This is a genomic window from Legionella quateirensis (genome assembly GCF_001467955.1).
Lineage (GTDB): Bacteria > Pseudomonadota > Gammaproteobacteria > Legionellales > Legionellaceae > Legionella > Legionella quateirensis.
The window spans coordinates 1-57,671 of sequence record NZ_LNYR01000012.1 but is presented as its reverse complement, the minus strand read 5'-3'; the positions used below and the strand labels follow the sequence as shown (position 1 = coordinate 57,671).

Sequence of the window (57,671 nt, the reverse complement as noted above, 5' to 3'; positions counted from 1 at the left end):
TCTGTATATATTCCAGCCGACAAGAAAAAAAGACATAAAAAACACAGCAACAATACAAACTACCAGTTTTTTATGTCTTGGGGATTCCATTTAGATTCGCTTAAATAGCAGACTGCCGTTCGTACCACCAAAACCAAGTGAATTACTTAAAACATAATTAATGGTTCTCTTTTGTGGTGTATGCGCTACATAATTCAAATCACAACCTTCATCAGGGTTATCCAGGTTTATAGTTGGGGGGGCAATTTGATCTTTAATTGCCAAAACACTGATGATGGCTTCTACTGCTCCAGCAGCACCTAATAAATGTCCGGTCATTGATTTGGTAGAACTCACTGCCAGGTCATAAGCATGTTGCTGAAAAATACGTTTGATGGCTTTGGTTTCATTCATATCATTAAGATACGTCGAAGTACCATGAGCATTGATATAATCAACTTGTTGTGGATTAATACCCGCATCATGAATGGCCGCCTCCATGGCACGTGCAGCACCATCAGCATCTTCATCTGGTGCCGTGATGTGATACGCGTCACCCGACATGCCAAACCCTACTAATTCAGCATAAATTTTAGCGCCACGGGCCTTAGCATGCTCATATTCTTCCAAAACAAGAATACCAGCACCTTCTCCCATAACAAAACCATCTCGGTCTTTATCCCAGGGTCTTGATGCTTTTTCTGGTTCATCATTACGTTTGGATAAAGATCGTACTGCTGAAAATCCAGCAAGACAAAGTGGTGTAGTGGTCATTTCTGCGCCACCGCAAATCATGACATCTGCGTCACCATAAGCAATAATCCGACCGGCAAGTCCAATATTATGAGTTCCTGTAGTACATGCAGTCACTACAGAAATATTAGGGCCTTTTAAATTATGCTTAATAGAAATCTGTCCAGCAACCATATTGATTATGCCTGCTGGAATAAAAAATGGTGAAACTTTACGCGGACCACCAGAAACCAGTTTATCCTGATTGTTGGTAATCGTTTGAATTCCACCAATACCAGCGCCCACAGCAACACCCGTACGACGTGATAAGGCTTCATCAATCTTCAAACCAGAATCAAGCATGGCCTCTTCAGCAGCAGCAATTCCATATTGCGTAAATACATCCATTTTACGAGCATCTTTGACAGGCACATAGTTCTCAACATTAAAATTCTTGACCTTGGCCCAAATTTTAGTGCTGTATTCGCTGGTATCAAAATCTTCAACCAGACCTACACCACTAACTCCTGCCAATATATTTTGCCAAGTTTCTTGTACATTAAGTCCGACAGGGGTAAGCATCCCCATGCCAGTAACAACCACACGCCGTTTATTCAATCAAAGCTCCTCGAAAAAATTAGGCTTCTTCTTTATTTAAATTAGATTCAATATAATCAATAGCTTCCTGAATCGTAGTAATTTTTTCTGCTTTCTCATCAGGAATTTCAGTCTCAAACTCTTCTTCAAGAGCCATTACCAACTCCACAGTATCCAGAGAATCAGCACCCAGATCGTCAACAAATGACGCATCATTTTTTAACTCTTCTTCCTTAACGCCTAATTGTTCAACAACAATTTTACGGACACGGTCTTCAACTGTACTCATAACTTGATTTTCCTCTTTCGGTTGATAGAAATAATTTAAAATACTGACGGTTAGTTTATTCAATTATACAGATAACGCAAGAGCATTTAATTCATATACATGCCGCCATTGACATGAATTGTTTCACCTGTAATATATTTAGCACTGTCTGACGCTAAAAAAACAACAGCATCAGCCACATCTTCCGCTTGCCCTAGTTTACGCATTGGAATTCTTTTTAACATCTCTTCTTTTACCATATCGGGTAAGGAGGTTGTCATATCTGTATCAATAAATCCAGGTGCAACAACGTTAACAGTAATACCTCTACTGCCAATTTCCTGGGCTAATGACTTGGAAAAACCAACTACACCCGCTTTTGCTGCAGTATAATTGACCTGTCCAGAGTTACCACTTGCACCGACTACTGAACCCACAGAAATTATTCGTCCCCAGCGAGCTCTAAACATAGGTTTTATACAGGCCTTGGACATTCTATAAATTGAGTTTAGATTGGTTTCGATTACCTTGTACCATTCATCATCGTCCATTCGCAACAGTAAATTATCCGCAGTAATACCTGCATTATTTACCAGTATAGAAGGACATTGATTAGTCTCAGTCAAAGTAGACATTAACTGCTCGATTTGCTCGGCATTAGTAACATCAAGAACGATACCTTTACCAGATAGTTTATCTTTTTCAAAAAGCGCATTAATTGAAGCTGCTCCCTGTTCAGTAGTCGCGGTTCCAAAAACAAATGCACCCTGTTTCGCCAGTTTAACAGCAATTGCCTGACCAATGCCACGACTGGCTCCTGTCACTAAAGCAATTTTACCTTCTAAAGTTATCATTAAGCTTCCTCTTAAGCTGGAGTATGTAATTGTTCTACAATCTGATCCAGGCTAATTGTGTCATAAACACTAACAGCATTTATACTTCTGTCTATTCTTTTGATAAGTCCATTTAGAACTTTTCCTGGACCACACTCTACGATTAACTCAATACCACGATTTTTAAACATCTGAATCGTTTCTACCCAACGAACTGGGCTATACAATTGCTCTTTCAACTGTTTTCTTATGTGTTGAGCAGAATAATACACGCTTAAATCCACATTGCTTACCACATCAATAGACGGATTTTTAAATTCAGTATGTTCAAGGCTCTCTGCAAAAAGGTTCGCAGCCTCGGCCAAAAGTGGACAATGACAGGGTACGCTGACAGGAATTACTTTTGCCAAACGAGCACCTGCTTCATTGGCCAAGTCAATCATCTGTTCTACGGCCGAAGTATGACCAGCAACTACTACCTGGCCAATAGCATTAAAATTTGCCGGGGTAACCTTAAACTTATCGGTACTTGCTTCTGCACACAAATTAATGACCTGTTCGTCAGTTAAACCAACGATTGCTGCCATTGCTCCCATACCTAAAGGTATGGCATTTTGCATGACCTGGCCTCTACGAGCAACTAATTGCGCTGCATCCGATAATGATAATGAGTCAGCACAAACCAAAGCCGCATACTCACCTAAACTATGACCGGCCATTATTAAAGGATGCGGAAATCCTTGTTGTATTAATAAACGATATACTGCGACATCAGCAGTTAACATAGCAACCTGCGTATGCTCAGTCTGATTTAATTTCTCAACAGGCCCATTCTGAATCAAATCCCAGAGATCATACCCCACAGCCTCGGATGCTTCTGCAAACAGATCGGTAACAATAGGATATTGAAGAGAAAAATCAGATAGCATCCCTACAGATTGAGATCCTTGTCCAGGAAATACAAATGCTGTGTTAACCATAATTGAATTAGCCCTATTAATTAATTAGTAACGAATAACCATTGCGCCCCAAGTCATTCCACCGCCAAATGATTCGATTAATAACAATTCATCACGTTTAACCTGATTGTTTCTAATTGAATGATCCAACGCTAATGGTATGGAAGCGGCGGATGTATTGCCCTGATTACCAATAGTAACGATAACTTGTGACATGGGAAGAGATAATTTTTTAGCGATAGCCTGAATTATACGTATATTTGCCTGATGTGGAATTAACCAATTAATATCAGATTTATTGAGTTTACTGAGTGCTAATACTTCATCAACAACATCACCCATAATATTAACAGCAATTTTGAATACTTCATTACCACGCATACCAATCGTTGCGCGTTGTTCTTCAAATGTTGCATTTGGTAATGTCAAAAGTTGTTCCGAATCATATGCTGAATGTAAGACGCTGCCCAAAATACCTTGGCGCTCACTTGCGCTTAATACTACTGCGCCAGCTCCATCTCCAAACAGTACACAGGTAGACCTGTCGGTCCAATCAACAGCTCTGGACATGCTTTCAGCTCCAATCACCATAATGTGACGAGCAGCCCCAGTCGCTATATACTGTTTCGCTATATCCATAGCATAAACAAAACCACTGCATGCAGCACCAACATCAAAGGCTGGAATTGGTTTTTTAATTTTTAATGCATGTTGTACGTGACATGCAACACTTGGAAAAAAATGATCCGGGGTGCAGGTAGCAACCAGGATTAAATCAATTTCCTCAGCGTCAAGACCAGAAGAAGCCAGAGCCTGCTCTGCTGCTCGTGAAGCCATAAAGGACGTAGTTTCATGAGGTTCTGCAATACTGCGACTACTAATTCCGGTTCTGGATACTATCCATTCATCATCGGTATCGAGTATTTTTTCAAGTTCAACATTAGTGAGTTGTCTTTCAGGAGAATAACTTCCCGTGCCACTAATTACAGCATTCTTCATAACAACAATCCCTGATTTATAAAATCGTTTATTTGATCACGTACTAAATCAACAACATTATTTTGTGCTTCAAGAACAGCCTGCTCAATAGCATATTCAAAACCCAACTCATTGGCACCGCCATGGCTTTTAATTACAATACCATTCAAACCAAGCATACTCGCGCCATTATAACGAGAAGGATCCAATCGATTTTTCAGATGTTTCAAAGCAGGTAAAGCAATTAAACCAGCCAGTTTTGCAAACCAGTTCCTGTTAAATGATTCTTTAAGCAAAGTCAGCAATAATTTTGCCAAACCTTCGCTGGCTTTTAGCGCTACATTACCAACAAACCCATCGCAAACAACCAAATCAACATCACCGGTATAAAAATGGTCACCTTCTACATAGCCTATATAATTCATCACGGAACATTCTGCCAGCATATGAGCGGTACGTTTGACCTGATCGTTCCCTTTAATTTCTTCAACACCAATATTGAGAAGCGCAATTTTAGGCTTTGATTTTTTTTCAATAGCCTGAATTAAAGCAGAACCCATTACCGCAAACTGAAAAAGGTGCTCAGCACATGAATCAACATTGGCTCCCAGATCTATGACCCAGGTTTTACCTTTTATTGTAGGTAATTCAGAAATGATGGCTGGCCTGTCAATTCCGGGCAGTGTTTTTAACACAAATCGAGCCGTTGCCATTAAAGCACCCGTATTACCAGCGCTAACACAGGCTTGTGCTCTTCCTTCCTTGACCAGATTTATAGCGACTCGCATAGAAGAATCTTTTTTATTACGTAACGCATGAGATGGCAATTCATCCATGGTTACAACTTCTGATGCATGAACAACTGTAAATTGATTTGAAGACAACACACCATGCTTCTTTAATGAAGCACTCACCTTATCTTGCACACCGACAAGGATTATTTTCAGGTCTGGATTTTTTTTAGCTGCGCGAACACAGGCAGGAATCACTACACTTAAGCCATGATCCCCACCCATCGCATCAACTGCAATGGTGATATTGTTCAAGAATATTACTCTTGTTCTTCGTAAGCTGAGGAAGAGTCAGTATCTATAACTTTTCTACCACGATAATAACCATCTGGAGTCATATGATGACGAAGATGTGTTTCACCAGTAGTAGAATCAACAGATAATGTTGGCTTGGTTAAACCGTCATGAGAACGGCGCATATCACGACGTGAGCGTGATTTTTTATTTTGTTGTACTGCCATTGTATTACTCCTAAACAATTTGCATTCATAAAGCGGGAATATTACCGATATTTTAACTTCAATCCAAGTATTAATTGCACAAAATATCAATATGTTTCAATTTTCCCAGTTAAAATTTCATTTATTTCACTTCCACAATCCTCAATTTCAGCATGAAACTGAGGTGCATACAGATGCAATTCATCGATAACCAATTCGACTAAATCCACCTGCCAGTTTGATGAAACAATACATTCATAAAGCTCAAGAATCTGTTCAGCTCTCTCTTCACTTCTACATACAGCAATAGTCGTTTGATTGGCATACTGACTGGAGAACTCACAGAGGCATCGTTGACAAACGATAACTAACTCTCCTGCTGTTTGCATATGAATTAAATAATAATCATCTTTAGCTTCAATACTGTAGGTAACCGTTAACTGACACGGGCCATTGATAAAACTGGGTAATCGTTCAGTTACAGTCAGTTTCTGAGTTTGTTGGCCTTGTTTGGCCATATCTTGTAAATGAAGCATGAATCAAACATCCAAAGTAATTATTATCCAACAATATGTAAAATATATCAACCAACTGAGCTTTTTAAGGCAAAATTTGACCTCTGTAATCTGGGTGTATTGGCAATTCATTAATTTATTCCCAACGTCACGGGAGTTAGTAATCGACATTTGCAACACATCCTGGAATTTTACCATTATCAACAGTTCAATACAAAGAAATGAAAACACTCTATACAATTTCTTGTTCAGTACACCTGATGCGCTGTACACGGCACTTCAAAAAATCTTTCACTCCTTCTTTTACTGTTTTTGTGAGATAATGACCCTTTTCAAGAATTATTTTTGTATTTTTAACGGTATTATGGTGTATGAACGCTAAAGTCATTGTGGGTATGTCCGGGGGAGTTGATTCATCAGTTGCAGCCTGGTTATTAAAGGAACAAGGCTATCAGGTTGAAGGTCTGTTCATGAAAAACTGGGAAGAGGATGATACAGATGCATTCTGCCCTGCAGCGCAAGATCTGGCAGATGCTCAGGCAGTATGCAATCAATTACGTATTCCTCTTCATAGCGTTAATTTTTCACAACAATATTGGGATAGAGTATTCGCTCATTTCTTAAATGAATACGAAAAAGGTAGAACTCCAAATCCCGATGTCTTGTGCAATAAAGAAATCAAATTTAATGCCTTTTTAAATCATGCATTAGAACTTGGAGCGGATTACATTGCTACTGGACATTATGCAAAGAATAAAATTGAAGGATCTATAGGTTTTCTTTATAAAGCAAAAGATCGAGACAAAGATCAGACTTATTTTCTGCATGCTGTAGAACCCGCAGCACTTGCAAAAACGCTATTCCCTATTGGCGATTATAATAAATCGCAAATTCGAGAATTTGCCAAAGCATTAGGTTTGGTAACCCATGCTAAAAAAGATTCTACAGGTATCTGTTTTATAGGGGAAAAACGATTTAAATCTTTTTTAAAAGAATTTATCTTGTCTAAACCTGGTGATATAAGAAATATGGACGGGACTATCCTGGGAAAACATGATGGACTCATGTTTTATACTTTAGGTCAACGTCAGGGACTTGGAATTGGTGGTATGCAAAACTCCTCTGATGAACCTTGGTATGTGGTCGAAAAAGAGGTAAAAACCAACACATTGTACATTGCTCAAGGCAGTCAACATCCTATGCTTTACGCACAAGGACTTATTTGTGGCCCAATTCACTGGTTAGCTGAGTGTCAGGATAAATTACCAATCACTTGCTATGCCAAAACCAGATACCGACAGGCAGAACAGGCGTGTATGATTTCACCACAGGATGGAAATCAACATTACATCATGTTTTCTAGTCCACAAAGAGCAATTACACCTGGCCAATATGTGGTTTTTTATGATAAAAACCAATGTCTGGGTGGAGCAACAATAGAACAAATCATCAGATAATTGTTATAATATAATTAGTATAGTTGTACTTATTATCTAACCGGAGTATACGATGGCTGAAGTTGATATAGCCCCTGCGACAAGTGACATCCATTTTTCTGTGAGTGCCGCAGATAAAGTAGCAGAATTAATCAGAGAAGAAGATAATTTCAACCTTAATTTACGTGTTTCCATCTCTGGCGGAGGCTGTTCGGGATTTCAATACGGATTCAGCTTTGATGAACAAATCAACGATGATGACACGATTGTAGAGCAGCAATGTTCTGATGGTAAATCCTCAGTAAAACTATTGATTGATTCAATGAGTCATCAATACCTGCATGATGCAGAAATCGATTATATTCAGGGAATTCAAGGTGAGCAATTCGTCATTCGCAATCCCAATGCAAAAACAACCTGCGGCTGTGGATCTTCATTCAGTTTGGATGATGAAGACGATATGTAAATATAAAAGCCACTCACCAGAACTCTGGATTGTGGCTTTTAGTTATACTACGGAAGGACTGCCATTAAAAATCATTAATAGGGTTTAATAATTACTTTCGTCCCTATTTGCATAAAATTATGGCTTAACCAATAAGCATCGCTCGGTTTTACCCTGACGCATCCATGGCTTGCGTTGTAGTTAGGTACATCATATGAACCATGTACCGCATAGTATTTACTAAAAAACATACAATAGGGCATCGGTGCACCACCACCGCCAACCGGATATCGACTGGATTTACAACCAGGTCCGCCTTTGCTGATTATTCGGTAAACACCTGACGGAGTTTTACAACCCCGACGAATATCAGAGCAATAACTTTTACCTCCAGATCCCCTTCCTGTACGAACCACCTTGCCGTTTGCATTAATGGCTTTCCAGGTCAGTGTATTGGGATTAAAAATAAAAGTATTACCCGCTGAATATGCCGAGTGATACATTAATGCAACAAATGAAATAAACAAAAAACGTACTATGAACATTAAACGAAAGTTGGACTTTTCCATGATTATTCCTATTTCATTTCCATCAACTTCTATTTTAGTTTAATTTTTGGACAAATCAAACTTCAATCGTTTAAGCTGAGTTTTAAAAACGATAAATCTGCAACAAAATCTAATTAAATCAAATCATAATGCTGTTTAAACAGGCAAATCAGAATAATTTGTCCTAATATATATTTGAGACCCTAAAAAAGGATAATTCATCATGACAAGGAAATTGCTTCTCGCAACAACCATAGCATTAAGTAGTGCATTTATACCCTTTGTGTCCAATGCGGAAGATACTTCCAGCCCTACTGAGATGCCTAAAGACAGTTGGCTAAGCTCAATGACTCCTTTATTGCCTGATCTTATCTGCAAAGGTTTTATACAGGATGCTGATTTGAAAAAAAGATTTGATGAAATTAAAATGACCTATGAACAATGCGTTACGTTAATACCAGAAAGCACCAATAAATGTCAAAATGAACTTTATGGCAGTATGCCTGATAAAATTAATAGCGAAAGCGCTGCAACCTGGGGCAGATCTCTTGGAGAGTGTATTGGTAAAGATTTTGCTGAAAAATATTTGGTTCCAAAAAGTTAAATGCACATTCAAAAGAATTCCAGCCTGCATTGATCATATAGAGCAGGTTGGATTCTTTGCTTCAATTAAGCTATTTTGATAACCATACAAACATAAAGCATCAAAACTTTGGCATGTTTAACGCAATTCACCGTTACGTTTCTTCACTCCAATGATTAACACCCGATTTCTTAGCCAAGAAATTAACAAAATCATGGTGAGCGGCAAGTTCTTCATCACTAGGTCTCACAATAACGGCATGTGCCAATTTTAAAGAACTTGATTCATTAACATTAATGGCCAGGTTAGAGGTGACCGTCTCTGTCTCTGAAAATAAACTACCCTGACCACCAGTCATGGCCAGATAAACAAATGCCAAAATTTCCGCGTCTAGCAAAGCTCCATGCAGCTGCCTGTTGGAGTTATCAATATTATAACGCTTGCATAACGCATCAAGACTATTGCGTTGACCTGGATGCTTTTCTCTCGCCAAGACCAGAGTATCAAAAATATCGCAGTATTCTTCTAGTTTTTTCTTCCAGTGAACATGTTTCAATTCTGAATTGAGGAATCCAACATCAAATGGTGCATTGTGTATCACTAATTCAGCACCACCTACAAATTGAAGAAAATCCGAAACCACATCTTTAAATAAGGGCTTATCCTGTAAAAATTCAGTACTGATTCCATGCACACGAAAAGCACCCTCTTCCACATCACGTTCAGGATTCAGATAAACGTGAAAATGGTTCCCGGTTAATTTTCGATCAATCAATTCAATACAACCGATCTCAATAACTCTATGGCCTTGTTCAGGACCTATACCGGTTGTTTCTGTATCTAATATTATTTGCCTCATCAATCCGCCCTGTCAGGTTAATTCAGTTATTCCTTGATTCGCTAAAGCATCAACCAAATCATTTTCCAAATGACCAGAATGCCCCTTAACCCAATGCCACGTTACTTTATGAGTTGAGGCGAGTTGATCTAATGACATCCAGAGATCGGCATTTTTTACCGGTTCTTTTTTTGAATTGCGCCAGCCATTTTTTTTCCAGGATGCGAGCCACTCCTTCATTCCTTGCTGGACGTATTTAGAGTCTGTATATAAATCCACTTCACAGGGACGCTTTAATGATTCCAGGCCCTTAATCGCAGCCATTAACTCCATTCTATTATTTGTGGTATGTGCCTCACCACCATGGAGAGTTCGTTCAACGCCCTGGTACCGGAGTAAAACACCCCATCCACCAGGTCCAGGATTTCCTTTACAGGCACCATCTGTATATATTTCAACAATCATAAGAATAAATCTGTATATAGTTCCAAATCAGACTGCATAGCATAACAAGAAAAATCAGTTACACCAGCACGTTTTAAAACATCTTCATCAATAAATAAATTTCCTGTTATTGATCTTGAGGGTTGATTGATAATCCAATGTACCGCATCCGCGATAATCTGTGGTTTTCGGCTTGCCATATACAGTTCCTTTGGGAAGTGAACACGTATGGCATCTGTAGCAATAGTTGTTCTTGGCCATAAAGAATTAACAGCAATACCCGCCTCTTTAAACTCTTCCGATAATCCGAGAGTACACATGCTCATACCGTATTTACTTAAGGTATATGCCAAATGTGATGCAAACCATTTTCTATCCATATTCAACGGTGGCGATAAAGTCACAATATGAGGATTGGGGCTTTTCAACAAATGAGGAATAGCTGCCCGAGAACAAGCAAATGTTGCTCTGGTATTGACTTCCTGCATTAAGTCATAACGTTTCATTGCAGTATTCAGTGTATCGGTTAAACTGATCGCACTTGCATTATTAATTAACACATCAAGTCTGCCAAAAGTTTCTATGGTTTTATTCATTGCATTTTGGATCTGCAGCTCATCGCGTACATCAACCATTAAAGGCAGGGCTTGTCCGCCCAAATCTTCAATTTCCTTTGCAACAGTATATATAGTCCCTTCCAGTTTGGGATGCGGTTCCGTAGTTTTAGCGGCAATAACAACACATGCTTTTTCAGCAGCACATTTTAAAGCAATTGCTCTGCCTATTCCTCTGCTGCCACCAGTAATGAAAATTACTTTATTCATTTAGTCCCTCTTATTTTGATTCCAGCAATATAGGCCAAAAACAAGCGCATCAACTTTCCATATGGAGGATAAAGCATTGATCCCGAAGAAAATGCTCCTTTTACCAACACAGGTTTTAATTTAGAAAACGTATCAAAGCCCTCTTGACCATGATATTGCCCCATTCCACTTGGACCAACACCGCCAAAAGGCAAATCGTCTATTGCGATATGCATTAGTGTATCGTTAATCGTTATAGCACCGGATAAAGTTCTGGTTTGAATCAACTTCTTCTCAACATTGTCCTCTCCAAAATAATATAGAGCTAAAGGATTGGGTAATGAGTTGATATAAGCTACTGCATCCATAAAAGTGTTATAACTAACGACAGGTAGAATAGGTCCAAAAATTTCTTCTTGCATGACCCTCATTTCGGCAGTGACATCAAATAACAAATAGACCGGAAGTCTATTTGAATGTTCATTTTGCTCACCAAATTCAACCACACGCGACCCTTTTGAACGAGCATCTTCTATCAACTCTAATAAACGCAGCTTATGATTGTCATTTATAATATTGGAATAATTATCATTGTTCATCAAATCAGGATAATGCTTCTCAATGAATTTATTGAATTCTTCCTCAACAACTTCTTCCCATCCTTCCGGAACTAACAGATAATCAGGAGCAATACAGGTCTGTGCCGCATTGAACAGTTTCCCCATAAACAAGCGATTAAAATAATTTTTATTCATGGTGGAAGACAATAGGGCTGGAGATTTACCTCCCAGCTCCAGAGTGATCGGTGTAAGATGTTCACTTGCGGTTTTCATGATCATTTTTCCAACCGCGGTCGATCCAGTAAACATTAAATGCGCAAAAGGTAAAGATGAGAATTTTTTCGAAGTCTCTACATCACCATTAACAACCTGGATGTACTTATCCAAGCCTGTTGAGTGAAGTATCGATTGGAGAACTAAACCAGTATGAGCAGATAATTCAGACATTTTAATCATTACCCGATTACCGGCAGCCAAAGCATAAACGGCTGGGACTACTGATAGATAAACGGGATAATTCCAGGGTACGAGATTGCCTATGACGCCTAAAGGCTGTGGCACTACATAAGCTGTTGCTGGAAAAAATAACCAGGATACCTCTCTATGTCGTTTTCTTACCCATCGCTTCATTTTTTTTAAACAATAATTAATAGCGTTGATTGTAGGGAAAATTTCAAGAAATAAGGTTTCTTCGACCGAACGATGTGTGAAATCCTTGTTGATTGCTTCAGCTATAGAGTACGCTTCTGTTTGCAAAGCCTTTTTGATATTCATCAAGATTTTTTTTCTTTCGCCCAGTGAAGGATAGGGATTTAATTGATGCTCATGATCCAGAGCTTTGAATTGAGAATTTAAATCCATAATCGTGTGTCCTATCCTATGGTTTCAACATTCAAATGAGCTAAAGTAAAATCTTCAGCAAGAATCCTGTGTTTTATTTTGGCAATATCAGGAGCAAAATATCTGTCTCTATCATAAGGAGCAATATCTTCCCTTATTTTTCGATATATCTCATACAGCTGAGGAGAGGTTTTTAACGGTTTATGAAACTCCAGTCCCTGACAGGCCGCGAGTAATTCAATAGCAAGGATCGTAGCAGTGTTATCGTTCATTTCATATAGACGACGAGCCGCACTGGTAGCCATAGAAACATGATCTTCCTGATTCGCAGATGTTGGAATACTATCAACTGAATGGGGATGAGCAAGTGCTTTATTATCACTGGCGCAAGATGCTGCTGTAACATGAGCTATCATAAAACCTGAATTCAGCCCACTTTCTTTAACTAGAAATGCCGGTAAACCGCTAAAATTCTTATCGATTAACAATGCAATCCGTCGTTCAGCATTTGCACCCATTTCGGCAATGGCCAAAGCAAGATTATCAGCAGCCATCGCAATAATTTCACCATGAAAATTTCCACCTGATAATATATCTCCATCCTGGGCAAAAACCAGAGGATTATCAGAAACAGCATTCGCTTCAACCTGCAGGGTAGCCCCAGCAAACTGCAATTGATGAAGTACAGCTCCCATAATTTGCGGTTGGCACCGTAATGAATAAGGATCCTGTACTCGATTACAGAGTCGATGCGACTCTCTTATTTCACTACCAGACAATAAACTGCGATACATTGATGCCACATGAGTTTGCGATTGATGACCACGTGCCTCATGTATTCTGGCATCAAAAGGGACATCACTTCCACTCGCGGCATCTACGGACAAGGCACCTGCAATAACCGCAGTTTCAAACAGGGTTTCAGTGGTAAATAAAGCCATCAATGCCAGCGCGGTTGAAACCTGCAAGCCATTAAGAAGAGCTAACCCTTCTTTTGCTTCCAACTCTATAGGTGATAATCCAGCAATTTTCAAACCCTCAACAGCACTAATTTTTTTACCTTTATATCGTACCTGCCCTTCACCAAGCAAAGCTAAAGACATATGAGCCAAAGGAACTAAATCCCCTGAAGCACCAACGGAACCCTTTGCAGGGATACATGGATATACTTTATGGTTGTAGAGTTGCACCAAGGCTTCAACCACTTCAATTCGAACTCCTGAAAACCCTTGAGCCAAATTATTAATTTTAAGCAGTAATATTAATGCAACTACATCATCAGAAAGTAACTCACCTGTTCCACAGGCATGAGACAGAACAATATTTCGTTGCAACTGTTTCAAATGTTCATTTGATATAGTCTGGTTCGCTAAAGAACCAAATCCAGTATTAATACCATAGACTGTCTTTTTATCCTCAATAACTTTTTTCACCGTCTGGTGCGACGCATCGATTAAGCCCAAAGCTGTATCGGATAAAGAACAAAGCAAGCCATTAGAAATGGTGTATTTAATAGACTGCAGGGTCAGTTGCCCTGGTTGAAGAATAAAGCCTTCAGACATTTACTTGCTCCTCTTGAGATTCCATAGGTAACCATAATGAATTTTCTTTTGCACATCGTTTTGCAAGCTCATATCCCGCATCAGCATGTCTCATCACACCCGTTGCCGGATCATTATGTAAAACTCTGGCCAATCGTTGTGCTGCTTTTGCTGAGCCATCCGCGACAATAACTACACCAGCATGTTGTGAGAATCCCATACCAACACCTCCTCCATGGTGTATGCTGACCCAGGTAGCTCCACTGGCACAATTTAGCAATGCATTAAGTAAAGGCCAATCGGAGACTGCGTCGCTACCATCCAACATCCCTTCAGTTTCTCTATTAGGGCTGGCAACAGAACCAGAGTCTAAATGATCCCGTCCAATAACTATGGGCGCTTTAACTTCTTTATTTTTAACCATTTCATTAAATGCTAAGGCTAATCGAGCCCGGTCTTTTAAACCAACCCAGCAAATTCTGGCAGGAAGCCCCTGAAAAGCGATTTTCTCTCTGGCCATATCCAGCCAATGATGCAAATGTTTATCATGTGGAATCAGTTTCTTTACCATCCGATCTGTTGCATAAATATCTTCAGGATCCCCTGATAAGGCAACCCATCTGAAGGGGCCAATTCCTTCACAAAATAAGGGTCTGATATAAGCAGGAACAAATCCCTCAAATGAAAAGGCCTGTTCTTCTCCAGCTTCCAATGCCATTTGTCGAATGTTATTTCCATAATCAAATACAGGTATTCCTCTGTTTTGAAATTGAAGCATGGCATGCACTTGAATAGCCATTGATTTTTTAGCGGCGTCGACAACTTGGGCAGGATCTGTTTTTCTCATAGCACTGGCCTGTTCCAACGTCCAACCGGCAGGTAGGTATCCATTCAACGGATCATGAGCACTGGTTTGGTCTGTGACCAGAGATGGATGAGCGCCACGTTCAATCAATTGAGGATAGATTTCTGCGGCATTACCCAGCACTGCTACGGATATAGGTTGCTTCTTTTGACATGACTCATTAATCCATGCCAAGGCCTCATCAAGATTAGCAGTATATTTATCAAGATATTTCGTTTTAATTCGTTTTTCTATTCGACTTAAATCACATTCAACGGCAAGAACACTTGCACCAGCCATAGTGCCAGCTAATGTTTGTGCTCCGCCCATCCCCCCTAATCCACCAGTTAAAATCCAACGACCTGATAAATCTCCGTTATAATGTTTTTTAGCAGCAGCAATGAAGGTTTCGTAGGTACCTTGAACAATTCCTTGTGAACCAATATATATCCAGCTTCCAGCGGTCATTTGACCATACATCATCAGGCCTTTTTTATCCAACTCATTAAAATATTCCCAATTTGCCCAACGGGGAACTAAATTAGAGTTGGCTATAAGAACTCGTGGTGCGTCTTCATGGGTCGTGAAAACACCAACGGGTTTTCCTGATTGAATTAATAAAGTCTGATCATCATCCAATGCTTTTAATACCTGGACGATTTTATCAAAACAATTCCAGTTTCTGGCGGCTTTTCCGAGCCCACCATATACAATTAATGAATCCGGGTCTTCAGCTACATCTGGATCCAGATTATTACATAACATCCTTAAAGCAGCCTCAGTCAACCAACTTTTGGTTTGTTTTTCCGTGCCTCTATTTGCAGTAATTACTCTTTTATTCTTGTTATCATTCATCAAGAATTCTCCATTTCTAACAAAATTAGAAACATCATACACGAGTCAACTTTCTGCGTGAATGCAGTATTAAGTTAAATTCATTCTTTCAAACGTTTATGGTAAATTGGAAACTGGCTCAAATGTAGCAATGTGCTAATTTTAGGATGAATCCCCTCTTTCCTGAGACGCCCTTCATAATTTATAACTTCAAAAATGTATTTATTTAATACCGAATAGTCCTATAAATACCCGTCTTTGCGAGCAACGCGAAGCAATCCACAACAGAGCCTTATTAAACATGTGTTTTGGATTACTTCACTTCGTTCGCAAAGACGAACCTTTATACTGTTATGAGGGGTTCCCTCAGCTCTCTTTCACTGGGAAACGTATAAAAAGTGAGGAACGCTCAGGTCTTGTTCCTGTGAACTATTAAATCATCGTGTAAGCACGGTACCTAAGGATTTAGATCATCCACTAAAGTCTTATCTGATTTTATTCAACTATTTCAGCAGAAGTATCTGTTTTTCTTCTTAAAAATTCTTCATCTAATTGCCCAACCACCCGAATAGCCTCAGCAACCGACGTCGTACCGTTCTTTACCAGCTCAAGGATTGATTCGGATAAAGGATGATAAGTGTTACACGCTAATGCTGCTTTGACAAAGGCTGCTGAATCATTCTGGCGTAAAGCATTCAGCATATCCGTATTAAGCTCCAATAGCTCATAAATTCCTACTCTTCCATAATAACCACTGTAGTTACAATGCGAACATCCAGCACCATTTTTAAATAAAAGTTGAGGATCAACATTCATTGATTGTAGCCAAATGAGCTCATGTTCATCCGGTTTTTCTGTATACATACAGGATTTGCAAAGAGTACGAACTAACCTTTGACCAATAATCGCCTTCACTGCAGAGGCGACCATATAACCTTCAACACCCATATCGATTAATCGTATTGCTGAGGTCATAGCATCGTTAGTATGTAAGGTAGCAAGTACCAAATGACCCGTAACAGCTGCGCGCATTGCGATTTGAGCTGTTTCTGAATCACGGATTTCACCCACCATAATAATATCCGGATCCTGACGCAGCATGGCACGTAGAACTCGCGCAAAAGTCAGATCAATTTTGGGGTTAACCTGTACCTGATTAATTCGGCTGATGCGATATTCTATAGGATCCTCAACCGTTATAATTTTACGCTCGGGTACATTAAGCCGGGCGAGAATACTGTATAAGGTTGTTGTTTTACCACTTCCTGTAGGGCCAGTTACCAAGAGCATCCCATAGGGCTTGGAATATATTTCTTCGATACGTTTTACTGTTGCAGGATCAATTCCAAGTTGACTTAAATCCGTCACTTCACTGGATTGATTGAGTAAACGCATTACTACTGCTTCACCATTCGCGGTTGGCAGAGTGGATAAGCGTACATCAAATGAATTACCCTTGATTTTAAAATTAAATCGACCATCCTGAGGAATCCGTTTTTCAGAAATATCCAGATGGGCACGCAGTTTTAATCGCTGAATCAAAGCACTGACAATACGCTTTTCATCTAATATATTCTCATGAAGCTGGCCATCAATACGAAAACGGATACGTAACGATTTTTCATCAGGTTCAATATGAATATCTGATGCTCTGGCTTGAACTGCATCATGAAACAGAGAGTTTAAGAGTTTTACTACAGGTGCCTGCTCATCACTTTCTTGTAGCTCGTCAAACAAGTCATCTTCTTTTCCGCCCAACTCCTCAATCATCTCACCAGAAAGCTCATGGGCAAATGTTGATATTTCCTGTGTCCGTCGATAAATTCTATCTATTGCATTTAATAACGACATCTCACTGATAACGGCTAACTTCAACGGCTTTTTTAATACCTTTGAAATCGCATCAAAAGCAGTAATATCTTGAGGGTCAGCCATCCCAACTAATAATTCACCATTTTTCTCATTAAGAACCAATGCACGACAACGTCGTGCATATGTTTCAGGTAACAATTGTGTATATTTAGGAGAGAGCTCGTATTTATCCAAATCGATATAGGGGATACCTAATTGTTTGGCAAAAAGCTCAAGAACATCATGTTCCGAAACAACGCCCATGTTTATCAGGATTCTACCAAACTTATCACCGGTTTTTTTTTGCAGCTCCATAGCCTGATCAAGAGTCTCCTGGTTAATTAAGCCTGCATTAAGCAAAATCTCACCAAGTCGTATGCGCTTCATAACTATCCTTGTATTTTTTTCAACCGATTTTCAGCATATGCACGAACTAGCGTTTCGCTATCCGGACTTTGACTAGCACGTAAATACGCTTCCTTTGCTTGATTTAAATCATGAGCATATTCAAGAGAAATGGCATAGCCTAACCAATACTGACCATTAGTAGGGTCAATCTGAATTAATGACTTAAATAGTCCACCGGACTCTACTATCTTGCCTTCACCTTGCAGAGCAGCAGCGAGGGTGCCATAAAAATCAGGATAGGTTTCTATGGGTGGATGATAATTAGATAAATATTTAACTGCTTCAGCTGCTTTGCCCCGTTCAAGAATTAGTCTTGCTTTAATGGATATAAGAGGTATATCCGATGGTGTATGTTTTAAACCTTCATCAACCACTGCTGTTGCCAAATCAAAATCACCATAAGTTAAATAGAGTGAAGCCAAATTTTCACTGGCATTCACCGCATTAGGGATTTTGTCCAGAATTTCCTGTAAATATTCAATTGCACGATCGTCACGCCCCTCCTCTATTGATTGAAGCGCTTTATTCATTTGTGCATCATGCCACTCACTCAGAGTTTGAGGGGCATAAACCTTATTTATGGTGGTACTTTCTGAAGTAACTGCAGCTTTAAGCTCAAGATCTTCCTGAGTATCTACCCAATCTGGTATCTCATTCTCTTCAGAAGTCAATTGAGGAGCTGGTGGTAACTTTGATTCGAGAGCTTGTACAGGAGGAAGTGCAGGAATATAACTAATCGGTTTAAGTGGCTCCAAAGGAGCTGCTCTCAGAACTGAATCTGCTACTATAATCGCGGACTCATCCTGGAGAGGCACCTGTAATTTTGATAGAGAGTCACTCACCTTATTCATTAAAATTAAAGCGATACACACAATAATGAAAATTATACCACCTGCTATCAATCGCCACATAAACTGAGTTATGCCATTGCCTGGAACTGCGTGAAGCAATGGGATAGGGTTTTTCAATGGTTTTTGTTTGGAAAGATCTTTTAGAAGATTATTAAGCAAACTCATGAAGATAATCCGTGATTCCAATACATAATAATAAAAATTAATATACTCATCACCCCTAAACCTAATAATGATTTTAGGTAAGGCCTTAAACCAAAGAGTTCGGAGCTTTCTGTATCCGCAATAGCACGACTTACCGCACGACCATTAACTTGTAATTTTCCTTGTCCATAGGCCACTAATAGTGATTTATGGCATAGAATATTCAGAATACGCGGCAACCCTCCGCTTGCCCTGTATAATCTCCATTTTGCAGCTTCAGTAAACATACAGCCGTAGGTGTACCCAGCTTTAGCCAAACGATGACTTAAGTACTTTTCAAGATCATTGCGGGCCAATGGTTGTAAATCATATGAAAAAGTGAATCTTTGTTTTAATTGTCTTAAAGAAGGCTGGTCTAATTTGGTATCAAGTTCAGGTTGTCCAAAAAGTACTACCTGCAGTAATTTACTTTCTTCTGTCTCCAGGTTAGTAAGAAGCCTGATAGCCTCCAGACATGAATCAGGTAATGCTTGTGCTTCATCAATAATTAGAACCGTTTTTTTTCCAGCGCGATGCAGATCCAGCAATCGAGTATTAATTGCTTCAAGCAATTGATATTGCGTCCAGTGCTCATCAGGTTGCACACCCAGCTCACTAGCAACCGAAAAACGTAGTCCATCTGCCGTCTGATCAGGATTTGGAATATATGCAGTAACATACTCATCCTTTAAACTATTTAATAAAATTCTGCAGATAAGTGTTTTTCCTGTTCCTACTTCACCTACAATCTTTATGAACCCTTCACCTTGCGACAAACTTAGCAAGAGAACATTCAACGCCTCTTGATGTGTGGGGAGCTCACAAAAAAACTCCGTATTTGGCGTGAGAGTAAACGGCGCTTTAGTCAATCTAAAATGTTCTAAATACATCTTCCTCTCCTTAGTTATCGTGTACTCAGATTCTCTTTTGATTTCGGACCCAGAACAATAGGAGCCTCTCCTTGAGTACCATAGATATCAGGTCGATCGCCCAAATGGAAACCACGCTTAAGACTTGCAATTCTACGAGTAGTATCTGTAAGATCTTTAATGTTGCTTTTGTGGTTAACAATGGTTGCTTTTAATAAAATCACCAGCTCACTTTTGTCGGAATTTTGCTTGGTTCGACGAACCAAGGTACCTAAAAAAGGAATGTTACCAAACCAGGGTAGTTGAGCAATACCCTCCGTCGTTGCATCTTGCATCAACCCACCAATGACCACTACCTGACCATTTTTGGAGTGGACTATAGTATCAGACTCTCGGATGGTACTGTTGGCCAATGGCAAATCAAGAATACCACCTTGAGTACCCAAATCGATGACTTTTCGCTGGTCTTTTACAAGACTTACTGAAGGATGAATGTGCAGGGTAACCTGACCATTCGGGTCAATTTGAGGGGTAACATCAAGAGTAATTCCTGAAAAGAAAGGAGTTAAATTCACATTTAAGGTGGGCTGAGTAACTAATCCCTGAGAAACAATGTTCTGATTCTGAGACACATTAGTAACAAAAAACTCATCAAATCCTACTTTAATTGCAGCCTTTTGATTATTCATGGCAGATACACGTGGACTGGATAAAACCTGTACATTGCCCTGGAGCTCGAGAGCCTGGATATAGGTGGTAAAATCACGGGGATTCCAATGGATATCAATTCCAAAACCCTGACCGGCAGCTCGAATTGCCGCACTGGAAAAATCAGCATTAGGTATGTCTACGTTCGTTCCAGTGAAATTGGACAGCGCATTAAGCTTTGCCCCGAAGAGTTTCCAGTCAATGCCCATTTGAAACTCATTACTCAGATTGACCTCAAGAATTTTGGCTTCCAGAATGACCTGACGATCCATACTGTTCTGCACGACATCCAGATACTTTTCGACTTGTTTGAGCTCTTTGGGCATCGCCCTGACAACAATGATTCCAGCAACAGGATTAACTGTGACTGAACGACCATCCGTTTTACCAATAATATTTTCGAGAGTAAGCTTTAACGATTTCCAAAAATCTATATCACTTTTAGTTTCAACAGCGCCAATCACATTACTATAACTTTGATTATTATTAATATTGGTAGGTAAGGAAACCGTAGAAGTTGTTCCATTGGTACCTTGATTGTTTGAACCAACCGAAGTGACCTCTCCATTACTTACGGTCATATTAGAGCTGCCCTTACGCTGCAACTCCAGGTAATTCACATTATAAATTTGGGTTTTTAAAGAATTAGGAAGTATTTCATAGCCGCCCTGAATTGGAATATAGGCGTAACCATAAACATCTTCAATGGATTGAAGCACTTGTTCAACAGTCACCTGTTTAAGGCTTAAAGTAATAGTGCCTTTAATTTCAGGACTCACAACCATATTGGTTGATGTGTCTGCAACAAGACCCATAAAAAAAGCCTGGGCAGGTACATTTTTCACTGCAATATCAAAACGTTGATTACCTGAACGTGACCAGCCGGAGCGTACTTTCAAGCTGGGTAAAAGTGCTTGCACTGCATTACGATGTGGCATCCTGCTATCTTTTGCTAGTAATGTTTTATTATTGGCAATGCCTGTTTGCAATTCGTCATCCATTTCATCAATTGCAGTACCTTTAAGCGGTTTATGCATATTACAGGCTGTGAGGAGCAAAAGAAGTATAACTGTATATTTTTTCATCTACGTTTTGTCCACAACCTTTTTCCAAATAAATACAAGACGACCTTACGGCCAGAGTACAACAATACCACATGATTTTTATCAATAGCAAGAACGCGAGCGCCGTTAATAGAACTGCCAACACTCACAATTTGTTCATTGATCATGGCAAGTCGCCTCATTCTTCCGATTAATATACTTTGAAGATTAAAAGGCGTGCCTTTAACTTTGGATACCTGCTCTTCCGTGTTTACTTTAGGTTTTGTCGGATCACTTAAATACGCCAGACCAATATTCGGAAACAGCAGATAAAACAGGATGATGATAGGGCAGAATAATTTGGAGTACAGGTTGATCATGGGCTCACTCCTTGCGACACATTGCCCGTATCGCTAGGTAGTTTCAAAGTATAAAACTCAATCTCGGCAATCCCTTCAGGATACTTTTTTACGGTATAAGTAAATTTATCCCAATACAGACTCCAATTAAGCCCTTCCAAGCGCTTTAAATAGTTCATTATAGGAAAATAGTTACCTTTCAAGATTAATCGGTAATAAGTGTGTTCTATATTCATCCGGGTTGATGCATTCTGAGTCGATGTGACATCACCAGACGGAACTTGATTCGTTGTCGGTTGTGGTTGAACTGGAGCAGCTTGAGGTATGGTTGCTAAATCAACAATGGTTACCCCAAAGGTTTGTTTCAACATATCATGCAACAATTTCGCTAAATCACGGCTGCTGATGTATCGACGACGATAACGAGCAAACTGTTTTTCAATTACATTCAATTGACTCATTAAATCTTTATAGTCATTTAAAAACTGGTCTGTATCAGGATTGTTCAGCAAGGTATGAATTACTGTTTGCTTTTGCCTTAATTCATTAACTTGGGTATCCAGTTGCTGCGTTTGAAGGGAGCTGTCATTAATTGCTTTTTGCTGAGGAAAATGCACTGCCAAAAACCATAATCCAAAAAGTAATGAAAGGACAATGATTAATAGACTGAATCGGTCGCGCTCGCTTAGTTGCTCTACTCTTAGTTTTATCAGCTGATAATGTTTTAAAAACAATAAGTGAATACTCATAGTCATTTTCCCCCGGAATCGGTTTTAGCAGGTTCTTCAGAGTCATCTTCAGAACCAAGATCATCCGTTGCAATGGAAAATTTTACATAGGGGCGGTTACTGATTGCTTTTACATAAAACAAATTAAATACCGTTTTGTTAAAAGCAGCTGTTTTCATTAAACGACTCATCAGCACTGATACATCATCTGGACGAACGGCGTAACCACCGAGAGTGATACTGTCGCTTTCCAAATTAATTGATATTTGATTAAACCATAATGATGGAGGTACAGTTTGAGCCAATGCATACATAAATTCAGAAAAGCCGGGTCTTACAACCAGATGTTCTAAAGCAGCATAATCCGCACTTCGCTCATCAAGCCGAATCCTCAATGCCTGAATCTGATTTGATAATGAAATATTATTACTTAAAAGAGGGTATTTTTTTACCAACTCAGTGTAGGTTTGGCTTTCAGTAACTAAGGTTTGCTGGAGTTCATTCAGGTTACGATGCAGATTATGTATGCGTACCCCCTTGAAAAAAGATAGAATAAAAAGAAAAACAGTTACCCCGATAACTATCCAAACCATTTTTGTGACGGAAAGTCTACTGTTGTCCTTAGGAAGATCGCGAAGAAAATTGATTGTTTGAATCATCATTTCTCCCTGTTCAAATGCATTAAAGCACCACCAATAGCATAAAACGCCTCAGCCATAACCGGAGGAGATATCATCTGTTCTGCGGTAAAATATGCATGAACATCAAGTAAAAGCACATCCTTTGCAAGATCCTCCTTTAATTGAGGAAATAAATCTCCCGCAGCGTAGAAGCTTGGGGTAAAGAAAATCTTTTTAGGTTCAGGCAATTTAAGTTCTATTAAACAATAATCTATGGAGCGTTGAATCTCAAGAACCATATCATGAATTGCAGTGCTATCAGGTTCAATAATCGAAGGACTGATGGATAAAGCTCGAGACAGGTATAAATTATCTTTATAATAGATGTGCAGTCTGCAAACATTTGCGTCATAACTGACTACTATGCTCGGTGACTCAGGATCTATAGGCGCACGCATCACCAGTTGGGACAACGCCAACTCGGCAATACTTATAGATGAAATGTTAAGCAAACAACGCTTTAACAATTCGACTTTAGTAATTAATTCGATTTGAGGCGTTACTGCAACAAAAACACGTTTTCGCAAGCCACCTGCACCGTGTAGAGGTACCATAAAAGTATCCACAGCGATGTCATTTAACGGGTAATCAATCATTCCTTTCAAATGCCATCGTAAGGCTTTAGCCATCTCCTGCTCTGGCACTTCGAGCGCATCCATTAACAACAGCTGATATAAGCCCGGTGATAAAATAACCTGACAAGGTTGACCAAATAAATTATATCGTTTAGTTGCCTCTGATATTCCCTTGGTGAACAGTTCTGGTTTTGGATCTGGAAAATAATGATGTTCACAAAAGCGTATGCGGCTACCCTCTTCAAGTTCTACAAGACTAAAACCATGCTCACTTAATAGACATGACAGTTGTCGTGAAGGTTTTTTCGCTTTGCCAAAGCCGAACATCCATCATCCTGATAATATATAATATGTCTAGTTTAACTGACCCATTTTTGAATGTCGACTTCTATCGTGTTGATATAGCTATGGAAAATCCTGATAAAACTGCAGTTACTTGGATGTTCGGAATTATCAACAGACTCTTATTTTATATTATTTAAGAAGACCGTATTAATCATTTGAATGGTTTCATCCCCTTCTCTTAACGTCATATTGATTGTTATTGCCCGAACCAGAGCAAGAGTAGATGTACTATTAAAGTCTGACTGATAGTATGTCAACGCAAATCCCGTTACCACGTCGCTAAGGGGCTGGGATGATATTCCTGTACGAGTGAGTGTTGGCCCGGGGCTAACCCAGGTGTAAGTAATTGATTCACCATTTGATGTGGTAAAACTGACATTTGAAGAATTAATTACCGAAAAACTTACAGCCTGTTCCAGTTCTTTAGTCATTCGAGCCATCACCAATGCGGCCTGATTGTTTAATCCTGTAACATTTATCCCTGTAAAATAACTTGTAAATCCAGCATTTAACATCACCGAGGCAATTGCAAAGATGATCCCGGAAAGTACCATTACCATGATCATTTCAATGAGGGTAAAGCCCTTAATTGTTCGCATAGTTATATACGTAGGCCTTGATATTGGCATCTCCTGCTCCTGAAACAGTAATGGTAATAATTTTAGGATTGGTTCCGGTAATAGTTGGGGTACTCACTGTGAAATTATTGGCTGTGGCGTAGTTCGAAAGAGGAGTACATATTGCTAAACCAGGGGTAGTGGTGCATGGATCAGAAAGTGTTGTATACCCATTAATGGATCGATTCATCAAGATTATTTGCATACGCGCGTTGGCAAGAAAACTTGCCTGAGTAATCGATGTGGGCGTTTTGGCACTGCTGAGGGATTGATTCAGACCAACCAATAATCCACCAGCAATAATACCAATCAGGACAATGAAAGCGACCAGTTCGATAAGAGTAAAACCTTGTTGTACACTTCTTCTCATGGTTTACTCCTAATGATTACGCCAGACTGTAGGAGTTGCACTTACAGCACCTCCACCGCCAGGAATACCCGTCACCGAGTTTAAAGTAAAAGTCCCTCCCAAAGCTGTGTTTGTCCAATTACTACCATCAAAATGATAGGCATTAGCGGAGCTGGAGCCAACGGCCATACAATCATTAGTTGCATTGCAATGGACTCCTTGTAAATTAACAGAGCTTGGGGCAGATTGGGCAACACAGGATGCAGCCGAACTGATAGGTAATGAACATTTAAAATTAACCCCATTGTTTCCTACCAAAATACACAGACTGGTATTAGGGCAATGTACGGAATTTAATGAATTATTAGTCAGAGTATAAGGACCACTCCACACCCCATTGAAATAATACACGCGTCCATTGCTTCGTACTGCAACACATCTATTGGTTTGAGGACAATCTACATCATTCATAGTACTGGAGAGGCTAGTCAGATTATTAAATGGGACGGTGGTATTCGAAGAAAAATTATAGGCTCGATTACTGCCTACCGACATGCAAAACCCACTGATACAGCTTACGCCAAGCAAGTTAAAATTATTGCTGGCGAGATAAGAAAAAGTACCCGGAAAAGTATAACGATACATCAATCCCCTTGGGGGTGATACACCACTGCCAACTATCCAACAATTGGTGCTTGTATCACAAGAAACGTCCTGAAAATTGGCATTAGAAATACCTGACAACGCCAGTGCCCATGACACACCATTATATAAGTAAATTGAACCAACTGAAGCAGAAGTGCTTCCGACAGCAATTCCGTTAGTCAAGGTATTGAATATTCCTGTGAAAGTAAAATTGACTGGACCTGTCAACACAGTTGACCAGGAAGAGCCATCAAACTTGAGAATAACACCGCTGGAGCTGCTGTTAACCCCTGCGGCAAAATAAGTAGAAGGATTGGATAATAATACCGCCTGTGACAATGTAACCCGACCACTGGGGGATGTTGCTGAGGGGGAACTTCCCTGACTGGCAATAATATATTGAGTCTGATTTGCCGAAGCACCGCTGGAGTGAGCAGCAGCTAAAGAACCATTTTGCCCACGACGGGCATGTTGCAATGTTGCTCCACTGATTCCATCGTAGTATATGGTCTCTGAATCAACAGTAATCGAACCAAATGTCGCTAAGCCCGACACAGAACTTAAAGGAATTGCAGTCGATGAGGCGGTTATTGCAGAGGAAAGAGTAGTAGAACCCGTATTTTTAGTACAACTGTACTGATATTCACCTTGCCCACTCACAGTAACTGCTGGCTGCCAATTCCCATCACACCATGCCGTTGCAAGAGTGAGCTCGTAAGTCCCCTGTTCAATGCCAGTTTGTGCCAGATCGTAGGCACGATTTGCAGAAATAGAACTGACACTCGAATTCGTACCACTGAGCGTCATCGCAACAAAAGCACTAGCAAGTGCAGCTACAATAACCAGCAGTATGGCAATAACCATCATTAAAAAGCCGCGCTGATTATCCATTCACAAACCCCGTTTCAGGTGCTACTGTCAGCACCTTTGATCCTTCGCCTGCTGCCGTAACGGTAATGGTAACGATGGATAAATTGGATGGAGTACCTGATGCATTAAAAGTGATATTGCTGGCAGATAAAGTAACCCCCGTCGGCATGGCAATGTTGACTGCACCAAGTGGAGGTGTTGGAGAAATAAAATAATTAGTCGCGGAAATATTGATGGTATAAGATGTATTTAAGCTCATGGCCAATGTTTGAGTGTAACGAATATCTCTCTTTAATTGCTCAGAGATTGAAATTAAATTAAAGCTTCCTGCAGAAGGGTAATTGAAGATTACGGCTACAGCTAAAATACTGATTACAATGAGAACCGCTATAAACTCGATAAGGGTAAAACCTTGTGTAGGTCGCATCATATTCTACCCTGCTCCAGCTCCTATACTCGCTGATAATGGTACTCAGCTAAAATTATGTTGGTCAGTTGGACCAAAAAGTCCTTGATCTAAAGGACTATTCTCACTGTATTAATTAATACCCATACCGCTAAAAGTAGCAGTAACAGGTGTTCCACCAGTAGGTGTAAAAGTTAAGGTACAAGTAACCGTAGCTCCAGGGGCTATTACAGCAGAAGTAATTGCATATACCCCCCCATTTGTGGGTTGTCCTCCAGCCAATACAGTCCAGGTATTGCAATTCGTTACTGCTACGCCCTTCGCACTGTTTGCCGTACGTGCAGCAAAATTAACTGACATGGCAGATGATAACCCCCCTGCAACGCCATTAACTGCGGCCTGAGCAGCATCAGATTTTAAGTCAATATAAAGAGGTACTGCTACCACGGATAAAATACCCAGAATTACAATCACCATTACTAATTCAATCAGGGTAAAGCCCTTTTGCAAGTTCATCAGTCACTCCCATATAAATCACGTACATATCACATCGTTTTGACATTCAAAATCGATGCAATGCATCCATTTGATTGGCTCTTAAGTCCATAATTAAGTATAGACCAGTATTTGTAGTAAACACAAACCCTATTTATAAAAGCAATAAAGCTAAGTAATTGACTAATAGCCAATTTTTATCAGATATCAATTAATTGTTACTTGATTATCCGAAATGCGTAATTCACGATATAAAATCGTGGATTAACATTAGAGTCTTTTGACAATTGCTTCTAGAGCCTACGTTCCGCGCTTTATGCGCGGAATCCAGACTCAGATTGAGTCAACAATAGAATTATTGACTCAGAGTATGTATGGATCCCGCGCATAAAGCGCGGGAAGTAGGTTATTCAAGATGAATTATCAACAGCCCCTAGTATATATGGTATTAACAACCAGCCGTATTTATTGTTATAACCGGTGCGTTACCTGCTGCTGTTGATGCAGTATAAACAACATTGCACGTAGCTGGAGTTGGAGCCCCTGCTGCTGTCCATGTTGCTGTAGTAGCAGTTTGGGTTAGAGTAAAACCTGGTACTGGTACATAAGATATCGCCACATTGATACCTCCAGCAGCTGATGCTGGATATTTATGGAGCAAAGTTACAGTAGCCCCATCCATAATAATAGAAGCAGTAGAATCAGGTAAATTATTTACGATAACCGCTGAATGAGTTATTTGACTGGCTGAAGCCACAGAACCCAAAATACCATTTAAAGCTGAGATTCGTGCTTGAGTAGTAAAATCATAATACTTGGGAATTGCCACTGCAGCTAAAATTCCTAGTAGTATAATGACAATAACTAATTCAATAAGAGTAAAACCACGTTGCTTCACCATTATACTCCTCAAAAAGTGTAAATAAGTACTGTTTTCTCATCCCTAACAACTTACCACTCATGACAACCCCATAGACGCATATCCTGACACCATCTATAAGAACTCACTGTAAATTCAACTATACCCTTATCACAGTATAGATCAACTACAATTTTTTGATCAATATTTGACCAAAAATATCGTTTGCCACGAACTTTGTAGGTTAGTTGATGAAGAACAGGATTATATTGCCAATATCCGCTTTCCTGATCTTCTGGCGAAGCGAATCCCGATGCCTGGAAAATATAATCAGAATTATTCAGATAAGAGCAATCGGGATCAGTCTGCTTCAATAGTATGCTTTGGGAATGAGCCAGTTGCATTATCGTGTTAAGATTCATACTTACAGTAGTTCTTTCTACCGTAGCTTCAAGCACTTCAAAATAACGTAAGAGAGTACCCACCAATACTGCAATCAAACAAAGAACGATTGCCAGATGCATTCGTGTAAATTCATAGGATCGTCCTAAGTTAATCATCGTTTCTGTATCAAACTAGCCATGCTCCACATTGGCAAAAGAACACCAAGAGCAAGGATTAATACCATACCCGCCATCACAACCAGTAAAATCGGTTCGATAGCATCACTTAATCGGACAATGTCATAATTGATTTCCCGTTGATAATATTCTGCAACTTCATCCAGTAATTCGTCTATCGTTCCACTTTCTTCACCAAGGCTAATCATCTGAATAATTAAAGGCGGAAAAAGCTCTGTTTGAGTGATGGCAGCAGAAATTGTATTACCCCGAACGATTAAATCGGTAACAGACTTGATTTTATTTGCAACATAAAGATTCCCTGTTGAAGCCCCAACCATCTGAATGCCCTCGACAGCAGGGATACCGGCCCGTAAAACCAATGCAAGCAAGCGCGCGAATCGAGCAAGAAGAATACGATGTATCAGCCAGCCTATTATTGGAATCTTCAGTTGTAATCGTCCCCAGAACATCGCCCCTGAATCCGTTTTTACATAAGCACGAATCCCCAAAATAGTAAGTACAGCAAAACCAATCATTAAGTACCAATAGCTCAATATAAAATTGGAGCTGGCCATTAGAATACGAGTTGGTAATGGCAACTGACTTTGGAAACTGGCATACAACTTTGCAAATGAAGGTATAACAAAGACATTAATAATGATTAACGCAACCACTATCGCGACGATTACCATAGTTGGATAACGTAAGGCAGTTTTTACCTTTTTGGTAATGTCTACTTCAAGTTCAAGATAATCAGCAAGATGCAAGAAAATTTTGTCCAGATTTCCTGTATTTTCCCCAACAATTATCAAATTTAAAAAAAAGTCGGTAAATATATTTGGATATTGTGCCATAGCAACATGAAGTGATGTGCCTTTATTTAAAGTATGTAGAATTTGAATCAAAGCTTCAGATAAGGTTGTGTTATGAGTTGTTTCAGACAGTCGCTCTACTGAGGTAGCTAGAGGAATTCCCGCATGGAGCAATGAATACATTTGTCTGCAAAACATATGGAGTTCAGATTGAGGTACTTTAGATTCGAACCATTTAACTTTTTGTTTGGCCGGAGTCGAGCTCGTTGCCGTTGAAATTGAGATATCAATTGGAATAAGATTATCCGCTATGAGTTGGTTAGCAAGCTCTTCTGGATTCGCAGCGTTACGCTGTCCAGATAGTGCTTTACCATTTTGATCACGAGCCGTGTAAGTATATTGCGGCATTCCCTATTCCACATAAACGGATTGTTTTGTTCAATCCTCAAAATTTGCCATCACTAGATATAATATCAATCAAATGAGAAAAAATGGCAAGAACTCCTGTCGATACTGGCGTAAAATTCACCCTAATGAATAGTTAGTAGTCACTATGTTTCACACTATGTTATACTTGAAAGTAACTAAAACAAAATTGTGTGAACCGTGTTAAATCAAACTGATAAACATCCAAAATCATTACGCATATTTTTTGCTACAGAAATGTGGGAGCGATACGGCTTTTACGTGGTGCAGTCATTATTAGCATTGTATCTGGCCTTTCATTTTAAATGGCAGGATAAACAAATTTATGCTCTGGTTGGTTCTTTTACGGCACTCACCTACCTCTCACCTTTAGTCGGTGGATGGATTGCTGACAAACTGATTGGCCAAAAAAGAGCTACATTACTCGGAGCATTCGTTTTATTTTTGAGTTATTGTCTTTTATCAATTCTGGATAATAACCTTGCACTGACCTCATCCCTGGCAGGTGTCGCTGTTGGAACCGGGCTATTGAAGCCTAATATTTCCTCACTTCTAGGTAATGAATACCCTGTAGGTTCACCAAGAAGGGAAAGCGGGTTCACTATTTTTTATATGGGAATAACAACCGGTATTATTTTAGGTACTACCCTACCTAGCCAGTTAACTGAACTATTTGGTTGGTCAGGCTCCTTTATCAGCGCGGCAATAGGAATGATTATTGCCTTTATGGTCTTTCTGTATGGCGTCCATCAATATAAAATAAAAGACTATAATCCTTTCGTTTTTGAGTTCAAAAATATTGTGCTTGCGGTCATCTTAATGACTGGGTTATGGGCTTTATCGTTCTATATCCTGAATTATCCCAAACTGGCGAATTTAATGTTTGGTTTAGTCGTGTTATTTTCAGCAGTATATATTTTATACTCTGTGAATCGAGAAGACTCCAATCAAGCGCGTCAAACATTGGTCATTGGATTACTGTGTATTATATCGGTGATGTTTTGGGCTTTTTATTTCCAAATGTTCATGTCATTGACTCTCTTTATTTCCCGAGTAGTGCAACCCACTTTATATGGTATTCAATTCCCGCCGCCCTATTACATTACGATACAAAGTATTGGAATGCTCATTATTGGCTATTTTTTAGCTAAAAAACATCATCATCTCAATCTGATTGAGCGCGGATTAAGTACGGGAAAAAAATTCGTACTGGCCATGATCTTCATGACTATAGCCTACTCCATTATTGCAATAGTAAGCACCTTTAGTAATAAAGCCATTTTATTATCGCCACTACTTATTATTCCAGCTTATCTAATGATTTCGTTGGCTGAACTATTCCTTTCCCCAGTAGGTTTATCAGCAATAACCGTTCTTGCAGATAAAAATAAAGTAAGCACAATGATAGGAATATTTTTCGTGTCACTTGGAATTGGTGGATTTCTGTCTGGAAAATTAGCATCTTTAACGGCCATTCCGCCAGGCGAAACGGATATCGCCGTGCTTAAATCGCTGTATTCCGCAGCATTTACTCAACAGTTAAGCATCCTTTTTGTTGCAACACTAGGATGTCTGGTTCTGTTTGCAGTCATAAAATTTTTGTTAACTGATATTCAGGTATCAGAATAATGAAGATTAACCCTTTTTATATAAACCATTTGCTGATATCATTTGGCGCTTTTTGATGGAAGATTAACACACCTATGTCTGATCAGAACCTTATGTTAAATACCTTATTGAAATCACTCGAAGACATCCAGGCTATAGATGTCAAAGTGATTGATGTCCATAAACAAACAACCATTACTGACTATATGATCATTGCATCTGGTCGTGCATCACGCCATGTAAAAGCTATAGCTCAAAAAGTAATGGACGATATGAAGATGTCTGGCTTACCTGCTCTCAGTTCTACTGGGCTGGAAAGTGGTGATTGGGCTTTGATTGATTTTGGAGACTTCATCCTTCACGTAATGCAAGCTGAAAGCAGACAATTTTATAATCTTGAAGGATTGTGGGAAGAGCAACCAGGTTCCTGAACTCTATATGCTAAAAATTACAGTCATTACCCTGGGTAATAAAATGCCTGACTGGGTAGTCAAAGGCTCAAATGATTACATCAAACGATTCAAAGATGGCATTCAGTTAAAAGTTATTGAAATCCCTCTAATTAGTCGGAGCAAATCATCTGATCTATCACGAATCATGGAAAAAGAATCCGCCATGATCCGTGAAGCATTACCTAGCGGGGCACGTATTATTGCTCTGGATATTGAAGGAAAAAGCTTCAGCAGTGAAGACTTATCCATAAAAATTTCCCAGTTACAACAGATCTCCAGCCATTTTTGTTTCATCATTGGTGGTCCCGAAGGACTTACCAGTGAGATCCTTCGGCTCAGTGATGAACGTTGGTCCTTATCCAAACTAACACTCCCGCATCCATTGGTTCGAATTATTTTATTAGAAACCTTATATCGAGCCTGGACTATCATTAATAACCATCCATATCATAAATAGGGATTGGTAAATAAGTCCATTTTAAGTTACTATCAGCACTTTGGTTTGTACCCTAAACTTTACTGTGTGCGATGCCTCTGAATCAGTCGTTCAAAAATTATCGAGCAGAATCACAAAATCAGCGTTTCAGGCTTAATTTATTAGTGGCTATATTAATTATTTTGTCATTAATATTGGTTCTTAGATTAGCTTATCTGCAAATATCAGAATTCAAGCGCTATCAAACCCTGTCTTTAAAAAATCAAATGAGTATTATTCCTATAGCGCCACCCAGAGGCGTGATTCTTGACCGGAATGGAGTATTACTTGCAGAGAACGTTCCGGTTTATGTACTCGAAATAATTCCAGAGCATGTGAGTGACATGAAAAAAACTCTGGCTAAACTTCGTGAATTACTTCCTTCTATTACTGATGATGATATAGAAACATTTAATCGTGCGCGATCACAAAACCGCTCCTTCGTACCCATTCCAATCAAGCTCAAGTTAAGCCAGGAAGAAGTGGCTGTGTTTGCAATCAATCAATACCACTTTAAAGGAGTGAGTATCAAGGCTCGATTAATGCGCCATTATCCACTGGGTGAAATGACAGCCCACGCATTAGGTTATGTAGGCAGAATCAATATTGACGAATTAAAGAAAGTGGATCCTACCAATTACCGAGCAACCAATTTCATCGGTAAAGCAGGTGTTGAAAAATACTATGAAGATATACTTCATGGCAAAGTAGGCTACCAAATGACTGAAACTGATGTCAGTGGGCGTACACTTCGAGTCATCAACAAAGTGAATCCTCATTCAGGCGCCAAACTCTACCTCAGCCTTGATGTGAGACTGCAGGAGGCCGCCTATAACGCACTTAAAGATAAACGCGGCGCTGTAGTCGTCATTAATTCTCACAATGGTGAAATATTGGCGATGGTGAGTTCTCCCAGTTTTGATCCTAATATCTTTGTCGGTGGGGTAAGCACAAAGGATTATAAAATTTTATCCAATGCGTTGCAAAGACCTCTATTTAATCGAGCGGTACGCGGAGTATATCCTCCTGCCTCAACAATTAAACCGTTTGTAGGATTGGCCGGTTTGGATAAAGGCTTTGTGACTACAGCCACTGAAATCTGGGATCCAGGTAAATTCAAACTGCCTACAGCCAGTCATGTATACCGTGATTGGAAAAAAACAGGTCATGGAGTTATTAACTTTAAACGAGCGATTACTGTCTCTTGTGATACGTATTTTTATCAACTCGGCCATAAAATGGGAATAGCCAATATAGAAGACATGTTGGTTAAATTTGGCTTGGGTCAATTAACCCATGTGGATCTCCATGAAGAAGCCAATGGAATCATTCCCAGTGCACGCTGGAAAAAACAAACTAAAGGTGTTTCCTGGTACCCCGGTGATACGTTAATCTCAGCAATTGGCCAAGGTTTCATGTTAGCAACTCCTCTACAAATGGCTAATGCCACAGCTTCATTAAGCCAGCATGGACAACGATTCAAACCTCATTTACTCACTAAAACAGTCAATAGTGATAACGGTGAAATTGATGAATACAAACCCGTTGAAGAATACCCTGTTTATCTTAAAGATGAATCCAATTGGGATGTGGTAGCCGATGCCATGCATAATGTATTGACCAGTAACGAAGGAACTGGATATCGATTTGGCCGCAATCCACCGTACCCTGTTGCCGGAAAAACTGGAACAGCGCAAGTATTCAGTGGAAGACAATATGAAAAAACTAAATATGAAGACATCCCGGAAGCACTTCGAGATAATTCGTTATTTATCGCCTTTACCCCCGTGGACAAACCGGACATAGCTATTGCGGTGGTAGTAGAAAATGATGTCATTGCATCAACAGTAGCTCGTAAAGTCCTGGACGCCTATTACCAAATACATCCAATTAAAGTGAATCCATGAACAGACATCATTCTAAACCCGTATATCGATTTACAGCAAAAGCTTTGCATATGGATTTTCCATTGTTGGGTTTGTTACTGACTTTAATTACTTTTGGTCTTTTAATACTCTATAGCGCATCCAATGCGAATATGGGCATGATTTTACGTCAGTCCATGAGACTCATAATCGCCACTTTGATTATGCTGGTTCTCGGCTTTATTCCCCCTCATAAATACAAGATCTGGACTCCATGGATCTATGGTATTGGTTTAGGGCTACTCCTGGCTGTAATGTTAATGGGTAAAATTGGTAAAGGAGCGCAACGTTGGCTCGAGTTGGGGCTGTTCCGCTTCCAACCTTCCGAGATAATGAAACTTGCTGTCCCCATGATGGCGGCCTGGTACTTTGACCGACAGGCTCATCCCGGAAGTATCAGATCGATATCTGTTGCTTCCATAATCATTTTTATTCCTGCACTGTTAATCGCCAAACAACCAGATTTGGGGACGGCGATAATGGTAGCGGCTGCAGGATTGTGTGTGGTATTCCTCGCTGGAATTCGTTTTAAATTTATTTTATTGCTTGTCGTTCTTATGGGCTTGGCGGTTCCAGTTGTATGGCATGTAATGCATGACTATCAAAAGCAACGTGTTTATACCCTTCTTGATCCGGAACAGGATCCTCTGGGTTCAGGCTATCATATTATCCAATCAAAAATAGCTATTGGCTCTGGTGGGCTTATGGGTAAAGGCTGGTTGGAAGGCAGCCAGTCACATTTGAATTTTTTACCAGAACATGCGACAGACTTTATCTTTGCTGTAAGTGGTGAAGAATTTGGATTTGCAGGAGGGTTTGCGATTATTGCCCTCATTGTTTTGATTTCACTTAGAAGCTTGAATATCGCCAGCAATGCTCAAACTACATTTACCCGATTGCTTGCGGCCAGTCTCGCCATGTCCTTCTTTTTATCTGGTTTTGTTAATATCGGCATGGTCATGGGAATCATTCCTGTTGTAGGTATCCCTCTTCCTCTGGTCAGTTATGGTGGTACTGCAATGGTAACCTTTTTAGCCAGTTTTGGGATATTAATGTCAATCAGCTCACATCGGATTTTGTTTAACAGCCTGAATTAAACCAATCAGCATATTAGGATCTGTTGACAATTCCGACTTCGACGTCCCGCGACTTGTTCGCGGGATCCCGTTCGATCTTGATGAATACATTATGTTTGTTAATGATACTCGATCTCTGGATCCCGCGAACAAGTCGCGGGACGTTGGAAATAAATAGATGAATTGTCAACACACCCTAGAAGAATATAAGCCAAAGTTATCTTTTCACCATAGAGTTCGAACCTTGATAAAAAGTCAGATTTGAGTGCTGATTAAGCGAAAAACTCTCTAAAAAGCACAGTATAGATGGCGATGTGAGCATTTATTAGAGAGCATTAATCCCAAGATGAGCCAAATATGACTTTATCTTGAGTTGTGGTGAATAATTACAGTCAAAGCAACGCGGCAACCGGTGCATAGCTTCGTCTATGAATCATACATGGACCCAGGCGAATCAAAGCCTCTCGGTGCGCAACAGTTGGATACCCTTTATGGCCAGCAAAGCCATATCCGGGGTATATTTTATCTAGTTCTTCCATTTCCTCGTCACGTAATACCTTCGCCAATATGGAGGCTGCGCTAATCGCGGGAATTAAACTGTCTCCCTGCACAATCGCTTTGCAAGGGATACTGATTTTTGGAATATGTATGCCATCCACCAGAACGGCTTCAGGTTGAATAGGCAAGGCTTCTATAGCACGCTGCATTGCCAGTAAGGTAGCATGATGTATATTCAACTCATCAATTTCCTCTGCTTCAGCACGCCCATAAGCAAAAGCCAAAGCCTTTTCCTGAATTTGTAACGACAACAGCTTTCGTTTCTTCTCACTCAGTTTCTTTGAGTCAGCCAGTCCTTCAATAGGTTCTTTTAAAATCACTGCCGCGGTAATAACAGCCCCTGCTAATGGACCACGACCTACTTCGTCCACTCCCGCCAACAATAGTGCATTATCAAAATCCATTGCATTGCTCTCTGCTAATAGTAAGATGTAAGATAATACCTAGATAAAATTGATTTATCACCTAAGAAATGCGATCATGCGTACAAATAATTATCAAATGATTAGCAATGAGTAAAATTCGATGCGCAGTAGTTGGTGTCGGCTATCTAGGTCGATTTCATGCACAAAAATATCAATCAATTCCGAATGCTGAATTAGTTGGCGTTTGTGATGTTAACTCTGATGTAAGTAAAGCAGTAGCACAGGAGCTTAATGTTACTCCATTTTTTGATTACCGTGATTTATTTGGTAAAGTAGATGCCGTAAATATAGCAGCCACTACAAACAGACATTTTGAAATTGCAAAAGCCTTTTTAGAACAAGGCATACATGTATTAGTCGAAAAGCCAATCACCGAAACAGTAGCTCAGGCGGAAGAGTTAATACATATTGCTGCTATTCATAACGCCAAATTACAAGTTGGACATCTGGAGCGATTCAATTCTGCCCGGCTTGCGGTGGATCCTTATCTGGAAATCCCCTTATTTATTGAATCAGAACGTCTGGCTCCGTTCAATCCTCGGGGAACAGATGTAAACGTCATATTGGATTTAATGATCCATGACATTGATATTATTCAGAACATGGTAAAAAGCCCAATCACTTCTATTGTTGCCCAGGGTACACCCATATTAACCAAGGCAATTGATATTGCCAACGCCAGAATTACCTTTGAAAACCATTGCGTCGCCAATGTAACAGCCAGCCGCATCAGTTTTAAAACAGAACGTAAAACACGAATCTTTCAACACAACTCTTATATTTCTATTGATTATCATAAAAAGCAATTCGCTGTTTTTAAAAAAGGGAATGGTGAAATGTTTCCTGGTATTCCTGATATTACCAGCGTCTCCCAGGAGTTTGAAAAAGGCGATGCTTTATTGGAAGAAATAAAAGCCTTTGTCAACTGTATTGAACAGGACAGTCAACCATTGGTTACTGGAGAAGAAGGACGTTATGCTCTTGAAACAGCGGAGCAAATAACGGCGCTAATTCATAATAATCTCACTGAACGTTATGCAGAAAGCTAAACACATTGTAATTATTGCAGGTGAAGAATCTGGCGATATCCATGCATCCGCTCTGATTAAACAGTTAAAAGCTGCTTATCCAGATATACGCATCAGTGGAATTGGTGGTAAACACATGCAGGAGGCGGGTGCTGAATTGGTATCTGATCTTGCACGTTATGGTGTTACTGGCTTAACTGAGGTTGTACGCTATTTAAATATTATCCGTAACGCGTTAAATACTATTAAAAAACATCTTGTAACACAAAAGCCTGATTTGTTAATTCTTGTCGATTATCCGGGTTTTAATTTAAGATTAGCCAAGTATGCCAAGAAGGAATTAGGGCTTAAAATACTCTATTATATCAGCCCACAAATTTGGGCCTGGAAAGCAAATCGCATTCATACAATCAAAGAATGTATTGATAGAATGGCCGTGATTTTGCCTTTTGAAAAAGCCATTTATGAAAAAGCAGGTGTACCAGTAAGCTTTGTCGGTCATCCCCTGGTAGAAAAAATGTCGCATAGTACCGATACACTTTCCAGCAGAGCAACATTAGAACTGCCTAGGGATGCACGTATCTTTGCTTTACTTCCAGGTAGCCGTACACATGAAATAGAACGTCATATGCCTGTTCTTAGAGACACTGCCAGACTAATCCATCAAAAAGACCCTGGCATTCATTTTGTTATCCCAATTGCCGGTACTATTAACGCAGATAAAATTACTTCCTATTTTACAGGATTGAATCTACCGGTGACCTTTATTAAAGGAAAAGCTATCGAATGCATGGCTGCAGCCAACTTTGTAATCGTTGCTTCTGGAACCGCTTCACTCGAATGCGCCCTTCTCGAAAAACCCATGTGCATTATCTATAAATCCTCATTCTTAACCTATCACATGGCAATGCTTCTGATTAAAGTTAAGTTTCTTGGTTTATGCAATCTTCTGGTCAATAAAATGATGGTTCCCGAGTTCTTGCAATATGATTGTAACGCCATTGAATTATCTCGATATATTTCAGATTTTCATCACGATCCGAAGCAACCGGATAAAATGATAAATCAACTGTCTGCTTTAAAAGAGTCTTTGTCTTTAAAAAAATCCGACTGCTCGCTGTTTGAACTTGTAGAGAGTGAATTGTCCTAATAAAATGCATAGTTTTAGTTGGAAAATCTAGATAATCAATTAGCCTTCATGTACAATTAATTTTGCTTTCATTAATACGTGTAAGCAATTGGACTGTATGATTTAATTAATAATAAGGAAGTTAAGATGAATGTCATTGATACACAAGCGACTACTCAAAGTACCAAACAAGAACAAGGTTTACAAGATTTAGTGTACAGTTTGGTCACCCGCTTTCTTGCCGAAAATAAAACAAAATCAATTGATGATCTCTATGACATGATATTGTCAGAAGTTGAGCCACCTTTACTTCAGGCTGTTATGGAAAAACGCCGTGGCAATCAATTGCAAGCTGCTAAGATGTTAGGAATCAGCCGTGGTACAATCAGGAAGAAATTACAACGTTATTTCGGCACCAAGTATTTTCGCTTGACTGACGAATAAGATATATTTTATTCGCGATAGGCTCGTTTAACGAGCCTTTTTTTTATCTAAAATATCTGGGAAATAAATTCAGTACCTGCCCTCCAAGAGGCATTACCGTTTGGTTAAGGCTTGTCATCCCTGGTGCGAAACGGATTGTAAGTCTAAAAATGGCTCTGTGCCTTAATCTGGATATCCTCCACACATTCGGGATAACGTTGTCCGGACTGATGTTATTGCTGAATTTTCATTCAAGACCTATCTTTATTTTCTAATTAGGGCATCATGATAATAAGACATACAATTACAGATTGATAATGGAAAATCATAAAACTCATTCTACTAAGTCATTAAACTGGCAAATCCTTGGATGGGGAATTCTTTGTATTCGATTTGTGCAAGGGTGGATTTTTTGGGGAGGTGGATCAAGGCGCTTTATTTATGATCCGCAAAAACTTGATCCTTATGCACCTCAATGGATGGCTAATAAATTACAAAGTACTATGCCAGGAGTGTTGTTTGATACAGGTCACTTGATTAGTTTTTTATTACAACATTTTACTTTATTGTATCTAGCGATTATTGCGTTCAGTTTGATTGAGTTGCTCAGTGGTTTAGGGCTGATTTTTGGATTTTTCACTCGTGCTGCATCGATGGTAACTGTATTTATCAGCGTTATTTTGATGGTATTGTTTGGCTGGCAGGGGTCAACTTGTATGGATGAATGGACCATGGCCGTTTCTAATTTGTCTATGGGTTTGACTTTATTCATGACTGGAGGATCTGTTTACTCTATCGATAGCTGGATGACTCAGCGTTACCCCCAATTGTTGCACAAACGTTGGTTTTTATTTTTGGGAAGTGGTCCATGGTCTTTAGAGACAATAAAACGAGTAGCCCTCGGATGTTTTATATTCACGGTACTTTTTACCGTAGGAACGTATGATTATTATCGTGGATCCGTTTTTTCTCGCTATCATGCTGGTCCAGTAAATCCAGACCTGTTTCATCTTTCATTATATGACGGTACTTTAGATGCACATTCTGTGCGCTTTAAGATGTATGTAGATGGAGGTCCCAGTGTGGTTCCTATTTATATCACACGTATTGAATTGTTGGATGCCACACAAAATATCGTTAGGTCTTGGACCGCAAGCCAACTTCGTGTCCTACCCAGAACAGCTATTAACAATGTATACGCGTACAATCAAGTTAAGGTAGGGATGTATGGCCTTGTTGCTCCTGAAAGTGCAAAAGCAGAAATTAGTTTGCTCTTTTCAAAGGGAAAAAAACTCCTGCCAGGAGCCTATCAATTACAGATTTATACAGTAGATGGGCATCGATGGGATTTGGCATTGCATCTTTAGCGAGATGATTCTATGAGTATCCCTCTTAGTCTGTTCGTCACAGGACAGAATTAGTAAATCGTTGTACTAAGGTGTGTTGACAATTCATTAAACTATTCTCAACGCCCCGCGACCCAGAGATTCAGACTCATTGACGCACATAATGTATTTATCAAGATCGAACTAAATCCCGCGAGCAAGTCTTGAACGATCCTCACTTTTTATACGTCATCCTCGCGAAGGCGGGGATCCATGCAAAAAAGTAGCATTGTGCTAAATTTTAGGATGGATCCCCGCCTTCGCGAGGATGACGATCTTATAAAAATTGCAATTTTAGATTAATCAAAGTGCATTTTTAATAAATAAAAATCTCTCAAGCTCGAAACGAGACCTGAGAGATACAAAAATACACGCTACTTTTCAAGACTACGATGAAACCAGCAACTTATTCACACGATTAACGAAATCAGCAGGATTATCCAACTGTCCTCCTTCAGCTAAAACAGCCTGTTCAAACAGCATAGTCACCCACAACTCAAATTGGCTGTCATCTTGAATATCATGCAGACGTTTAATCAATGGATGTTCAGGATTAATCTCGAAAATGGGTTTGCTGGTAGGTACTTGCTGACCTGCAGCTTGTAATATCCTTTGCATTTCCAAACCCATATCCTGTTCGTCAGCAATAATACATGCGGGAGAGTCGGTTAATCTGTTGGTAATCAATACATCTTTTACCCGCTCATTCAAAATGGTTTTAATGTGTTTAATTACAGGCTCTAGAGTTTTTTCCTGTTCTTTAATGTGATCGGTTGATTCATCATCATTAAACTCAACTTTTCCTTTAGAAATGGATTGCAGTTTTTTACCTTCAAACTCATTCATATAACCGACAAGCCACTCATCAATTTTATCGCTTAATAGCAATACTTCGATGCCCTTTTTCTTGAATATTTCCAGATGTGGACTATTCTTCGCCGCATTATAACTGGATGCGGTGATGTAATAGATTTTATCCTGGCCTTCCTTCATACGAGCAACATATTCCTCCAAAGTTACTTCCTGCTTCTCTGATCCACTCAGAGTTGTGGCAAAACGTAATAACTTGGAAATCGCTTCTTTATTAGCAAAATCTTCTACAGGCCCCTCTTTGAGTACCAATCCGAATTCATTCCAGAATTTTTGATACGTTTCCTTATCATTGGTACTCATTTTTTCTAACAGAGCTAAAATACGTTTAGTACAGGCCGCGCGGATGCTTTCGACTTGTTTGTTATCCTGTAAAATTTCACGTGATACATTCAACGGCAAATCGCTGGCATCAACTATACCCTTAACAAATCGTAAATATCGGGGTAAAAACTGAGTCGCGTCATCCATTATAAATACGCGTTTAACATAAAGTTTCAAACCATGTTTTACTTCATGCTGCCATAAATCATAAGGTGCATGGCTAGGTATATAAAGTAGAGTGATGTATTCATGTTTCCCTTCAACATGATTATGAGACCAGGAAAGCGGATCCATATAATCATGGGAAATATGCTTGTAGAGTAATTTATACTCCTCATCACTAATGTCGGACTTTTGCATTGTCCATAATGCAGTGGCTTTATTTACTGTTTCAAATTCTTTGGATTCTTTGTCGTCCTCAGAGATTTTTTTCATTTCTATAGGCCAGCAAATATGATCCGAATATTTACTGATTATGCTACGAATTCTCCAATTACTAAGAAACTCATCATTTTCATCTTTCAAGTGCAAGATTATTTCTGTACCACGAGATGCTTTTTTCTCATAGCCAATAGTAAATTCGCCATCACCAGTAGATTCCCAAACAATTCCTTCTTCTGGCTTTAAACCAGCGCGTCGGCTTTTTACTGTTACTTTATCCGCCACAATAAATGCTGAATAAAAACCCACTCCAAATTGACCAATCAACTGTGAATCTTTGGCATTCTCACCTGTTAATTGACTCATAAATTCTTTAGTACCGGATTTAGCTATAGTACCGAGGTTTTCAACTGCCTCATCCCAACTCATACCGATCCCATTATCACTAATCGTAATGGTTTTAAGTTTTTCATTCACCTGAAGTGTAATTTTTAAATCAGAATCATTTTCAAAAAGTGAACTATTAGAAAGGGCTAAAAATCGTAATTTATCTAATGCGTCAGATGAATTGGATATTAACTCTCTGAGGAAAATTTCTTTATTGCTGTATAATGAATGGACAACCAAATGAAGCATCTGCTTTACTTCGGTTTGAAAACCCATTGTTTGTTGTTTACTAACCATTATCCGATCTCCTGTTACTCATTAACTAAATAATGAGATCCATATAAGGGTATATTATTGAATTTCAAGGGGTGAATGGGAATTAATGTGATTTTAATACATTGGCTTGAGCCGTTGATGCAGTAAACTCTCGATATATCTGGAAATTTCAACATCCTGAACGCTGTGAAGTTGATCTCGATATCCAGGCCCACTCATAGCGTTTGGGATAATAGATTCCTGGGTTATTGAAGAGTAACAGCAAAATCTTCAATCAACACACTACAATTCAAATCCAGCCATTGTTAATGTTCCACCTGAATGAATAATCAAAACATTACCTTTCAAGTTCATATTCTTAATATAAATTCTCGCTGAATGAAATAATTTTGCGGAATATATGGGATCAGCCAGTATCCCTTCTTCTCGTGCCAGACGTCTGATTTCAAGTTTAATCATTTGATTTAAAGAACCGAATGATTTCGCTGTATCCGGATAAAAACAATCTACCTGTGGTGGTATTGATCCGATCCAATCATTCAGTTTTAATCTAAAGGTTCTTTCATCATCAGCCAATAAAAGCACATGAATCGATGCTTGATGCTTTAATTCGGTCAAGCCTTTAATTAATGCTGCAGCAGAAAAACCCGTACCTGCATCGACAAAGATGTGTTGAAAAATGACACCTGATGTTTCTTCATTATGGAGTATATCTGTAGCGATACTTAACGCCCCATCCATTGCTGCCGCGACACTGGCACCCTCTGTGAGTACAAATCCAGGTTCCTTAAGTTCATTCAGATAGGTATTGGCAAGTTCATCTACATTAAGCCATTCTTCCCTGTTCACCCAGATAATTTCCTGCTCGTCTAAAAACAATCGACTTAATTTATAATTACCCTGAATCTCTGTAGTTCTGGGTTTAATTAAAAATGCGGTAACCTTTAATTGATTCTCTCTGGCCAATTGAAGAGCCGCAAGCAAATTATTGGACTGAGGGCCTGCGATAATGATTAGATGCTTAATCCCTTGATTAATTAAATAAGGCATTAAACTGGAGTATTTTCGTATTTTTGACCCACTGATACCACATCCTAACTCATCATCTCTTTTGGCATAACACACTACTCCATCATTTGGAAAATGATTCAATTGATGAATCCGACTCGTTAAATTCCACATAAACTGCTCGCAACCGTTAGCTGATTAATCATTAGAAGATTCAGTGCGTCGTTGTACTAGGCTCTGTTGACCATTAATTCTAAAGTCTACGTTCCGCGCTTTATGCGCGGGAAGTAGGCTATTCAAGATGAATTGTCAACAACCTCTAGTGTTCTCTAATGAAATCCAAGTGGTGTTCTGAAGAAGTTTTCTCATTATATCTGTATCCCGAATCAGAAAAATTTTTTATCTGTTCTACAGTATCCACTCTATTGTGCATCAAATACTTCGCCATAATCCCCCGTGCCTTTTTAGCATAGATACCTATCATTTTAGTTTCATTATTTTTATGCTCATAAAAATTAATGGTAACAATGGGAAATTTGATTTTTTTAATGTCAACTGCTTTAAAATATTCAGTTGATGCCAAATTGATAAGAACAGGATTAGATTCAGAAGCTAATCGTTCATTTAAAGCCTTGGTAATCGGTTCGCGCCAAAACTCATAAAGATTATTCCCTTTAGGATTAACTAAATGAACACCCATTTCCAGTCTGTAAGGCTGGATTCTATCCATGGGTCTTAAAAGTCCATAAAGACCCGATAAAATTCCCAGATGAGATTGTGAATACTCTAAATCTTCATTCTTCCAGGTATTTGCTACTAATCCTTGATACACATCCCCTTGAAATAAATATACAGCTGGATAGGAATGTGAAACAGAAACGTCTTTGAATTGAAACTGCTGGTATCGCTCATAATTCAAAACAGCAAGATCCCTGGATAAATCCATTAATTGTGCAATCTCTTCGATTGACTTGGATTTCATAATTTTAGCCAGTTTTAGGGTGTTCTTGATCAACACAGGATCCGTAGTTTCATCAGTGTAGGGTTTGGATATGGTTAACATTTTTTTTGCAGGTGACAGAAGTGTAAACATTGCGTATATACCTGTAAGTAGCAATTAAATCGATACGTAATCTATCAGTATTTAGAAAAAACACCAAGCTGGAATTTATATAGTTAAACGACTTTGTTAGGGTCTGTTGACAAACCGCTGTACGTCACCATCGATCGGGTCAATAAACCTTATGCTCTTTACCTTGGTGGGCGAATATCTTTTCAGTAATCAAATTAATAATGTAGTCCCTGCTTGTTGTAAGCAGTGAATTTCTCTGTTTTAACCTCGAATGCAGCAATTGATTTGTTTTTTGCTTATGGCGACTGTATCCCATTCCTATACCAAAAATAAAACCAAGAATTATGGAACATACAGCAAACACAATCCAGGAGAAATTAGAAACAGGAGCAATCGCTTTAACTCCTATAAGTATTGAAGCTACTGTCCATCCTATGCTGAGCAGTACTTCAGTACACGCTACACCCGAAGCTGTACCATAAACAATAGCCCTCAATCGCCCAATATTAGGAATATGCTGGTAGGTGTCATGAATTACAGACTCAAAAGTAACCTCATTGTCTTTAATATAACGATTGATAAACTCTAATAGAGCTTTTCTGATTGATTTGTTATAAGTTAATTCCTGAACCTTAAAGAGTTCCAAAATAGAAACCGAATCAAACTGATTACTATCCATCGGATCGCTTAAATTCAATCTGATTGGTGGCTGCCATTTAATATTAAAACGGAGATCTTTAAGTTCATTGTATTGATGACAGACAGATAAAATAAACGTGTCCGTAATCACCATATGATGCTGTTCTACTAAATGCTTTACATGCCTTTTGAATTCTGAATCATTCAGAAACAAGCTTCTTAATTTCAATAATTCGTAAATTATTTCGTCATGTGAATTAATAAACTCTTTAATTTCTAATGATAAACTTAAATATAAACTGTCTATATCAGTTACTAATCTTTTAAAACCATAATAGGCAATAGGAATCGCTAAAAACAGGGAGATAATTGTTGTTATTGCGATTGTATAGGTTGAAATGGGACCTTTAAAGCCGTCTGGAGCCATAGGAGCGGTAGTGTACCAAAATGCAGCAGAAATAAGGCCAGCTATCCCTATTCCTTCAAAAATAGCATGAGCACTGAGAATAATTTTGTCACTCCTGGCAACAATGCATTCTGTTTTTTCATTCAATTCAGGAATACTGGTACGCATCGTTTTCTTTTTTGAAATCAGTTCTTTATCTGCATTCATCACTAATTCTCAAATAAAAAGTCTTTCAGCAAAAAACTTATAGTAACAGTAAAAGTCTAATACTTGAAAATTCCATTCTGTAAATAAATATAAAAGGGTTATGAATACTGTTCTGATATAAATTCAAACATCGAGAATCAATTAATTACTGTGCTGAGCCAGATTTTTGGTATTATTTTTCCTAGTCCCTTGAACCATACCAACTCGAGGTCTGTGCATAAATATCGTGATACTGTCACTGGTAAGAAGTACTTCACCCTCAGAATTTATTACCTGAACAGCTAATGTATGCTTTCCTCGATAGATTCCATTTAATTGAAATAAAAGATTCGGTTGAGGATCACCCAAAGGCGCACCATCAAAAATCAATTGCAAATTATCACCTTGTACCAAAGCAGGTTCTAATTCAACAGATACAACGACATAGCCTTGGTTATTACGAATAGTTGACTCGTTAAGAGGTTGTAAAATCGCAATTTTAGTATATTTATGTTCTTCAGAAGTGGATGTATCTTTCTTCTCCTGATTTTGAGTGTCACTACCTGATTGCTTAACAGGTGGAGTGTAGCCTTGAGCATCCGGGATCTTTAACTGCTCAGAACCCGGATGAGGTCGATCACTAAAGTGCACTACTCCCTGACTGTCAATCCATTTATAGATTTGCGCATAAGAGGCGCAAATCAATAACATACAGGTAACAGCAAGAAGTAGTTTATTCATCAATACGTTCCTTAAAGACTATAATATAGCTCAAATTCATAAGGATGAGTCAAACTTCTGATTTTAGTGATTTCTTTTTTCTTCATTGAAATATAATTATTGATGAAGTCTCTGCTGAACACATCACCATGCAATAAGAACTCATAATCTGCTTCCAAATGCTCCATAGCCTGCTCCAAAGAAGAACATACAGTTGGAACATCAACAAGCTCTTCGGGAGGCAAATCATAAAGATCTTTATCCATGGGTTGACCTGGATGAATTTTCTTCTGAATGCCATCAAGTCCAGCCATCATCATTGCAGAAAATGCCAAATAAGGATTTGCAGTTGGATCAGGGAAACGTACTTCAATACGGCGTGCCTTGGGATTATTTACATGCGGTATACGAATTGCAGCTGACCGGTTTCTGGCAGAGTACGCTAATAATACTGGAGCTTCAAATCCTGGAACCAGACGCTTATAACTGTTTGTTGAAGGATTGGTAAACGCATTCAACGCACGAGCATGCTTGATAATACCACCAATGTAGTAGAGCGCAGTATCAGATAGACCAGCATATTGATCCCCTGAGAATAAGTTAACACCATCTTTACTTAACGATTGATGACAGTGCATACCGCTACCGTTATCCCCCACTAAAGGTTTAGGCATAAATGTAGCCGTCTTACCATAATTATGAGCTACGTTATGAATGACGTATTTTAAAATTTGTAATTCATCAGCTTTTTGAGTAAGGCTGTTAAAACGAGTAGCGACCTCACATTGGTTTGCAGTGGCAACTTCATGATGATGTGCTTCAACAACAGTACCTAAAGCTTCTAAAGTTAAACAAATTGCCGAACGAATATCATGTGAAGAATCGACTGGAGGAACGGGGAAATAACCACCCTTAAGAGGAGGTCTGTGTCCAATATTGCCACCTTCCATTTCTTTACCTGAATTCCATTGTGCTTCATCAGAATCAATAAAATAAAATGAACCACTGATACTGGTTTCCCAGCGAACATTATCAAAAAGGAAAAACTCAGGTTCTGGACCAAAGTTCACTACATCAGCAAGACCGGTAGATTGCAAATACGCTTCAGCGCGTTGAGCAATTGAACGAGGACAACGATCGTATCCCAGCATGGTTTGTGGATCGACTACATTGCATCGAATAAATAAAGTATTATCCTGAAAAAAGGGATCGAGCTTGATTGAATTGACATCAGGCATCAGTGCTAAATCAGACTGATGAATTTTCTGCCATCCTTCGAAGGAAGAACCATCAATCATTTTTCCATTTTCGATAAAATCATCATCAATTGCTGAAACAGGTATAGTGATATGTTGCTCTTTACCTCGTATATCAGTAAATCTCAGATCAATAAATTTTGCATCATGTTCCTTTATTGCTGAAAGCACTACATTTTTACTCATCTTTTAGTCTCCAGGATAGTCCGCGTATAGTTTACCTTAAGTGACTTATTAATCCCAATAGATTACACTCTATAGTTTTCTACTTTATCAAAGTTAATATGGGCGCGTACCAATATCAAGCGCTAAAAAAAAATGGCAGTGCTAATAAGGGAGTCATCGAAGCGGATTCCGAACGTCACGCACGTCAATTATTAAGGGAGCAAGGCTTAATCCCTACCCAGGTACAAACGCTGGCACAACAGCGTACAGGAAATACCAAGGGTAAAATTTCTGCGGCCGATCTCTCACTATTAACCCGACAATTAGCCACTCTACTCGCTGCCGGCATCCCTGTAGAGGAATCATTGCGTGGAGTGAGCGAACAAACTGAAAAAGATAAAGTCAGAGAACTCATTATAGGTATTCGTGCCAAAGTACTTGAAGGATACGGATTAGCTCAGGCAATGTCCTATTACCCCAATGCTTTTCCAGAACTTTACCGCGCCACGGTAGGATCAGGTGAACAAACCGGACGCCTGGACTTGGTTCTCGAGAAACTGGCAGATTACACTGAAAATCAACAACAAACACGGCAAAAAGTACAGCAGGCTCTCATTTACCCTATACTGATGATCCTTGTTTCCACTGCAATAATCAGTTTTCTCCTCACTTTTGTTGTACCCAAAATAATCGAAGTATTTACCAGTAGCGGACAAACCCTGCCCGGTATGACGGAACTTTTAATTCGGATCAGCGATTACATTAAATCATATGGCCTCTATACTTTAGTGGCTTTAATACTTCTGTTCGCAGGATTCAAAAAAAGCCTGAACAATATCAAAATTAAAACAGCCTGGCATCGTTTTTTGCTGAAATTGCCCATAGTTTCCTATCTGGTGAAAACCATTAACGTGGCACGGTATATTCATACCTTTGGTATCTTGTTTGCGGCAGGGGTCAGCGTGCTGGAAACCATGCGTGTCTCAGCAAGTCTGGTAACTAATGTCGTGATGCGACAGTCTTTTGATACCGCTACGCTTAGAGTCAGAGAAGGTAGTGGGATTAGCGAAGCACTGAAAGAAACACATTATATCAGTCCCATGGCCATTCATCTGATTGCCAGTGGAGAAAAAAGCGGACAACTTTCGAATATGATGGAGCGAGCAGCTACGCATTTGGATAATGAAGTGAAACGATTAATTGATACCTCATTAACCTTGTTAGAACCTCTGGTGATTTTATTTATGGGGGCAGTTGTATTATTTATTGTTTTAGCAACATTATTACCTATATTTTCAATGGAACAACTGGTGAGCTAAACCTGATACATAATATATTCATCAGGTCAGCAGAAGCATGTTATAATTCACTATTTAGTTTTAAGAGGAACTTAGATGAACAGGCAAAAAGGCTTTTCTTTAATTGAAATTATGGTGGTTGTAGTTATTTTAGGAATTCTTGCTTCTATTGTTGTTCCCAAAATTATGGGACGACCTGATGAAGCACGAAAAGTAAAAGCCAAACAGGATGTTCTGGCCATACAGAATGCGTTGGATTTATATAAACTCGATAATGGTTCTTATCCAACAACTGACCAGGGATTAAGTGCTCTTGTTGAAAAACCATCAAGTAATCCTGCCCCTACTAATTGGAAACAATACCTTAAGTCAGTTCCCAAAGATCCATGGGGAAGAGATTATCTTTACTTGAATCCAGGACAACACGGTGAAGTCGACGTATTTACCTTAGGTGCAGAGGGACAACCTGGTGGTACAGGTATCAATGCGGAGATTGGTAACTGGGATGACCACTAATCGAGGGTTTACCTTAATTGAGATTTTGATTGTCATTGTGATTTTAGGCATTACTGTAGGTTTTGCCTTAATCACTTTCGGCGACTTTGGCGCAAGCAAACGGATCCTGTTTGCAGCGGAACAATTGGCAAACACGATACATCTGGCTCAACAGCAAGCCATATTGGAAAGCAGTACCATGGGTCTTCGAATCGATAGTTCCAGCTATCAGATTTTAAAATTTCAGGAATCAACTGAATGGAACCCGGTATCCAGTAAAGGGATTTTCAAAATTAATTATTTTCCTAAAAATACTGTAATAACACTTAAAACTGGCAACAAAGCTGGGCAAGGAACACCAGCCATAGTAATCAGCTCTTCTGGAGATGTAACCCCTTTTACAATCGTATTTGGTACCACTAAAGAAGAGGTAATTACCATTCTGACTGGCACACATGACGGCACTTTATCTTTTAGCACGGCCAAACCCAAATGACCTGTGAACCTAAATCGAAATGTAGTAACTCAGGATTTACTTTGATTGAGGTCTTGCTTGCTCTCGCAATTATTGCTATCGCTTTAACCGCTCTCTTGAAAGCTACTGCTCAAAATATTGAAAATACCCATAGAATTAAAGAAAAAACCATCAGCCATTGGATTGCTATGCAAGGTGTATCAATGATTCAGTTAAATTTGTTACAAGTTAATCAAAGCCAGGAATCAACCCAGGCTACAACGATGTTAGGCGAACAATGGTATTGGAGAGCAAAAATCAGTGCAACTCCACTTAATAAAGTACAGCAAATCACCATTTCAGTAAGTCCCAAGCAAACAGGGCCATTTAGAGAAGAACTGATCGCATTCAGGTATCTGCCATGAAAAAATACGCGGGCTTTACCTTAATTGAAATTTTAATCGCTCTAACGGTATTTGCAATTTTAGCAACAATTACGTCATCTACTCTTTATTATGCTTTTAATGCCCGTACACGAGTAAATGAACAGGCTGAACGATTAAATTCACTTCAATTAGCAATCAGCATCATTCAGCAAGATACAACACAAACTCTTGAACGCCCCATTAGAGGAAATGAAATGCGTTTATTTCCTGGATTCGTTGGACAAGCACAATATCTGGAATTGACTCGCGATGGGGTTATTAACCCCAAAAGTAGTGAAAAACGAAGCAGTCTCAAACGTGTTGCACTGGTTTGTCAGGATGGAAAACTCATACGCCGAACCTGGTCCAGTCTCGATCCATTAGATAGAAATGTTTATAAAGATAAAGAATTAATAACGAATCTAAATGATTGTTATTTCAGTTACTTAAATCAAAACCTGCAGGTATTGTCTGAATGGCGCGAGCAAGCTCTAGGCCAAAATCAACGTAAAGAACCCCTTCCCAAAGCCATACAAATCAATTTAAAACTGAAAGATTGGGGTAAATTAAACTTATTGTTTATAATACCCGAGGCGCTTTATGCAACCACATGATAAAACTCAAGGGGGTGCCCTTCTTACCGCTCTATTCATTATGACACTGGTCGCAATTGTTGCTACAGCAATGAGTACCCGATTGCAACTGGATATATATAGAACTCGTTTGATTGTCATCCACGATAAACTTTATCTTGCCTCACAAGCAGTTACATTCTGGTCACTTGGTGAACTTAATAACAAAAAAAATAAATTTATCAAAGTAGATGAGCAAGGTATGGTGGACGCATTCCCTAAAAACAGAGAATCTATGTATCCCCAAGTCACTTTATCTGGTGGTCTTTATGATTTACAAGCTCGATTTAATCTTAATAATTTGGTTGAAAAAAAATTCACTTTACCCTTCATTAATCTCCTGGGTATGGTTGATTCCAACGCAAATAATATGGATAAACTCAATTTGGCAATGGCATTAAAAAATTGGCTTATGACCTATGATCTTTCTCGAGGTAAAGACATGTTCACCGCCTATTACCACTCGCAAAAACCAGCGTATAACCCAAGCCACCAACTCATGAAAAGCCGATCTGAGTTTCGTCTGGTAAAGGATGTAACCGCTCCTCTGTTTTTAGCCCTGGAGCCCTACATTACGGTATTGCCTGAAACCACTCCCATAAACATCAATACTGCTCCCAAAAAACTCCTGATGTCTCTTGGAAATGGACTTAGTGACGCTCAGACAAATGAGCTAATCATGGCCAGGGGTGAAACAGGAATTGAAGATCTTAAAGATATTGATGAATTAATAAAAAAAATTGACCTGCCTACGGAGCAAATAACAATTGAAAGCAAATATTTCCTCAGTGTTGCTTTTGCGAAAAGCGATGAATTTAAACTGGTTATCTATACCTTGATGCAACGTGATAAAGACAAGAAAGGTACTCTGTCTGTGAGCATTATCAGAGAAAGTATTAATTATTTTTAACTAAATTCAGGGATCTGATTCGAATTATTCCAAACGTCCAAATAGCGCTGTTTGTCACAGATAGCCCGTCTCTATTTAACTCTGCTTATTTGTTAATCCTGATTTGTACTGTGTATAAAGTTGTCCTATTCTCGAAAGAGAAGATCCATCCTTAAAATTTGGATGTTTTGACATTTCATCAAATTAGTACCACCATCGCAAATTATCGAAATCTAAGGTGTCAACACGCCTGAATATGGAGTTATTTTAGAGTCGTATTAATAGTTGACTCATTATCCTGGGTTTGTCTGTCTTGAGGATATTTTTGATGTATTGAGTCAAGCGCTTCCTCAAGAGTATTCGCATTAAGTATTGTCTGGAATATTGTGAGGCGATTACTTAAATGCTCAGAGTCCGAGGATACATTTTTTTCCTTAATAGTACTATTCCTCTCAATGCCCTGATTTGCAATCTCTTTAATTGTTATAAAATCTGCATTATCTTTTATAGCATTTAATAAGTGAACCAGATTAGGATAGACTTGTTCTTTTAATTTTGACCCAGGCTCAATAAATAACTCACTTTCTAATAATTGACGTAATTGTTCATAAGCGTTCTGACTGCGAGGCTTTTCTGATGAAGCCGATGATTGCTGTGCTTCTGCGATATTGCCGTTGCTATCAAAACCAAACTCAATGAAAGTAATTTCTTCATTATAATCCAAGTTATCTTCGTATGCTTCCCCAACAGGCATAGGTTGATCCCACAAACTACTTGAAGGCGCTGCCACGGACTCATCCCTCAGATGTTTCACTTCCGCATCCAGTGATTCATAGAATGAGATACCTTCAACATTTTTCCACGAACACTGATCATAAAAGAATAGATGGTTTTGTCTGAGCGTGTCCATTGACGTAATCACCTCATACCCTAGTTTAAGAGCACTCATGGCGGTCTCTTTTACACAAGCTTCCATATGATGCCCCAGGATAACGAGGTGAGTAATCCCAGCGTCTTTTAGCTGATTATCAAGCGGATATTCAACACCCTCGTGAGGATGAACAAGAAATGCGCTAGTATGAAATTTATGAAACTCTGACACAAGTTCTTTGTTTGTTGCTTTATTCATGAGTAACTTTCTTGTTGGTGTCTCTCCGTATACAAACCACATAGGTAAATTATGAGTATTGGCAAATTCAATTACCCTTTCCTGTTTTCTACTTATCAGTTGATCATAACTCTCTGCATCTCCAGTAGCTTCACGATCTTCATCAATAACAAGAATGGCAACCTTGTTGCCTTCAGTATTGTTCACGCTCAATATCTCGTTTGCAATTTCTTTCATAGTTAACTCACTAGCAGCACTCTTTATCATAATGTAGTAAATTTAATTAATTATCTCAATAATTAAACTAATTAGCGCTCTAACAAAACATGATATAGCTGTCATCAACTTTGCAAATAGTTACAGTTAATTGAGTCATAACTGAGATAAGCACTAATTACATCAGAATACACTCACTCCCAGGATTGTTTAGTCGAGAGTATGCGACAGTTTGGAAGAAAGAAAGTGAATATTATCCACATCATAGTCTTTTTGAGGATGAGCATTAATGTATTTATCTGAAACAATCAGGTAGTTATTAACAAATCCTTCGTAAACAGATAGTCCTCCAGGCATTTCCAGTTCGCAAAGATCTGCAAAATGAGCATTAACCTCCCCAGCGCTATCCACACCAAATTTGGCACCCAGTTTTGATTTTTCAGACTCTTTAACTCGTACATAACAAATTTGGTCTAGAAAATCACGATAGGGTTTATATTCCTCAGGACACTTATCAATTACAGGCTCTCTTGATTTGGATTTGGTTACTCCTGTCCTTATTTCTTCTTTATATTTAGCCACCCTGGAGGCTAAAGTGGACGTTGCTAATGTTTGATCTCCTTGGTGTTGAATATGGCACTGATAAGGATCTGAATGAATGTATTTTTCACCTGGTGTAACATTCCATCCAGTAAACTCCAATAAATTCTTAACAATTGATTTTGATATGGAGGGGATTAAAGGAGTTCTGTCAATCATGTCAGAAACTGCCGCTTTAAATGATTTAAATGCGTTATTCATGATAAGTCGCAATTGTATATCGGCTTGCTTCTCAATTTCCTTTTTTACCTCCATAGCAACAGAAGCTCCAAAACAATCACCTTGTAAAACAATATCATCGGGTTTAATGCCCTGATTTAATAACGACACAACCACGGCAATACCCGCATTAGTTAAATCATTCGCTTCCTCAACCATCCCTGTACTCAATCCAATGCCTGGAAAATTAAATGCATGTACCGTTGCTCCTGTTTCCTTTGCCGCGGTGCTGATATCTCGAAAGCACGCTTGATAGTATGTATTTGCGCCAGTAAAATAGACGATGTGTTTACCTGTTCCTGGTTTTGAAGGAGAATCCAACTCAGGTTCGCATTTGAGTACTTCCAATTCACATGGTTCTCCTGAGACCAATTGAGAAGGTACAGTATGTAAATTAAGATTCAGACCTTGGAACGATTCATAATAAATTGAATCAGGTTGAGATTTTTGTTGATTAAGAAAATCTTCAAATGGAGCATAGGGCTTATCATCAGCATTTTTACCTCCATAACCCTTTTTTTTATACCAATCCCCATCCCCTTCAGGAAAAAGTGTTTTAGCTACTGACAATTTGAGATAGTTTTGAAAAAATGAGCTATTCTTTTGATCGTTCTTTGATTCATTGCTTTTGGTCATTCATACACCTGTTTATCAAAATAACAAACACCATGATAAAAGTATAGTACGACTATATGATTTTTTTTGATGCAAGAAATGCAGCATGAATCATATCGTCTATAGACTTTCTATTCTCGATCAGTGTATGGATTGTACTAACTAGATACTGATGACTTTTTTTCATATTATGCCAGGACTAAGGCTTGTCATAATCTTGACTATAAATTGTTACTGTAGAAATCTGCCACGTTTTTACTGCGTTCGACGAATTCCAAATTACAAATCTCAGGGCTATGATTGTGCTGTATCTGATCAAAGTGAACTATCTGCAGGATATAAATAATTTGAGGTGATCATGAACATTGGTGTGTTGACAATTCATCAATTTATTCCCAACGTCCCACGGCTTGTTCGCAGGATCCAGAGATTAATTATTATTAACAAACATAATCTATTCATCAAGAGCGAACTGATTCAAGAGAACACGTCGCGAGACATCAAAATCGCAAAGGTCAACAACCCCTAATCATCATAGTCCACTTTAGCTTCTAAAGGCCCTAGTTCCTTGATATATTTATCACCCGCTATTTTGTCTTGTTCCGTCAATTTACCTTCAAGTGCCTTAAGCTGTTTTATCGCGTCTTCATTTTTATTATCTGCCGCGATCTTAAGCCATGCATAGGCCTTAATCATATTTTTATCGACTCCTAGACCAGCCATGTACATATAACCTAATTTGGCCTGTCCGATAGGATTGCCTTGAGCAGCTGATTTTCCAAACCAGAACGCTGCTTGTTGATAATCTTTATCAACTCCAGTTCCAGTTAACAACAACTGACCAATTTGAGCCTGGGCTTCTGGTTGTCCTTTTTCAGCAGCTGCCTGATACCAGTATGCTGCTTTTTGGGGATTAGCATCGACCCCATATCCTTTTAAATAGTAATAAGCCAAATAAGTCTGTGCGTTGACATGTCCATTGTTTGCTGCTTGAGAAAACCAATAAAATGCTGCTGAGTCGTCTGCTGTTACTCCACCTTGCTGACCAGTATATAATAATCCCAAACTATACTCCCCTTTCTCATCGCCCTGTTCCGCCGCTTTTTGATACCATTCCATTGCTTTGTTTACATCTTTAGGAGTACCTTTACCCATCATATATTGATATCCCAGATTGACCTGTGCCTTGCTATAACCTTGATCAGCAGCTTTTCTGAACCATACAAATGCATTTTCATCATTAGCTTGAACACCGTCACCTGTAGCGTACATTAAACCAATATTTCTTTGTGCGATTGGGTTTCCCTGTTCAGCAGCCTTCATATACCATTTAAATGCTTCAGTGAAATTTTGGGTTACGCCTTTTCCAGTATCATATAAATACCCAAGACTTAATTGCGATAATGCATTATTTTTTTCAGCTGATTTTAAGTACCAATTTCGTGCTTCTTCAAAACTTTCCGGAACACCATATCCATACTGATACATACGACCCAGCAAGTACATGGCTTCTTCATTCCCTTCTTTGGCTGCCTGCATTAAATGAGGATATGCTGTTGTATAATCACCATTTTCATAAGCAGCGAATCCAATAAGCTCATCTGCAAATGCCGTATTTATTACCAACATCATTAATCCTAGGATAAACCCGCGCATGCCTACTCCAATTCGACTCCCTTAACATAAAGAGTAGAATAAAGAGCCAACAAAGCAAGTAATTGAACAAAATTAGAAGGTTAATTATAGAGAGGTATCCCGAATGTGGTATTGTGCCTGCATTTGGAGATCCTTCACTTCGTTCAGGATGACGACACTTCGGCATAATTCCAGAGAGTTACGTCATCCCGAATGCAATGAGGGATCTCCTGAACGCGACATTGTGCCTGCATTTGGAGATCCTTCACTTCGTTCAGGATGACGACACTTCGGCTTAATTCCAGAGAATTACATCATCCCGAATGCAATGAGGGATCTCCTCAACGCGGCATTGTGCCTGCATTTGGAGATCCTTCACTTCGTTCAGGATGACGACACTTCGGCATAATTCCAGAGAGTTACGTCATCCCGAATGCAATGAGGGATCTCCTCAACGCGGC

At 39.1% G+C, this 57,671-nt stretch carries 60 protein-coding genes (1 of these 60 running past the window's edge); 18 read left to right on the top strand and 42 right to left on the bottom strand.

Annotation, left to right across the window (positions count from 1 at the left end):
• The 9 genes from mltG to Lqua_RS04885 all read right to left on the bottom strand — a co-directional run.
• Positions 1 to 90: the beginning of an endolytic transglycosylase MltG gene (gene mltG / locus Lqua_RS04925; protein WP_058473175.1), read on the bottom strand. 909 nt of this gene lie to the left of the window's left edge; only the first 90 of its 999 coding nucleotides appear in the window; the start codon lies at positions 88 to 90; its stop codon lies beyond the left edge, outside the window.
• Positions 91 to 1,329: a beta-ketoacyl-ACP synthase II gene (gene fabF, locus Lqua_RS04920; protein WP_058473174.1), complete on the bottom strand. Its 1,239-nt coding sequence runs from the start codon at positions 1,327 to 1,329 to the stop codon at positions 91 to 93.
• Positions 1,330 to 1,348: 19 nt separating this feature from the next.
• On the bottom strand, positions 1,349 to 1,639 hold the full coding sequence (gene acpP, locus Lqua_RS04915; RefSeq protein WP_420798055.1) for an acyl carrier protein: 291 nt from the start codon (positions 1,637 to 1,639) through the stop codon (positions 1,349 to 1,351).
• 44 nt (positions 1,640 to 1,683) lie between these two features.
• The gene (fabG, locus tag Lqua_RS04910) at positions 1,684 to 2,430 is read right to left on the bottom strand and encodes a 3-oxoacyl-ACP reductase FabG (protein ID WP_058473173.1); all 747 of its coding nucleotides are present in this window, start codon (positions 2,428 to 2,430) and stop codon (positions 1,684 to 1,686) included.
• A gap of 11 nt (positions 2,431 to 2,441) precedes the next feature.
• Positions 2,442 to 3,389, bottom strand: coding sequence for an ACP S-malonyltransferase (fabD, locus tag Lqua_RS04905; protein WP_058473172.1), 948 nt, complete (start codon positions 3,387 to 3,389; stop codon positions 2,442 to 2,444).
• Positions 3,390 to 3,413: 24 nt separating this feature from the next.
• A complete protein-coding gene (locus Lqua_RS04900) occupies positions 3,414 to 4,367 on the bottom strand; it encodes a beta-ketoacyl-ACP synthase III (RefSeq protein WP_058473171.1) in 954 nt (317 codons plus the stop codon).
• Positions 4,364 to 5,392, bottom strand: a complete 1,029-nt coding sequence (gene plsX / locus Lqua_RS04895; RefSeq protein ID WP_058473170.1) for a phosphate acyltransferase PlsX — start codon at positions 5,390 to 5,392, stop codon at positions 4,364 to 4,366. The genes Lqua_RS04900 and plsX overlap by 4 nt, the downstream gene beginning before the upstream one ends.
• A 5-nt stretch (positions 5,393 to 5,397) precedes the next feature.
• Positions 5,398 to 5,598: a 50S ribosomal protein L32 gene (rpmF, locus tag Lqua_RS04890; protein ID WP_058473169.1), complete on the bottom strand. Its 201-nt coding sequence runs from the start codon at positions 5,596 to 5,598 to the stop codon at positions 5,398 to 5,400.
• Between the two features lie 86 nt (positions 5,599 to 5,684).
• A complete protein-coding gene (locus Lqua_RS04885; protein ID WP_058473168.1) occupies positions 5,685 to 6,113 on the bottom strand; it encodes a YceD family protein in 429 nt (142 codons plus the stop codon).
• 350 nt (positions 6,114 to 6,463) lie between these two features.
• Here Lqua_RS04885 and mnmA point away from each other — a divergent pair, with 350 nt between their 5' ends.
• Together mnmA and erpA are read left to right on the top strand one after the other, a co-directional pair.
• Positions 6,464 to 7,549 carry a tRNA 2-thiouridine(34) synthase MnmA gene (gene mnmA / locus Lqua_RS04880; protein ID WP_058473167.1) on the top strand — a complete coding sequence of 362 codons (1,086 nt, stop codon included), beginning with the start codon at positions 6,464 to 6,466 and terminating at the stop codon, positions 7,547 to 7,549.
• A 52-nt stretch (positions 7,550 to 7,601) separates the two neighbouring features.
• Positions 7,602 to 7,994: an iron-sulfur cluster insertion protein ErpA gene (gene erpA / locus Lqua_RS04875; protein ID WP_058473166.1), complete on the top strand. Its 393-nt coding sequence runs from the start codon at positions 7,602 to 7,604 to the stop codon at positions 7,992 to 7,994.
• A gap of 74 nt (positions 7,995 to 8,068) precedes the next feature.
• On the opposite strand, the gene Lqua_RS04870 is transcribed toward erpA, so the two are convergent.
• Positions 8,069 to 8,542, bottom strand: a complete 474-nt coding sequence (locus Lqua_RS04870; RefSeq protein WP_058473165.1) for a L,D-transpeptidase — start codon at positions 8,540 to 8,542, stop codon at positions 8,069 to 8,071.
• 202 nt (positions 8,543 to 8,744) lie between these two features.
• On the opposite strand from Lqua_RS04870, the gene Lqua_RS04865 reads away from it, so the two are divergent.
• The gene (locus Lqua_RS04865) at positions 8,745 to 9,125 is read left to right on the top strand and encodes a hypothetical protein (RefSeq protein WP_058473164.1); all 381 of its coding nucleotides are present in this window, start codon (positions 8,745 to 8,747) and stop codon (positions 9,123 to 9,125) included.
• Positions 9,126 to 9,258: 133 nt separating this feature from the next.
• On the opposite strand, the gene dnaQ is transcribed toward Lqua_RS04865, so the two are convergent.
• From dnaQ to Lqua_RS04755, 22 genes are all read right to left on the bottom strand, one after another.
• Positions 9,259 to 9,963, bottom strand: a complete 705-nt coding sequence (gene dnaQ / locus Lqua_RS04860) for a DNA polymerase III subunit epsilon (protein ID WP_058473163.1) — start codon at positions 9,961 to 9,963, stop codon at positions 9,259 to 9,261.
• A 12-nt stretch (positions 9,964 to 9,975) separates the two neighbouring features.
• Positions 9,976 to 10,407 carry a ribonuclease HI gene (rnhA, locus tag Lqua_RS04855; RefSeq protein WP_058473162.1) on the bottom strand — a complete coding sequence of 144 codons (432 nt, stop codon included), beginning with the start codon at positions 10,405 to 10,407 and terminating at the stop codon, positions 9,976 to 9,978.
• On the bottom strand, positions 10,404 to 11,210 hold the full coding sequence (locus Lqua_RS04850; protein WP_058473161.1) for an SDR family oxidoreductase: 807 nt from the start codon (positions 11,208 to 11,210) through the stop codon (positions 10,404 to 10,406). The genes rnhA and Lqua_RS04850 overlap by 4 nt, the downstream gene beginning before the upstream one ends.
• A complete protein-coding gene (locus Lqua_RS04845; protein WP_058473160.1) occupies positions 11,207 to 12,610 on the bottom strand; it encodes a coniferyl aldehyde dehydrogenase in 1,404 nt (467 codons plus the stop codon). The genes Lqua_RS04850 and Lqua_RS04845 overlap by 4 nt, the downstream gene beginning before the upstream one ends.
• Positions 12,611 to 12,621: 11 nt before the next feature.
• Positions 12,622 to 14,151 (bottom strand): histidine ammonia-lyase, encoded by a 1,530-nt coding sequence (gene hutH, locus Lqua_RS04840; protein WP_058473159.1) that lies wholly within the window; start codon positions 14,149 to 14,151, stop codon positions 12,622 to 12,624.
• Positions 14,144 to 15,829, bottom strand: a complete 1,686-nt coding sequence (hutU, locus tag Lqua_RS04835) for a urocanate hydratase (protein WP_058473158.1) — start codon at positions 15,827 to 15,829, stop codon at positions 14,144 to 14,146. Before hutU ends, hutH begins: the two co-directional genes overlap by 8 nt.
• Before the next feature lie 474 nt (positions 15,830 to 16,303).
• Positions 16,304 to 18,046 (bottom strand): GspE/PulE family protein, encoded by a 1,743-nt coding sequence (locus Lqua_RS04830; RefSeq protein ID WP_058473157.1) that lies wholly within the window; start codon positions 18,044 to 18,046, stop codon positions 16,304 to 16,306.
• Positions 18,047 to 18,048: 2 nt separating this feature from the next.
• Complete coding sequence (locus tag Lqua_RS04825) at positions 18,049 to 19,083, bottom strand: tetratricopeptide repeat protein (RefSeq protein WP_058473156.1); 1,035 nt, start codon at positions 19,081 to 19,083, stop codon at positions 18,049 to 18,051.
• The gene (locus tag Lqua_RS04820) at positions 19,080 to 19,991 is read right to left on the bottom strand and encodes an ExeA family protein (protein ID WP_058473155.1); all 912 of its coding nucleotides are present in this window, start codon (positions 19,989 to 19,991) and stop codon (positions 19,080 to 19,082) included. Before Lqua_RS04820 ends, Lqua_RS04825 begins: the two co-directional genes overlap by 4 nt.
• A 14-nt stretch (positions 19,992 to 20,005) precedes the next feature.
• Positions 20,006 to 21,763, bottom strand: a complete 1,758-nt coding sequence (locus tag Lqua_RS04815) for a pilus (MSHA type) biogenesis protein MshL (protein ID WP_058473154.1) — start codon at positions 21,761 to 21,763, stop codon at positions 20,006 to 20,008.
• The gene (locus tag Lqua_RS04810; RefSeq protein ID WP_058473153.1) at positions 21,760 to 22,101 is read right to left on the bottom strand and encodes a hypothetical protein; all 342 of its coding nucleotides are present in this window, start codon (positions 22,099 to 22,101) and stop codon (positions 21,760 to 21,762) included. The genes Lqua_RS04815 and Lqua_RS04810 overlap by 4 nt, the downstream gene beginning before the upstream one ends.
• The gene (locus Lqua_RS04805; protein ID WP_058473152.1) at positions 22,098 to 22,829 is read right to left on the bottom strand and encodes a hypothetical protein; all 732 of its coding nucleotides are present in this window, start codon (positions 22,827 to 22,829) and stop codon (positions 22,098 to 22,100) included. Before Lqua_RS04805 ends, Lqua_RS04810 begins: the two co-directional genes overlap by 4 nt.
• Positions 22,830 to 22,831: 2 nt before the next feature.
• A complete protein-coding gene (locus Lqua_RS04800; RefSeq protein WP_083501259.1) occupies positions 22,832 to 23,470 on the bottom strand; it encodes a PilN domain-containing protein in 639 nt (212 codons plus the stop codon).
• Complete coding sequence (locus Lqua_RS04795; RefSeq protein ID WP_058473150.1) at positions 23,467 to 24,390, bottom strand: hypothetical protein; 924 nt, start codon at positions 24,388 to 24,390, stop codon at positions 23,467 to 23,469. Before Lqua_RS04795 ends, Lqua_RS04800 begins: the two co-directional genes overlap by 4 nt.
• A 137-nt stretch (positions 24,391 to 24,527) precedes the next feature.
• Positions 24,528 to 25,007 (bottom strand): PulJ/GspJ family protein, encoded by a 480-nt coding sequence (locus tag Lqua_RS04790; RefSeq protein ID WP_058473149.1) that lies wholly within the window; start codon positions 25,005 to 25,007, stop codon positions 24,528 to 24,530.
• Complete coding sequence (locus Lqua_RS04785; RefSeq protein WP_058473148.1) at positions 24,994 to 25,395, bottom strand: type II secretion system protein; 402 nt, start codon at positions 25,393 to 25,395, stop codon at positions 24,994 to 24,996. Before Lqua_RS04785 ends, Lqua_RS04790 begins: the two co-directional genes overlap by 14 nt.
• Positions 25,396 to 25,404: 9 nt before the next feature.
• On the bottom strand, positions 25,405 to 26,910 hold the full coding sequence (locus tag Lqua_RS04780; RefSeq protein ID WP_058473147.1) for a beta propeller repeat protein: 1,506 nt from the start codon (positions 26,908 to 26,910) through the stop codon (positions 25,405 to 25,407).
• Complete coding sequence (locus Lqua_RS04775) at positions 26,903 to 27,319, bottom strand: pilus assembly FimT family protein (protein ID WP_058473146.1); 417 nt, start codon at positions 27,317 to 27,319, stop codon at positions 26,903 to 26,905. Before Lqua_RS04775 ends, Lqua_RS04780 begins: the two co-directional genes overlap by 8 nt.
• Before the next feature lie 108 nt (positions 27,320 to 27,427).
• Complete coding sequence (locus Lqua_RS18875) at positions 27,428 to 27,811, bottom strand: pilin (RefSeq protein WP_058473145.1); 384 nt, start codon at positions 27,809 to 27,811, stop codon at positions 27,428 to 27,430.
• A gap of 427 nt (positions 27,812 to 28,238) precedes the next feature.
• Positions 28,239 to 28,691: a type IV pilin protein gene (locus Lqua_RS18870; RefSeq protein WP_058473144.1), complete on the bottom strand. Its 453-nt coding sequence runs from the start codon at positions 28,689 to 28,691 to the stop codon at positions 28,239 to 28,241.
• Between the two features lie 50 nt (positions 28,692 to 28,741).
• On the bottom strand, positions 28,742 to 29,209 hold the full coding sequence (locus Lqua_RS04760; protein ID WP_058473143.1) for a hypothetical protein: 468 nt from the start codon (positions 29,207 to 29,209) through the stop codon (positions 28,742 to 28,744).
• On the bottom strand, positions 29,206 to 30,432 hold the full coding sequence (locus Lqua_RS04755; protein WP_058473142.1) for a type II secretion system F family protein: 1,227 nt from the start codon (positions 30,430 to 30,432) through the stop codon (positions 29,206 to 29,208). The genes Lqua_RS04760 and Lqua_RS04755 overlap by 4 nt, the downstream gene beginning before the upstream one ends.
• A gap of 198 nt (positions 30,433 to 30,630) precedes the next feature.
• Here Lqua_RS04755 and Lqua_RS04750 point away from each other — a divergent pair, with 198 nt between their 5' ends.
• From Lqua_RS04750 to rodA, 5 genes are all read left to right on the top strand, one after another.
• A complete protein-coding gene (locus tag Lqua_RS04750) occupies positions 30,631 to 32,079 on the top strand; it encodes a peptide MFS transporter (protein WP_115148738.1) in 1,449 nt (482 codons plus the stop codon).
• Between the two features lie 74 nt (positions 32,080 to 32,153).
• Positions 32,154 to 32,489: a ribosome silencing factor gene (rsfS, locus tag Lqua_RS04745; RefSeq protein WP_058473141.1), complete on the top strand. Its 336-nt coding sequence runs from the start codon at positions 32,154 to 32,156 to the stop codon at positions 32,487 to 32,489.
• A gap of 7 nt (positions 32,490 to 32,496) precedes the next feature.
• Positions 32,497 to 32,967 carry a 23S rRNA (pseudouridine(1915)-N(3))-methyltransferase RlmH gene (gene rlmH, locus Lqua_RS04740; protein WP_058473140.1) on the top strand — a complete coding sequence of 157 codons (471 nt, stop codon included), beginning with the start codon at positions 32,497 to 32,499 and terminating at the stop codon, positions 32,965 to 32,967.
• 71 nt (positions 32,968 to 33,038) lie between these two features.
• Positions 33,039 to 34,892 (top strand): penicillin-binding protein 2, encoded by a 1,854-nt coding sequence (mrdA, locus tag Lqua_RS04735; RefSeq protein ID WP_058473139.1) that lies wholly within the window; start codon positions 33,039 to 33,041, stop codon positions 34,890 to 34,892.
• Positions 34,889 to 36,007 carry a rod shape-determining protein RodA gene (gene rodA, locus Lqua_RS04730; RefSeq protein WP_058473138.1) on the top strand — a complete coding sequence of 373 codons (1,119 nt, stop codon included), beginning with the start codon at positions 34,889 to 34,891 and terminating at the stop codon, positions 36,005 to 36,007. Before mrdA ends, rodA begins: the two co-directional genes overlap by 4 nt.
• A 371-nt stretch (positions 36,008 to 36,378) precedes the next feature.
• Here rodA and rnhB read toward each other — a convergent pair whose 3' ends face one another.
• A complete protein-coding gene (gene rnhB / locus Lqua_RS04725; protein WP_058473137.1) occupies positions 36,379 to 36,948 on the bottom strand; it encodes a ribonuclease HII in 570 nt (189 codons plus the stop codon).
• 107 nt (positions 36,949 to 37,055) lie between these two features.
• Between rnhB and Lqua_RS04720 the strand changes: the two genes are divergently transcribed.
• The 4 genes from Lqua_RS04720 (at position 37,056) to Lqua_RS04705 (ending at position 40,916) form a co-directional block, all read left to right on the top strand.
• Positions 37,056 to 38,018 (top strand): Gfo/Idh/MocA family protein, encoded by a 963-nt coding sequence (locus Lqua_RS04720; RefSeq protein WP_058473136.1) that lies wholly within the window; start codon positions 37,056 to 37,058, stop codon positions 38,016 to 38,018.
• Positions 38,005 to 39,147: a lipid-A-disaccharide synthase gene (gene lpxB, locus Lqua_RS04715; RefSeq protein WP_058473135.1), complete on the top strand. Its 1,143-nt coding sequence runs from the start codon at positions 38,005 to 38,007 to the stop codon at positions 39,145 to 39,147. The genes Lqua_RS04720 and lpxB overlap by 14 nt, the downstream gene beginning before the upstream one ends.
• A gap of 126 nt (positions 39,148 to 39,273) precedes the next feature.
• Complete coding sequence (locus Lqua_RS04710; protein WP_018576869.1) at positions 39,274 to 39,570, top strand: helix-turn-helix domain-containing protein; 297 nt, start codon at positions 39,274 to 39,276, stop codon at positions 39,568 to 39,570.
• Between the two features lie 296 nt (positions 39,571 to 39,866).
• Positions 39,867 to 40,916 (top strand): TQO small subunit DoxD, encoded by a 1,050-nt coding sequence (locus tag Lqua_RS04705; protein ID WP_058473134.1) that lies wholly within the window; start codon positions 39,867 to 39,869, stop codon positions 40,914 to 40,916.
• 405 nt (positions 40,917 to 41,321) lie between these two features.
• On the opposite strand, the gene htpG is transcribed toward Lqua_RS04705, so the two are convergent.
• The 6 genes from htpG to glnA all read right to left on the bottom strand — a co-directional run bounded on the left by htpG (position 41,322) and on the right by glnA (position 48,645).
• The gene (gene htpG / locus Lqua_RS04700) at positions 41,322 to 43,193 is read right to left on the bottom strand and encodes a molecular chaperone HtpG (RefSeq protein ID WP_058473133.1); all 1,872 of its coding nucleotides are present in this window, start codon (positions 43,191 to 43,193) and stop codon (positions 41,322 to 41,324) included.
• A 261-nt stretch (positions 43,194 to 43,454) separates the two neighbouring features.
• Entirely contained in the window at positions 43,455 to 44,354 is a 900-nt protein-coding gene (locus Lqua_RS04695) for a pyridoxal-phosphate dependent enzyme (RefSeq protein WP_058473132.1), read from the bottom strand.
• Positions 44,355 to 44,499: 145 nt separating this feature from the next.
• Entirely contained in the window at positions 44,500 to 45,273 is a 774-nt protein-coding gene (gene yaaA, locus Lqua_RS04690; RefSeq protein WP_058473131.1) for a peroxide stress protein YaaA, read from the bottom strand.
• Positions 45,274 to 45,412: 139 nt separating this feature from the next.
• On the bottom strand, positions 45,413 to 46,504 hold the full coding sequence (locus Lqua_RS04685; protein ID WP_058473130.1) for a hypothetical protein: 1,092 nt from the start codon (positions 46,502 to 46,504) through the stop codon (positions 45,413 to 45,415).
• A 141-nt stretch (positions 46,505 to 46,645) separates the two neighbouring features.
• Positions 46,646 to 47,224, bottom strand: a complete 579-nt coding sequence (locus Lqua_RS04680) for a DUF4124 domain-containing protein (protein WP_058473129.1) — start codon at positions 47,222 to 47,224, stop codon at positions 46,646 to 46,648.
• Positions 47,225 to 47,235: 11 nt separating this feature from the next.
• Positions 47,236 to 48,645 carry a type I glutamate--ammonia ligase gene (gene glnA / locus Lqua_RS04675; RefSeq protein WP_058473128.1) on the bottom strand — a complete coding sequence of 470 codons (1,410 nt, stop codon included), beginning with the start codon at positions 48,643 to 48,645 and terminating at the stop codon, positions 47,236 to 47,238.
• A gap of 98 nt (positions 48,646 to 48,743) precedes the next feature.
• On the opposite strand from glnA, the gene lspF reads away from it, so the two are divergent.
• From lspF to gspK, 6 genes are all read left to right on the top strand, one after another.
• The gene (gene lspF / locus Lqua_RS04670; RefSeq protein WP_058473127.1) at positions 48,744 to 49,943 is read left to right on the top strand and encodes a GspF family T2SS innner membrane protein variant LspF; all 1,200 of its coding nucleotides are present in this window, start codon (positions 48,744 to 48,746) and stop codon (positions 49,941 to 49,943) included.
• 75 nt (positions 49,944 to 50,018) lie between these two features.
• Complete coding sequence (gene lspG / locus Lqua_RS04665) at positions 50,019 to 50,438, top strand: GspG family T2SS major pseudopilin variant LspG (RefSeq protein WP_058473126.1); 420 nt, start codon at positions 50,019 to 50,021, stop codon at positions 50,436 to 50,438.
• Positions 50,428 to 50,913: a GspH family T2SS minor pseudopilin variant LspH gene (gene lspH / locus Lqua_RS04660; protein ID WP_115148739.1), complete on the top strand. Its 486-nt coding sequence runs from the start codon at positions 50,428 to 50,430 to the stop codon at positions 50,911 to 50,913. Before lspG ends, lspH begins: the two co-directional genes overlap by 11 nt.
• Positions 50,910 to 51,296 (top strand): GspI family T2SS minor pseudopilin variant LspI, encoded by a 387-nt coding sequence (gene lspI / locus Lqua_RS04655; protein ID WP_058473124.1) that lies wholly within the window; start codon positions 50,910 to 50,912, stop codon positions 51,294 to 51,296. Before lspH ends, lspI begins: the two co-directional genes overlap by 4 nt.
• Positions 51,293 to 51,910, top strand: coding sequence for a GspJ family T2SS minor pseudopilin variant LspJ (gene lspJ, locus Lqua_RS04650; protein WP_058473123.1), 618 nt, complete (start codon positions 51,293 to 51,295; stop codon positions 51,908 to 51,910). Before lspI ends, lspJ begins: the two co-directional genes overlap by 4 nt.
• On the top strand, positions 51,897 to 52,838 hold the full coding sequence (gene gspK, locus Lqua_RS04645) for a type II secretion system minor pseudopilin GspK (RefSeq protein ID WP_058473122.1): 942 nt from the start codon (positions 51,897 to 51,899) through the stop codon (positions 52,836 to 52,838). Before lspJ ends, gspK begins: the two co-directional genes overlap by 14 nt.
• A gap of 241 nt (positions 52,839 to 53,079) precedes the next feature.
• Here gspK and Lqua_RS04640 read toward each other — a convergent pair whose 3' ends face one another.
• The 3 genes from Lqua_RS04640 to Lqua_RS04630 all read right to left on the bottom strand — a co-directional run bounded on the left by Lqua_RS04640 (position 53,080) and on the right by Lqua_RS04630 (position 57,231).
• On the bottom strand, positions 53,080 to 54,162 hold the full coding sequence (locus tag Lqua_RS04640) for an isochorismatase family protein (protein WP_058473121.1): 1,083 nt from the start codon (positions 54,160 to 54,162) through the stop codon (positions 53,080 to 53,082).
• A gap of 189 nt (positions 54,163 to 54,351) precedes the next feature.
• Positions 54,352 to 55,596 (bottom strand): Dot/Icm T4SS effector alpha/beta hydrolase, encoded by a 1,245-nt coding sequence (sdbB, locus tag Lqua_RS04635; RefSeq protein WP_058473120.1) that lies wholly within the window; start codon positions 55,594 to 55,596, stop codon positions 54,352 to 54,354.
• A 504-nt stretch (positions 55,597 to 56,100) separates the two neighbouring features.
• On the bottom strand, positions 56,101 to 57,231 hold the full coding sequence (locus Lqua_RS04630) for a tetratricopeptide repeat protein (protein WP_058473119.1): 1,131 nt from the start codon (positions 57,229 to 57,231) through the stop codon (positions 56,101 to 56,103).
• Between the last annotated feature and the right edge of the window lie 440 nt (positions 57,232 to 57,671).

What these genes read in the sequence shown, in the direction of transcription:
- fabG (WP_058473173.1), bottom strand. Translation starts at nt 2,430, where the DNA reads ATGATAACTTTAGAAGGTAAAATTGCTTTAGTGACAGGAGCCAGTCGT.
- fabD (WP_058473172.1), bottom strand. Translation starts at nt 3,389, where the DNA reads ATGGTTAACACAGCATTTGTATTTCCTGGACAAGGATCTCAATCTGTA.
- Lqua_RS04900 (WP_058473171.1), bottom strand. Translation starts at nt 4,367, where the DNA reads ATGAAGAATGCTGTAATTAGTGGCACGGGAAGTTATTCTCCTGAAAGA.
- rpmF (WP_058473169.1), bottom strand. Translation starts at nt 5,598, where the DNA reads ATGGCAGTACAACAAAATAAAAAATCACGCTCACGTCGTGATATGCGC.
- Lqua_RS04885 (WP_058473168.1), bottom strand. Translation starts at nt 6,113, where the DNA reads ATGCTTCATTTACAAGATATGGCCAAACAAGGCCAACAAACTCAGAAA.
- mnmA (WP_058473167.1), top strand. Translation starts at nt 6,464, where the DNA reads ATGAACGCTAAAGTCATTGTGGGTATGTCCGGGGGAGTTGATTCATCA.
- erpA (WP_058473166.1), top strand. Translation starts at nt 7,602, where the DNA reads ATGGCTGAAGTTGATATAGCCCCTGCGACAAGTGACATCCATTTTTCT.
- Lqua_RS04870 (WP_058473165.1), bottom strand. Translation starts at nt 8,542, where the DNA reads ATGGAAAAGTCCAACTTTCGTTTAATGTTCATAGTACGTTTTTTGTTT.
- Lqua_RS04865 (WP_058473164.1), top strand. Translation starts at nt 8,745, where the DNA reads ATGACAAGGAAATTGCTTCTCGCAACAACCATAGCATTAAGTAGTGCA.
- dnaQ (WP_058473163.1), bottom strand. Translation starts at nt 9,963, where the DNA reads ATGAGGCAAATAATATTAGATACAGAAACAACCGGTATAGGTCCTGAA.
- rnhA (WP_058473162.1), bottom strand. Translation starts at nt 10,407, where the DNA reads ATGATTGTTGAAATATATACAGATGGTGCCTGTAAAGGAAATCCTGGA.
- Lqua_RS04850 (WP_058473161.1), bottom strand. Translation starts at nt 11,210, where the DNA reads ATGAATAAAGTAATTTTCATTACTGGTGGCAGCAGAGGAATAGGCAGA.
- Lqua_RS04845 (WP_058473160.1), bottom strand. Translation starts at nt 12,610, where the DNA reads ATGGATTTAAATTCTCAATTCAAAGCTCTGGATCATGAGCATCAATTA.
- hutH (WP_058473159.1), bottom strand. Translation starts at nt 14,151, where the DNA reads ATGTCTGAAGGCTTTATTCTTCAACCAGGGCAACTGACCCTGCAGTCT.
- hutU (WP_058473158.1), bottom strand. Translation starts at nt 15,829, where the DNA reads ATGAATGATAACAAGAATAAAAGAGTAATTACTGCAAATAGAGGCACG.
- Lqua_RS04830 (WP_058473157.1), bottom strand. Translation starts at nt 18,046, where the DNA reads ATGAAGCGCATACGACTTGGTGAGATTTTGCTTAATGCAGGCTTAATT.
- Lqua_RS04825 (WP_058473156.1), bottom strand. Translation starts at nt 19,083, where the DNA reads ATGAGTTTGCTTAATAATCTTCTAAAAGATCTTTCCAAACAAAAACCA.
- Lqua_RS04820 (WP_058473155.1), bottom strand. Translation starts at nt 19,991, where the DNA reads ATGTATTTAGAACATTTTAGATTGACTAAAGCGCCGTTTACTCTCACG.
- Lqua_RS04815 (WP_058473154.1), bottom strand. Translation starts at nt 21,763, where the DNA reads ATGAAAAAATATACAGTTATACTTCTTTTGCTCCTCACAGCCTGTAAT.
- Lqua_RS04810 (WP_058473153.1), bottom strand. Translation starts at nt 22,101, where the DNA reads ATGATCAACCTGTACTCCAAATTATTCTGCCCTATCATCATCCTGTTT.
- Lqua_RS04805 (WP_058473152.1), bottom strand. Translation starts at nt 22,829, where the DNA reads ATGAGTATTCACTTATTGTTTTTAAAACATTATCAGCTGATAAAACTA.
- Lqua_RS04800 (WP_083501259.1), bottom strand. Translation starts at nt 23,470, where the DNA reads ATGATGATTCAAACAATCAATTTTCTTCGCGATCTTCCTAAGGACAAC.
- Lqua_RS04795 (WP_058473150.1), bottom strand. Translation starts at nt 24,390, where the DNA reads ATGTTCGGCTTTGGCAAAGCGAAAAAACCTTCACGACAACTGTCATGT.
- Lqua_RS04790 (WP_058473149.1), bottom strand. Translation starts at nt 25,007, where the DNA reads ATGCGAACAATTAAGGGCTTTACCCTCATTGAAATGATCATGGTAATG.
- Lqua_RS04785 (WP_058473148.1), bottom strand. Translation starts at nt 25,395, where the DNA reads ATGAGAAGAAGTGTACAACAAGGTTTTACTCTTATCGAACTGGTCGCT.
- Lqua_RS04780 (WP_058473147.1), bottom strand. Translation starts at nt 26,910, where the DNA reads ATGGATAATCAGCGCGGCTTTTTAATGATGGTTATTGCCATACTGCTG.
- Lqua_RS04775 (WP_058473146.1), bottom strand. Translation starts at nt 27,319, where the DNA reads ATGATGCGACCTACACAAGGTTTTACCCTTATCGAGTTTATAGCGGTT.
- Lqua_RS18875 (WP_058473145.1), bottom strand. Translation starts at nt 27,811, where the DNA reads ATGAACTTGCAAAAGGGCTTTACCCTGATTGAATTAGTAATGGTGATT.
- Lqua_RS18870 (WP_058473144.1), bottom strand. Translation starts at nt 28,691, where the DNA reads ATGGTGAAGCAACGTGGTTTTACTCTTATTGAATTAGTTATTGTCATT.
- Lqua_RS04760 (WP_058473143.1), bottom strand. Translation starts at nt 29,209, where the DNA reads ATGATTAACTTAGGACGATCCTATGAATTTACACGAATGCATCTGGCA.
- Lqua_RS04755 (WP_058473142.1), bottom strand. Translation starts at nt 30,432, where the DNA reads ATGCCGCAATATACTTACACGGCTCGTGATCAAAATGGTAAAGCACTA.
- rsfS (WP_058473141.1), top strand. Translation starts at nt 32,154, where the DNA reads ATGTCTGATCAGAACCTTATGTTAAATACCTTATTGAAATCACTCGAA.
- rlmH (WP_058473140.1), top strand. Translation starts at nt 32,497, where the DNA reads ATGCTAAAAATTACAGTCATTACCCTGGGTAATAAAATGCCTGACTGG.
- mrdA (WP_058473139.1), top strand. Translation starts at nt 33,039, where the DNA reads ATGCCTCTGAATCAGTCGTTCAAAAATTATCGAGCAGAATCACAAAAT.
- rodA (WP_058473138.1), top strand. Translation starts at nt 34,889, where the DNA reads ATGAACAGACATCATTCTAAACCCGTATATCGATTTACAGCAAAAGCT.
- rnhB (WP_058473137.1), bottom strand. Translation starts at nt 36,948, where the DNA reads ATGGATTTTGATAATGCACTATTGTTGGCGGGAGTGGACGAAGTAGGT.
- Lqua_RS04720 (WP_058473136.1), top strand. Translation starts at nt 37,056, where the DNA reads ATGAGTAAAATTCGATGCGCAGTAGTTGGTGTCGGCTATCTAGGTCGA.
- lpxB (WP_058473135.1), top strand. Translation starts at nt 38,005, where the DNA reads ATGCAGAAAGCTAAACACATTGTAATTATTGCAGGTGAAGAATCTGGC.
- Lqua_RS04710 (WP_018576869.1), top strand. Translation starts at nt 39,274, where the DNA reads ATGAATGTCATTGATACACAAGCGACTACTCAAAGTACCAAACAAGAA.
- Lqua_RS04705 (WP_058473134.1), top strand. Translation starts at nt 39,867, where the DNA reads ATGGAAAATCATAAAACTCATTCTACTAAGTCATTAAACTGGCAAATC.
- htpG (WP_058473133.1), bottom strand. Translation starts at nt 43,193, where the DNA reads ATGGTTAGTAAACAACAAACAATGGGTTTTCAAACCGAAGTAAAGCAG.
- Lqua_RS04695 (WP_058473132.1), bottom strand. Translation starts at nt 44,354, where the DNA reads ATGTGGAATTTAACGAGTCGGATTCATCAATTGAATCATTTTCCAAAT.
- yaaA (WP_058473131.1), bottom strand. Translation starts at nt 45,273, where the DNA reads ATGTTTACACTTCTGTCACCTGCAAAAAAAATGTTAACCATATCCAAA.
- Lqua_RS04685 (WP_058473130.1), bottom strand. Translation starts at nt 46,504, where the DNA reads ATGAATGCAGATAAAGAACTGATTTCAAAAAAGAAAACGATGCGTACC.
- Lqua_RS04680 (WP_058473129.1), bottom strand. Translation starts at nt 47,224, where the DNA reads ATGAATAAACTACTTCTTGCTGTTACCTGTATGTTATTGATTTGCGCC.
- glnA (WP_058473128.1), bottom strand. Translation starts at nt 48,645, where the DNA reads ATGAGTAAAAATGTAGTGCTTTCAGCAATAAAGGAACATGATGCAAAA.
- lspF (WP_058473127.1), top strand. Translation starts at nt 48,744, where the DNA reads ATGGGCGCGTACCAATATCAAGCGCTAAAAAAAAATGGCAGTGCTAAT.
- lspG (WP_058473126.1), top strand. Translation starts at nt 50,019, where the DNA reads ATGAACAGGCAAAAAGGCTTTTCTTTAATTGAAATTATGGTGGTTGTA.
- lspH (WP_115148739.1), top strand. Translation starts at nt 50,428, where the DNA reads ATGACCACTAATCGAGGGTTTACCTTAATTGAGATTTTGATTGTCATT.
- lspI (WP_058473124.1), top strand. Translation starts at nt 50,910, where the DNA reads ATGACCTGTGAACCTAAATCGAAATGTAGTAACTCAGGATTTACTTTG.
- lspJ (WP_058473123.1), top strand. Translation starts at nt 51,293, where the DNA reads ATGAAAAAATACGCGGGCTTTACCTTAATTGAAATTTTAATCGCTCTA.
- gspK (WP_058473122.1), top strand. Translation starts at nt 51,897, where the DNA reads ATGCAACCACATGATAAAACTCAAGGGGGTGCCCTTCTTACCGCTCTA.
- Lqua_RS04640 (WP_058473121.1), bottom strand. Translation starts at nt 54,162, where the DNA reads ATGAAAGAAATTGCAAACGAGATATTGAGCGTGAACAATACTGAAGGC.
- sdbB (WP_058473120.1), bottom strand. Translation starts at nt 55,596, where the DNA reads ATGACCAAAAGCAATGAATCAAAGAACGATCAAAAGAATAGCTCATTT.
- Lqua_RS04630 (WP_058473119.1), bottom strand. Translation starts at nt 57,231, where the DNA reads ATGCGCGGGTTTATCCTAGGATTAATGATGTTGGTAATAAATACGGCA.